The sequence below is a fragment of the Bhargavaea cecembensis genome (assembly GCF_000826125.2).
Taxonomy (GTDB): domain Bacteria; phylum Bacillota; class Bacilli; order Bacillales_A; family Planococcaceae; genus Bhargavaea; species Bhargavaea cecembensis_B.
In genome coordinates, this window is record NZ_LN651372.1 from 369517 (window position 1) to 425492 (window position 55976).

General features: G+C 57.4%; 58 protein-coding genes and 3 pseudogenes (1 of these 61 running past the window's edge). 18 read left to right on the plus strand and 43 right to left on the minus strand.

Translation table 11 applies throughout. The annotated features are described in order from the left end of the window. The 7 genes and pseudogenes from BN1189_RS15800 to BN1189_RS04725 form a co-directional block, all read right to left on the minus strand. A partial coding sequence (locus BN1189_RS15800; protein WP_143242253.1) for an FAD-binding protein occupies window positions 1–124 on the minus strand: 124 nt, incomplete at its 3' end. A 168-nt stretch (window positions 125–292) separates the two neighbouring features. Further along, on the minus strand, window positions 293–1069 hold the full coding sequence (locus tag BN1189_RS04705) for a YibE/F family protein (protein WP_040226028.1): 777 nt from the start codon (window positions 1067–1069) through the stop codon (window positions 293–295). Further along, the gene (locus BN1189_RS04710) at window positions 1066–2196 is read right to left on the minus strand and encodes a YibE/F family protein (protein WP_052455636.1); all 1131 of its coding nucleotides are present in this window, start codon (window positions 2194–2196) and stop codon (window positions 1066–1068) included. The genes BN1189_RS04705 and BN1189_RS04710 overlap by 4 nt, the downstream gene beginning before the upstream one ends. Window positions 2197–2710: 514 nt before the next feature. Continuing rightward, window positions 2711–3151, minus strand: coding sequence for a TlpA disulfide reductase family protein (locus tag BN1189_RS04715; RefSeq protein ID WP_040226032.1), 441 nt, complete (start codon window positions 3149–3151; stop codon window positions 2711–2713). Between the two features lie 102 nt (window positions 3152–3253). Beyond that, window positions 3254–3718: an AbgT family transporter gene (locus tag BN1189_RS16360; protein ID WP_052455637.1), complete on the minus strand. Its 465-nt coding sequence runs from the start codon at window positions 3716–3718 to the stop codon at window positions 3254–3256. After that, on the minus strand, window positions 3715–4503 hold the full coding sequence (locus tag BN1189_RS16365) for an AbgT family transporter (protein ID WP_052455638.1): 789 nt from the start codon (window positions 4501–4503) through the stop codon (window positions 3715–3717). Before BN1189_RS16365 ends, BN1189_RS16360 begins: the two co-directional genes overlap by 4 nt. Before the next feature lie 21 nt (window positions 4504–4524). After that, window positions 4525–6065 (minus strand): annotated as a pseudogene (locus BN1189_RS04725) (AbgT family transporter). Between the two features lie 222 nt (window positions 6066–6287). Here BN1189_RS04725 and BN1189_RS16370 point away from each other — a divergent pair. Continuing rightward, window positions 6288–6575: pseudogene (locus BN1189_RS16370) on the plus strand (small multi-drug export protein); the annotation flags it as partial. 132 nt (window positions 6576–6707) lie between these two features. Here BN1189_RS16370 and BN1189_RS16375 read toward each other — a convergent pair. The 3 genes and pseudogenes from BN1189_RS16375 to BN1189_RS16755 form a co-directional block, all read right to left on the minus strand. Continuing rightward, window positions 6708–6797, minus strand: a pseudogene (locus tag BN1189_RS16375) (AbgT family transporter); the annotation flags it as partial. Further along, window positions 6794–7708 (minus strand): AbgT family transporter, encoded by a 915-nt coding sequence (locus BN1189_RS16380; RefSeq protein WP_257125374.1) that lies wholly within the window; start codon window positions 7706–7708, stop codon window positions 6794–6796. The gene BN1189_RS16380 and the pseudogene BN1189_RS16375, both read right to left, overlap by 4 nt. A gap of 48 nt (window positions 7709–7756) precedes the next feature. Then, the gene (locus BN1189_RS16755; protein ID WP_257125375.1) at window positions 7757–7873 is read right to left on the minus strand and encodes an AbgT family transporter; all 117 of its coding nucleotides are present in this window, start codon (window positions 7871–7873) and stop codon (window positions 7757–7759) included. 147 nt (window positions 7874–8020) lie between these two features. Between BN1189_RS16755 and BN1189_RS04735 the strand changes: the two genes are divergently transcribed. Beyond that, entirely contained in the window at window positions 8021–8533 is a 513-nt protein-coding gene (locus tag BN1189_RS04735) for a small multi-drug export protein (RefSeq protein ID WP_257125376.1), read from the plus strand. 418 nt (window positions 8534–8951) lie between these two features. On the opposite strand, the gene ku is transcribed toward BN1189_RS04735, so the two are convergent. Beyond that, window positions 8952–9785 carry a non-homologous end joining protein Ku gene (ku, locus tag BN1189_RS04745; protein WP_040226152.1) on the minus strand — a complete coding sequence of 278 codons (834 nt, stop codon included), beginning with the start codon at window positions 9783–9785 and terminating at the stop codon, window positions 8952–8954. A gap of 105 nt (window positions 9786–9890) precedes the next feature. Here ku and BN1189_RS04750 point away from each other — a divergent pair, with 105 nt between their 5' ends. From BN1189_RS04750 to BN1189_RS04765, 4 genes are all read left to right on the plus strand, one after another. Next, a complete protein-coding gene (locus tag BN1189_RS04750; RefSeq protein ID WP_052455641.1) occupies window positions 9891–11732 on the plus strand; it encodes a DNA ligase D in 1842 nt (613 codons plus the stop codon). Window positions 11733–12050: 318 nt separating this feature from the next. Further along, window positions 12051–12881, plus strand: coding sequence for a non-homologous end-joining DNA ligase (gene ligD, locus BN1189_RS04755; RefSeq protein WP_052455642.1), 831 nt, complete (start codon window positions 12051–12053; stop codon window positions 12879–12881). 479 nt (window positions 12882–13360) lie between these two features. Beyond that, complete coding sequence (locus BN1189_RS04760) at window positions 13361–14530, plus strand: ParM/StbA family protein (RefSeq protein ID WP_040226036.1); 1170 nt, start codon at window positions 13361–13363, stop codon at window positions 14528–14530. After that, window positions 14511–14867: a hypothetical protein gene (locus BN1189_RS04765; protein WP_040226039.1), complete on the plus strand. Its 357-nt coding sequence runs from the start codon at window positions 14511–14513 to the stop codon at window positions 14865–14867. Before BN1189_RS04760 ends, BN1189_RS04765 begins: the two co-directional genes overlap by 20 nt. Before the next feature lie 162 nt (window positions 14868–15029). On the opposite strand, the gene BN1189_RS15990 is transcribed toward BN1189_RS04765, so the two are convergent. The 6 genes from BN1189_RS15990 to BN1189_RS16390 all read right to left on the minus strand — a co-directional run bounded on the left by BN1189_RS15990 (window position 15030) and on the right by BN1189_RS16390 (window position 21008). After that, on the minus strand, window positions 15030–15188 hold the full coding sequence (locus BN1189_RS15990; protein WP_179860909.1) for a hypothetical protein: 159 nt from the start codon (window positions 15186–15188) through the stop codon (window positions 15030–15032). A gap of 36 nt (window positions 15189–15224) precedes the next feature. Then, the gene (locus BN1189_RS04770; RefSeq protein ID WP_040226041.1) at window positions 15225–16415 is read right to left on the minus strand and encodes a DHH family phosphoesterase; all 1191 of its coding nucleotides are present in this window, start codon (window positions 16413–16415) and stop codon (window positions 15225–15227) included. 103 nt (window positions 16416–16518) lie between these two features. Continuing rightward, on the minus strand, window positions 16519–17037 hold the full coding sequence (gene aac(6'), locus BN1189_RS04775) for an aminoglycoside 6'-N-acetyltransferase (protein WP_069201950.1): 519 nt from the start codon (window positions 17035–17037) through the stop codon (window positions 16519–16521). Window positions 17038–17079: 42 nt separating this feature from the next. Next, window positions 17080–20208, minus strand: a complete 3129-nt coding sequence (locus BN1189_RS04780; protein WP_040226043.1) for a DUF3427 domain-containing protein — start codon at window positions 20206–20208, stop codon at window positions 17080–17082. 6 nt (window positions 20209–20214) lie between these two features. Then, a complete protein-coding gene (locus tag BN1189_RS04785; RefSeq protein ID WP_040226161.1) occupies window positions 20215–20625 on the minus strand; it encodes a (deoxy)nucleoside triphosphate pyrophosphohydrolase in 411 nt (136 codons plus the stop codon). Between the two features lie 98 nt (window positions 20626–20723). Next, window positions 20724–21008 carry a hypothetical protein gene (locus tag BN1189_RS16390; protein WP_052455643.1) on the minus strand — a complete coding sequence of 95 codons (285 nt, stop codon included), beginning with the start codon at window positions 21006–21008 and terminating at the stop codon, window positions 20724–20726. Window positions 21009–21040: 32 nt separating this feature from the next. Here BN1189_RS16390 and BN1189_RS16395 point away from each other — a divergent pair, with 32 nt between their 5' ends. Then, entirely contained in the window at window positions 21041–21391 is a 351-nt protein-coding gene (locus BN1189_RS16395; protein ID WP_052455644.1) for a hypothetical protein, read from the plus strand. A gap of 33 nt (window positions 21392–21424) precedes the next feature. Here the strand turns inward: BN1189_RS16395 and BN1189_RS04795 are convergent, their stop codons facing one another. The 3 genes from BN1189_RS04795 to BN1189_RS04805 all read right to left on the minus strand — a co-directional run bounded on the left by BN1189_RS04795 (window position 21425) and on the right by BN1189_RS04805 (window position 22970). Continuing rightward, complete coding sequence (locus BN1189_RS04795) at window positions 21425–22162, minus strand: membrane protein (RefSeq protein WP_040226046.1); 738 nt, start codon at window positions 22160–22162, stop codon at window positions 21425–21427. A 126-nt stretch (window positions 22163–22288) separates the two neighbouring features. Next, window positions 22289–22477: a hypothetical protein gene (locus tag BN1189_RS04800; RefSeq protein ID WP_040226047.1), complete on the minus strand. Its 189-nt coding sequence runs from the start codon at window positions 22475–22477 to the stop codon at window positions 22289–22291. Window positions 22478–22685: 208 nt separating this feature from the next. After that, a complete protein-coding gene (locus BN1189_RS04805; RefSeq protein WP_040226049.1) occupies window positions 22686–22970 on the minus strand; it encodes a DUF6509 family protein in 285 nt (94 codons plus the stop codon). A gap of 165 nt (window positions 22971–23135) precedes the next feature. Between BN1189_RS04805 and BN1189_RS04810 the strand changes: the two genes are divergently transcribed. The 3 genes from BN1189_RS04810 to BN1189_RS04820 all read left to right on the plus strand — a co-directional run bounded on the left by BN1189_RS04810 (window position 23136) and on the right by BN1189_RS04820 (window position 26951). Then, window positions 23136–24572 (plus strand): S1C family serine protease, encoded by a 1437-nt coding sequence (locus tag BN1189_RS04810; protein ID WP_040226051.1) that lies wholly within the window; start codon window positions 23136–23138, stop codon window positions 24570–24572. Between the two features lie 235 nt (window positions 24573–24807). Then, window positions 24808–25527 carry a response regulator transcription factor gene (locus BN1189_RS04815; protein WP_082194145.1) on the plus strand — a complete coding sequence of 240 codons (720 nt, stop codon included), beginning with the start codon at window positions 24808–24810 and terminating at the stop codon, window positions 25525–25527. Continuing rightward, on the plus strand, window positions 25524–26951 hold the full coding sequence (locus BN1189_RS04820; protein WP_040226053.1) for a sensor histidine kinase: 1428 nt from the start codon (window positions 25524–25526) through the stop codon (window positions 26949–26951). The genes BN1189_RS04815 and BN1189_RS04820 overlap by 4 nt, the downstream gene beginning before the upstream one ends. Window positions 26952–27142: 191 nt before the next feature. On the opposite strand, the gene BN1189_RS04825 is transcribed toward BN1189_RS04820, so the two are convergent. The 3 genes from BN1189_RS04825 to BN1189_RS04835 form a co-directional block, all read right to left on the minus strand. Next, window positions 27143–28135, minus strand: a complete 993-nt coding sequence (locus tag BN1189_RS04825; RefSeq protein WP_040226055.1) for a M23 family metallopeptidase — start codon at window positions 28133–28135, stop codon at window positions 27143–27145. 187 nt (window positions 28136–28322) lie between these two features. After that, window positions 28323–29408: an AI-2E family transporter gene (locus BN1189_RS04830; protein ID WP_040226058.1), complete on the minus strand. Its 1086-nt coding sequence runs from the start codon at window positions 29406–29408 to the stop codon at window positions 28323–28325. Between the two features lie 168 nt (window positions 29409–29576). Next, window positions 29577–30431: a dimethylarginine dimethylaminohydrolase family protein gene (locus tag BN1189_RS04835; RefSeq protein ID WP_040226060.1), complete on the minus strand. Its 855-nt coding sequence runs from the start codon at window positions 30429–30431 to the stop codon at window positions 29577–29579. Window positions 30432–30561: 130 nt separating this feature from the next. Between BN1189_RS04835 and BN1189_RS15995 the strand changes: the two genes are divergently transcribed. Beyond that, window positions 30562–30723: a hypothetical protein gene (locus BN1189_RS15995; protein WP_179860910.1), complete on the plus strand. Its 162-nt coding sequence runs from the start codon at window positions 30562–30564 to the stop codon at window positions 30721–30723. Between the two features lie 39 nt (window positions 30724–30762). Here the strand turns inward: BN1189_RS15995 and BN1189_RS04840 are convergent, their stop codons facing one another. The 6 genes from BN1189_RS04840 to BN1189_RS04865 all read right to left on the minus strand — a co-directional run bounded on the left by BN1189_RS04840 (window position 30763) and on the right by BN1189_RS04865 (window position 36062). Next, complete coding sequence (locus BN1189_RS04840) at window positions 30763–31890, minus strand: ABC transporter ATP-binding protein (protein WP_040226063.1); 1128 nt, start codon at window positions 31888–31890, stop codon at window positions 30763–30765. Window position 31891: 1 nt separating this feature from the next. Beyond that, window positions 31892–32098, minus strand: coding sequence for a hypothetical protein (locus tag BN1189_RS04845; RefSeq protein ID WP_040226066.1), 207 nt, complete (start codon window positions 32096–32098; stop codon window positions 31892–31894). Window positions 32099–32123: 25 nt separating this feature from the next. Further along, a complete protein-coding gene (locus tag BN1189_RS04850) occupies window positions 32124–32999 on the minus strand; it encodes a carbohydrate ABC transporter permease (protein WP_306610695.1) in 876 nt (291 codons plus the stop codon). Continuing rightward, entirely contained in the window at window positions 32996–33907 is a 912-nt protein-coding gene (locus BN1189_RS04855) for a carbohydrate ABC transporter permease (RefSeq protein ID WP_040226068.1), read from the minus strand. The genes BN1189_RS04850 and BN1189_RS04855 overlap by 4 nt, the downstream gene beginning before the upstream one ends. An 87-nt stretch (window positions 33908–33994) precedes the next feature. Next, window positions 33995–35317, minus strand: coding sequence for an ABC transporter substrate-binding protein (locus BN1189_RS04860; protein WP_098049684.1), 1323 nt, complete (start codon window positions 35315–35317; stop codon window positions 33995–33997). A gap of 187 nt (window positions 35318–35504) precedes the next feature. Beyond that, complete coding sequence (locus tag BN1189_RS04865; protein ID WP_040226072.1) at window positions 35505–36062, minus strand: GNAT family N-acetyltransferase; 558 nt, start codon at window positions 36060–36062, stop codon at window positions 35505–35507. A 113-nt stretch (window positions 36063–36175) separates the two neighbouring features. Between BN1189_RS04865 and BN1189_RS04870 the strand changes: the two genes are divergently transcribed. Then, complete coding sequence (locus BN1189_RS04870; protein WP_040226075.1) at window positions 36176–36826, plus strand: spore coat protein; 651 nt, start codon at window positions 36176–36178, stop codon at window positions 36824–36826. A gap of 135 nt (window positions 36827–36961) precedes the next feature. On the opposite strand, the gene BN1189_RS04875 is transcribed toward BN1189_RS04870, so the two are convergent. Further along, complete coding sequence (locus BN1189_RS04875) at window positions 36962–37231, minus strand: hypothetical protein (RefSeq protein WP_040226077.1); 270 nt, start codon at window positions 37229–37231, stop codon at window positions 36962–36964. A 31-nt stretch (window positions 37232–37262) separates the two neighbouring features. Further along, window positions 37263–38903, minus strand: coding sequence for a DUF2207 domain-containing protein (locus tag BN1189_RS04880; RefSeq protein WP_040226078.1), 1641 nt, complete (start codon window positions 38901–38903; stop codon window positions 37263–37265). A 307-nt stretch (window positions 38904–39210) separates the two neighbouring features. Between BN1189_RS04880 and BN1189_RS04885 the strand changes: the two genes are divergently transcribed. The 4 genes from BN1189_RS04885 to BN1189_RS04900 all read left to right on the plus strand — a co-directional run bounded on the left by BN1189_RS04885 (window position 39211) and on the right by BN1189_RS04900 (window position 42566). After that, window positions 39211–39708, plus strand: coding sequence for a PH domain-containing protein (locus BN1189_RS04885; protein WP_040226080.1), 498 nt, complete (start codon window positions 39211–39213; stop codon window positions 39706–39708). Beyond that, complete coding sequence (locus BN1189_RS04890; RefSeq protein WP_052455645.1) at window positions 39708–41231, plus strand: PH domain-containing protein; 1524 nt, start codon at window positions 39708–39710, stop codon at window positions 41229–41231. The genes BN1189_RS04885 and BN1189_RS04890 overlap by 1 nt, the downstream gene beginning before the upstream one ends. Window positions 41232–41234: 3 nt before the next feature. After that, window positions 41235–41582 (plus strand): MGMT family protein, encoded by a 348-nt coding sequence (locus tag BN1189_RS04895; protein ID WP_040226082.1) that lies wholly within the window; start codon window positions 41235–41237, stop codon window positions 41580–41582. 78 nt (window positions 41583–41660) lie between these two features. Beyond that, window positions 41661–42566 (plus strand): acetamidase/formamidase family protein, encoded by a 906-nt coding sequence (locus BN1189_RS04900; RefSeq protein WP_040226085.1) that lies wholly within the window; start codon window positions 41661–41663, stop codon window positions 42564–42566. 54 nt (window positions 42567–42620) lie between these two features. Here the strand turns inward: BN1189_RS04900 and BN1189_RS04905 are convergent, their stop codons facing one another. From BN1189_RS04905 to BN1189_RS04920, 4 genes are all read right to left on the minus strand, one after another. Further along, window positions 42621–43379 (minus strand): hypothetical protein, encoded by a 759-nt coding sequence (locus tag BN1189_RS04905; RefSeq protein WP_040226087.1) that lies wholly within the window; start codon window positions 43377–43379, stop codon window positions 42621–42623. Beyond that, a complete protein-coding gene (locus BN1189_RS04910) occupies window positions 43357–43704 on the minus strand; it encodes a PadR family transcriptional regulator (protein WP_040226088.1) in 348 nt (115 codons plus the stop codon). Before BN1189_RS04910 ends, BN1189_RS04905 begins: the two co-directional genes overlap by 23 nt. Before the next feature lie 155 nt (window positions 43705–43859). After that, a complete protein-coding gene (locus BN1189_RS16635) occupies window positions 43860–45209 on the minus strand; it encodes a M28 family peptidase (RefSeq protein ID WP_040226170.1) in 1350 nt (449 codons plus the stop codon). A gap of 163 nt (window positions 45210–45372) precedes the next feature. Next, window positions 45373–45594, minus strand: a complete 222-nt coding sequence (locus BN1189_RS04920) for a WYL domain-containing protein (RefSeq protein WP_040226092.1) — start codon at window positions 45592–45594, stop codon at window positions 45373–45375. A 205-nt stretch (window positions 45595–45799) separates the two neighbouring features. Between BN1189_RS04920 and mscL the strand changes: the two genes are divergently transcribed. After that, window positions 45800–46180: a large conductance mechanosensitive channel protein MscL gene (gene mscL / locus BN1189_RS04925; RefSeq protein ID WP_040226172.1), complete on the plus strand. Its 381-nt coding sequence runs from the start codon at window positions 45800–45802 to the stop codon at window positions 46178–46180. 303 nt (window positions 46181–46483) lie between these two features. Here mscL and BN1189_RS04930 read toward each other — a convergent pair whose 3' ends face one another. Both BN1189_RS04930 and BN1189_RS04935 read right to left on the minus strand, forming a co-directional pair. Next, window positions 46484–47356, minus strand: a complete 873-nt coding sequence (locus BN1189_RS04930; protein ID WP_040226094.1) for a lantibiotic dehydratase C-terminal domain-containing protein — start codon at window positions 47354–47356, stop codon at window positions 46484–46486. Between the two features lie 16 nt (window positions 47357–47372). After that, window positions 47373–49676: a hypothetical protein gene (locus tag BN1189_RS04935; RefSeq protein ID WP_040226095.1), complete on the minus strand. Its 2304-nt coding sequence runs from the start codon at window positions 49674–49676 to the stop codon at window positions 47373–47375. A 141-nt stretch (window positions 49677–49817) separates the two neighbouring features. Between BN1189_RS04935 and BN1189_RS04940 the strand changes: the two genes are divergently transcribed. Beyond that, the gene (locus tag BN1189_RS04940) at window positions 49818–50693 is read left to right on the plus strand and encodes a helix-turn-helix domain-containing protein (RefSeq protein ID WP_040226097.1); all 876 of its coding nucleotides are present in this window, start codon (window positions 49818–49820) and stop codon (window positions 50691–50693) included. A gap of 169 nt (window positions 50694–50862) precedes the next feature. Here BN1189_RS04940 and glsA read toward each other — a convergent pair whose 3' ends face one another. The 6 genes from glsA to BN1189_RS04970 all read right to left on the minus strand — a co-directional run. Continuing rightward, a complete protein-coding gene (gene glsA / locus BN1189_RS04945) occupies window positions 50863–51792 on the minus strand; it encodes a glutaminase A (RefSeq protein WP_040226100.1) in 930 nt (309 codons plus the stop codon). Between the two features lie 303 nt (window positions 51793–52095). Continuing rightward, window positions 52096–52698, minus strand: coding sequence for a M15 family metallopeptidase (locus BN1189_RS04950; RefSeq protein ID WP_082194146.1), 603 nt, complete (start codon window positions 52696–52698; stop codon window positions 52096–52098). A gap of 83 nt (window positions 52699–52781) precedes the next feature. Next, window positions 52782–53279, minus strand: coding sequence for a DUF421 domain-containing protein (locus tag BN1189_RS04955; RefSeq protein ID WP_052455646.1), 498 nt, complete (start codon window positions 53277–53279; stop codon window positions 52782–52784). A gap of 173 nt (window positions 53280–53452) precedes the next feature. Continuing rightward, window positions 53453–54430 carry an ABC transporter permease gene (locus BN1189_RS04960; protein WP_040226102.1) on the minus strand — a complete coding sequence of 326 codons (978 nt, stop codon included), beginning with the start codon at window positions 54428–54430 and terminating at the stop codon, window positions 53453–53455. Continuing rightward, complete coding sequence (locus BN1189_RS04965; protein ID WP_040226105.1) at window positions 54408–55337, minus strand: ABC transporter ATP-binding protein; 930 nt, start codon at window positions 55335–55337, stop codon at window positions 54408–54410. The genes BN1189_RS04960 and BN1189_RS04965 overlap by 23 nt, the downstream gene beginning before the upstream one ends. Further along, window positions 55321–55976: the 3' portion of an ABC transporter ATP-binding protein gene (locus BN1189_RS04970; protein ID WP_040226107.1), read on the minus strand. 67 nt of this gene lie beyond the right edge of the window; 656 of the gene's 723 nt are visible here — the last part of the coding sequence; the start codon falls outside the window, past its right edge; the stop codon is at window positions 55321–55323. The genes BN1189_RS04965 and BN1189_RS04970 overlap by 17 nt, the downstream gene beginning before the upstream one ends.

Genomic DNA, 55976 nt, shown 5'->3' on the forward strand with positions numbered 1-55976 from the left:
GCCCGCCGAAATTCGACGACGGCTCCTGATCGAGCAGCAACACCCGTTTCCCCGCGCCGGCAAGCTCCGACGCCGCCACGATCCCCGACAGCCCCGCTCCGGCGATGATCACATCATAGTCCATCCGAAATCCCCCCGTTTTCATTGTTGCATCCATTGTAAATGAATTTTCAGAACTTGTCGGGCGGGAGGGGTCGGGGGCTGAGGAGTAGCCGTCAGGAGCGGCCCGGTCAACAGAAACCGCCCGGCCCTCCTTTGGATCCGGAGGGCCGGGCGGTTTATTGGCAGACCTTTAGATTTCCCGGCCCTTGCCCGTCTTCTGCCGTGTCAGCCACCAGGCGTTGAGGCCCGCGGCGATCGGGATGATGAGGGCGATGCCGATGCCGGCGGAGAAGATGATGAGCATCTCGCCGCCGAACACCTTGGAATTGACGATCTGGCCGATCGAGTAATCCAGGTCGCGGAACCAGATGAGCAGCGCCATGTAGCCTCCGATGAACGCGAAGAACAGCGTGTTCGTGTCAGAGCCGAGGATGTCGCGGCCGATCCTCATGCCGGACTGGAACAGCTCCTTTCGGCTGATGTCCGGATGATGGAGGAACACTTCCCGCGCAGGCGATGAAATGGCGATCGCGACGTCCGTGATCGCGCCGATCGTGCTCATGATGATCATCGACACGGCGATCTTCACGAAATCGACGCCGATCAGCAAGGAAAAGATGCTGATCTCGTCCGCCTCCTCCTCGCTGAACCCCTGGATCATCGATCTCTTGGCGATCCAGTAGATGAGGAACAGCAGGATGGCGATCGTCAGGAGCGTCGAAACGAACGCCAGGACGGTCTTGCTGTTGATTTCATTGATGTAGAACAGGTTGACGGCGCTGATGACCGTGCAGGCGATGAGCGTGAGGATGACCGGATCGACGGCCGGGTCCATCAGGAAAAACAGCGTGACGATCACGACGCCGAAGTTCAGAAACAGCGCGATGAACGACCGCGCCCCCTTCCGCCCGCCGACGAGCAGCATGAGCGCAAGTAAAATAAAGGCCAGGCAGACGATCGTGTTCATGCGCCCGCCCCCCTTCTCTTCACGAAGTAGAGAGAGACCCAGATGCCGATCGGGATCGCCAGCACGATGCCGATCCCGCCGGACAGCGCGCGCACGAGCTCAAGCGAGAGGTTGATCGACAAGGTGAATCCGAGCGACGAAGCGTTTTTCAAATACAGGACGAGCATCGGAATGGCACCGCTGATATAAGCGAAAAACAGGATGCTCGTCATCGTCCCCATGATGTCGCGGCCGATGTCGCGGGCGGATGCCTTCAGATCGCTGACCGGGATCGCCGGATTTTTCTCCCACAGCTCGAAAATGGAAGAAGACATCGTGATCGCGACGTCCATGACGGCGCCGAGGGAACCGATGAACAGCCCGGCGATGAAGACCATCCGGTAAGGCCTCGTGAGAAACTGCATTTCTTCATAATGAAGGCCGTTCTCCGTCGTCAGCCGCATGACGAGCAGCGTGATCGCAAGCGATGCGAACGTGCCGAGCAGCGTCGCCACGATCGCCGCGTACGTCTTCCCGTTGAAGCCGTTGATGAAGAGCAGCGACAGCACCGTGAACAGGATCGCCAGGATGCCGGCAAGGACAAGCAGGTTGGCGCCCGTCCGGACGTAAACCTCGATCGCCAGCGCCAGCAGCGCAATATTCACACCGAGACTGAGGACCGCAAACAGCCCCTTCCGCCGCCCGACGATCGTGAGAATGAACACGAAAACCCAGAAAGCGCCCATCATGTACCGGTCCCGCTTCACGTCCTGGATGTCGCCGGTCAATGGCTGCGCACTCTCCGCATCGATCGAAACGAACAGCTCATCGCCGGTTTTATATTCCTGATCGAACGCCTTGGAGTCTGAATATGTATTGGTCAGCCGGATCTCTTCGCTCCGGTGCGATCCGTTCTGCAGCTCTGCGGTGATCTGCTGGGTGAACAGCCGGTCCCCGTTCCCGTTCGGATCCGTCACCTCTTCGGTTTCGGCAAGCACCGTCCCGGTCACCTTGGCGATCGGCCGGTCATAGAGCGAGTCGTTGTGGAACACGAAAATCATCGAACCGATGCACAGAAGCGCGAGGACGCTGTATAGGACCAGGTGTGATTTTTTGATTCGGGTGAATGTGCGAGTGAACCGGTTCATCAGGACCCTCCTTCCGGTGTAGATTCTAACCCATTCTAATGGAAAAATGGTCCCGCTCACACCTTGGAAGACTGGAAGCGGCAGGGGGATTGGGGCATGACGGGCATCGGGGGAGGGCGAGTGAGCCGCAATCGAGAGCGAGTGAGCTGCATTAGGCTGCGAGTAAGCCGCTTTCTGACGCGAGTGAGCCGCAATCGTTGGCGAGTAAGCCGCAATCGGGCGTGAGTGAGCCGCAAACACCTCCGGGTAAGCCGCTTTTATTCGCGAGTGGATGGCGACGAGGCGGAGGTGGCGTCGCTGGTGTCAGGTAGACAACGTTTCGCTCTAGATAGACAACGTTTTGTCTTAGATACACAACGTCTCAGCCCAGATACACAACGTTTCGCCTCAGATACACAACGTTTCAGCCCAGATACACAACGTTTCGCCTTAGATACACAACGTTTATGGCCTTGTCTCCGTCTTTTTCCCAATAAAAACGCCCGGACCCCTATACGGGCATCCGGACGATCCATCATTCCCCGAGCACGTGCTCCACCCGGTCTTCCACCATCGACAGGCCGGTGCGGCCGGCCTGGTAGTGGCGGAGCTTGCCTTCCTTATCGAACAGGTAATAAGCGGGGGCGTACTCGTTCTCGAATGTATCGGTCAGTTTCAGCTCCCCGTCGATGAACACCGGCTGGGTGATGCCGGCGTTTTCCGCGGTCTCCCGGACTTTCTCCTCTTTCTTATCGTCCGGCATGAGCGGCATGTGGACGGCGAGGACGTTCAGGTCTTCTCTGTGCTTGTCGCGGAGCGCGTTCACGTCGGGCATCGTCTCCTTGCAGACGTCGCAGCTTGCAGACCAAAAGTGGATGAGCGCCGGCTTTTCGCCGACGAGGTCCGAGCGGGTCACTTCGCCGTTCAGCCAGCCGGTGGCACCATTCAGTTCAGGCATCGGTTCATGCAGTTTCATCTCACATCTCCTCCTGCTTCCCCATTCCCTCTGTTTGAAACCACAAAACCGCCCGGACGCAGCCGCTGAGAACGGCTGGCCCGGACGGCCGATCTGCAGCTTTTATTTCGCCGTAAAGATTCCGCCGCCCGGCCCGAGCGGGAACCCGAGGAGGAACCAGACGCCGAAGAGGAGGGTCCACATGATGGCGAAGGCGATCGAGAACGGCAGCAGGGAAGTCATGAATGTGCCCATGCCCATTTTCGGGTCGAAGCGCTTCGCGAATGTGAGCGCGATGGCGAAGTAGGCGAGCATCGGGGTGATCGGATTCGTGATCGAGTCACCGACGCGGTAGGCGGCCTGGGTGACGGCCGGATCGTAGCCGAGCAGCATGAACATCGGGATGAACACCGGCGCGAGAATCGCCCATTTGGCGGACTGGCTCGCGACGAGGAAGTTGATGAGCGCCGCGATGATGATGAAGCCGATGAAGAGCGGCAGGCCGGTGAAGCCGATCGAGTCGAGCAGCGCCGCGCCGTTGATCGCGACGATCGGGCCGAGGTTGCTCCAGTTGAAGTAGGCGATCATCTGGGCGGCGACGAAGGCGATGACGATGTACGTGCCTTGCCGGACATCGCCTTGCCGAGCTGGTCGCCGAGGTCTTTCGAATCCTTCATCGAGCCGGTGACTTTCCCGGAGACGAGCGCCGAAAAGAGGAACAGGATCATCATGAGCGGGATGATCGAGTCCATGAACGGCGAGACGATGAGGCCGCCGTCTTCCGGGTTGCGCAGGATCGCGTTCTCCGGAAGTGTCATGAAGGCGATGATGGCCCCGACGACGACGAGCGAGGCGCCCGCCCAGAGAAGGCTCTTCTTCTCGGTCGGCGTGATTTCCTCGCCGGCCTGTTCGGTCGTGCCCTCGTATTTTCCGAGGCGCGGCTCGACGATCCGGTTCGTGACGAATGTCGCCACCGGGACGAGGACGATCGCGGAGACGGCGATGAAGTAGTAGTTGATTATCGGATTGCCTTTATAGGAGGCATCGACGATATGGGCGGCCGGCTCGGTGAAGCCGTAGATGAGCGGGTCGGAAACGGACAGGATGAGATTCGCCCCGAAGCCGCCCGCACAGGCCGCGTAGGCTGCGGCAAGGCCGGCGATCGGATGGCGCCCGAGCGCGACGAAGATCATCGCGACGATCGGCGGCAGGACGACCATCGCCGCATCGGCCGCCGCGTTTCCGCAGATGGCAACGAGGATGATCGTCGGCAGGATGATCTTCTGCGGCGCCTTCAGGATCGACGCCTTCATGAACGCCGTGATGAGGCCCGTCGACTCGGCGAGTCCGACGCCGAGCATGACGACGAGCACGAGGCCGAGCGGCGGGAANTTTTATTTCGCCGTAAAGATTCCGCCGCCCGGCCCGAGCGGGAACCCGAGGAGGAACCAGACGCCGAAGAGGAGGGTCCACATGATGGCGAAGGCGATCGAGAACGGCAGCAGGGAAGTCATGAATGTGCCCATGCCCATTTTCGGGTCGAAGCGCTTCGCGAATGTGAGCGCGATGGCGAAGTAGGCGAGCATCGGGGTGATCGGATTCGTGATCGAGTCACCGACGCGGTAGGCGGCCTGGGTGACGGCCGGATCGTAGCCGAGCAGCATGAACATCGGGATGAACACCGGCGCGAGAATCGCCCATTTGGCGGACTGGCTCGCGACGAGGAAGTTGATGAGCGCCGCGATGATGATGAAGCCGATGAAGAGCGGCAGGCCGGTGAAGCCGATCGAGTCGAGCAGCGCCGCGCCGTTGATCGCGACGATCGGGCCGAGGTTGCTCCAGTTGAAGTAGGCGATCATCTGGGCGGCGACGAAGGCGATGACGATGTACGTGCCTTGCCGGACATCGCCTTGCCGAGCTGGTCGCCGAGGTCTTTCGAATCCTTCATCGAGCCGGTGACTTTCCCGGAGACGAGCGCCGAAAAGAGGAACAGGATCATCATGAGCGGGATGATCGAGTCCATGAACGGCGAGACGATGAGGCCGCCGTCTTCCGGGTTGCGCAGGATCGCGTTCTCCGGAAGTGTCATGAAGGCGATGATGGCCCCGACGACGACGAGCGAGGCGCCCGCCCAGAGAAGGCTCTTCTTCTCGGTCGGCGTGATTTCCTCGCCGGCCTGTTCGGTCGTGCCCTCGTATTTTCCGAGGCGCGGCTCGACGATCCGGTTCGTGACGAATGTCGCCACCGGGACGAGGACGATCGCGGAGACGGCGATGAAGTAGTAGTTGATTATCGGATTGCCTTTATAGGAGGCATCGACGATATGGGCGGCCGGCTCGGTGAAGCCGTAGATGAGCGGGTCGGAAACGGACAGGATGAGATTCGCCCCGAAGCCGCCCGCACAGGCCGCGTAGGCTGCGGCAAGGCCGGCGATCGGATGGCGCCCGAGCGCGACGAAGATCATCGCGACGATCGGCGGCAGGACGACCATCGCCGCATCGGCCGCCGCGTTTCCGCAGATGGCAACGAGGATGATCGTCGGCAGGATGATCTTCTGCGGCGCCTTCAGGATCGACGCCTTCATGAACGCCGTGATGAGGCCCGTCGACTCGGCGAGTCCGACGCCGAGCATGACGACGAGCACGAGGCCGAGCGGCGGGAAGCCCGTGAAGTTTGACACGAGCCCCGTGAGCATCATGACGATCCCTTCCCCGTTGAGCAGGTTGACGACGGTGATCGTCTCGCCCGTGCCCGGATGCGTCGCCGACACGCCCATCAGCCCGAAAACGGCCGACGCGACGAGGATGGCAGCGGTGATTTAAACGAACAGCATGACCGGATCCGGCAGCTTGTTCCCGTATCTCTCGATGAAGTCCAGGAACCGGTTGAAGAAACTTTTCTTCCGCTTCCCCTTCGCTTCTGTGGCAGTCGCCATATGTAGTTCCCCCTTTAGCATGGTGAAGTGCCAGTTGAATGTTTCCCTTATTAACAGAATGAAGGGAAAGTTCAACCTGCTTTAAATGGAAAGTTTTCCGGTGTTTTTTGGATGGCACTTGCATGAAAACACCGGGGAGGCGATGATTTGAAGAAGGAGGTGCAGCCGATGACCCGCATGTTCATGGCTTACTTAATCTTGTTTATCCTGGCGGCCGTCCCGATGACGGAAGCCTATATCGTGATTCCCGTCGGCATCTTCGGCGGGCTGAATCCCCTGGCGGCGCTGACAGTCGGCGTCACCGGCAACGTCCTCACCGTCCTTCTGCTCATCGTGTTCATGGACCGGTTCAGGAACTGGATGGAAAACCGGCGCAAAAAGCGGGACGGCCCGGGCAAACGGAACGAACGCGCCGGCCGCCTGTTCCGGAAATACGGCGTGCCCGGACTCGCCCTGCTCGGCCCGCTCATCGTCGGCAGCCACCTGACCGCCTTCCTCGCCGTCTCGCTCGGCGGCACCCGCAGAGCCGCCTTCCTCTGGGTGACCGCCAGCATCATCATCTGGTCGGTCCTCACGGCGGNACTGGCTCGCGACGAGGAAGTTGATGAGCGCCGCGATGATGATGAAGCCGATGAAGAGCGGCAGGCCGGTGAAGCCGATCGAGTCGAGCAGCGCCGCGCCGTTGATCGCGACGATCGGGCCGAGGTTGCTCCAGTTGAAGTAGGCGATCATCTGGGCGGCGACGAAGGCGATGACGATGTACGTGCCTTGCCGGACATCGCCTTGCCGAGCTGGTCGCCGAGGTCTTTCGAATCCTTCATCGAGCCGGTGACTTTCCCGGAGACGAGCGCCGAAAAGAGGAACAGGATCATCATGAGCGGGATGATCGAGTCCATGAACGGCGAGACGATGAGGCCGCCGTCTTCCGGGTTGCGCAGGATCGCGTTCTCCGGAAGTGTCATGAAGGCGATGATGGCCCCGACGACGACGAGCGAGGCGCCCGCCCAGAGAAGGCTCTTCTTCTCGGTCGGCGTGATTTCCTCGCCGGCCTGTTCGGTCGTGCCCTCGTATTTTCCGAGGCGCGGCTCGACGATCCGGTTCGTGACGAATGTCGCCACCGGGACGAGGACGATCGCGGAGACGGCGATGAAGTAGTAGTTGATTATCGGATTGCCTTTATAGGAGGCATCGACGATATGGGCGGCCGGCTCGGTGAAGCCGTAGATGAGCGGGTCGGAAACGGACAGGATGAGATTCGCCCCGAAGCCGCCCGCACAGGCCGCGTAGGCTGCGGCAAGGCCGGCGATCGGATGGCGCCCGAGCGCGACGAAGATCATCGCGACGATCGGCGGCAGGACGACCATCGCCGCATCGGCCGCCGCGTTTCCGCAGATGGCAACGAGGATGATCGTCGGCAGGATGATCTTCTGCGGCGCCTTCAGGATCGACGCCTTCATGAACGCCGTGATGAGGCCCGTCGACTCGGCGAGTCCGACGCCGAGCATGACGACGAGCACGAGGCCGAGCGGCGGGAAGCCCGTGAAGTTTGACACGAGCCCCGTGAGCATCATGACGATCCCTTCCCCGTTGAGCAGGTTGACGACGGTGATCGTCTCGCCCGTGCCCGGATGCGTCGCCGACACGCCCATCAGCCCGAAAACGGCCGACGCGACGAGGATGGCAGCGGTGATTTAAACGAACAGCATGACCGGATCCGGCAGCTTGTTCCCGTATCTCTCGATGAAGTCCAGGAACCGGTTGAAGAAACTTTTCTTCCGCTTCCCCTTCGCTTCTGTGGCAGTCGCCATATGTAGTTCCCCCTTTAGCATGGTGAAGTGCCAGTTGAATGTTTCCCTTATTAACAGAATGAAGGGAAAGTTCAACCTGCTTTAAATGGAAAGTTTTCCGGTGTTTTTTGGATGGCACTTGCATGAAAACACCGGGGAGGCGATGATTTGAAGAAGGAGGTGCAGCCGATGACCCGCATGTTCATGGCTTACTTAATCTTGTTTATCCTGGCGGCCGTCCCGATGACGGAAGCCTATATCGTGATTCCCGTCGGCATCTTCGGCGGGCTGAATCCCCTGGCGGCGCTGACAGTCGGCGTCACCGGCAACGTCCTCACCGTCCTTCTGCTCATCGTGTTCATGGACCGGTTCAGGAACTGGATGGAAAACCGGCGCAAAAAGCGGGACGGCCCGGGCAAACGGAACGAACGCGCCGGCCGCCTGTTCCGGAAATACGGCGTGCCCGGACTCGCCCTGCTCGGCCCGCTCATCGTCGGCAGCCACCTGACCGCCTTCCTCGCCGTCTCGCTCGGCGGCACCCGCAGAGCCGCCTTCCTCTGGGTGACCGCCAGCATCATCATCTGGTCGGTCCTCACGGCGGTCCTCGTGTATTTCGGCGTGGACTTCATGGGAGCGGGCGACAAGAAAACATTTCTCAGGAAATATTTAGAGGGGGCGTGAGAGGGAGTGTGGGTGTGTGGGCGGTTTTATCTGGGGGGAGGGTTTTCGCGGAAGGGAGAGAGCGTTTCGCGGAAGCAAACCGCACTTCTGCGGAAGCATTCTCACCCGCCTAAATTTTCGCGGATGCAAACTGCATTTTCGCGGAAGCATTCTCACCCGCCGGAGATCGTGTCCAAGACTTTGTGTAGATTCCTCGCTCGCAGTGGAGAATGAGCCGAGTGTAATCGGAGCGGGACCGAGTGTAATCGGAGGACAGCCGAGTGTCATCGCATCCACCTTTCCTGCAGGTGTCTCTCCTTTCGAACACGCGAAAGCTCCGCACACCGGCCGGCATCTCCTCCGCCCGCAAAAAAAGAACCACCCGCTCCATGCGGATGGTCCTTCTTCCCATCTATCAAACCGGGCAAATACCCGCCTGTCACGCCTGTTTTTTCTTCGCCGCCGGCCGCTTTTTCGGGGTGGCTTTTTTCTTTGTCCCGGTCTTTTCGAGAGACGCCTGGAGCGCGGCCATGAGGTCGGTCGCGGTCGTGGCGGCCGGCGTCTCGCGTTCCGTGACGGTGACCGTTTCCTTGCCCGCCTTCTTCGCCTCGATCAGCTCCATGAGCGACTCGCGGTACTCGTCCGTATACTTTGTCGGATCAAACGGCGTCGTCAGCTGATCGATCAGAAGCAGCGCCACGTCCAACTCCTTCCCGGCGACCCCTTCGGCCTCCGGCAAGTTCGGCACTTCCCCGACATTGCGCACCTCATCCGGCCAGTGGATCGTCTCCAGCACGAGCGAATCCTTGAATACCCGCACCGCGGCGAGCTGCTCCTTCTGCCGGATGATGATTTTCGCGACGCCGATCTTGTCCGACTGGCCGAGCGCGGAACGCAGGAGCGCATACGCCTTGCTCCCGCCCTTATCCGGCGCGAGAAAATACGACCGCTCGAAATAAATCGGATCGATCTCCTCGAGCTTCACGAAATCGACGATCTCCACCGCCTTGTCCTCGTTCTCCTTCTTCAGCTTCTCCAGCTCCTCCGCATCGAGCACGACAAACTTGCCCTTCGTATACTCGTACGCCTTCACGATATCGTCCGGCTGCACCTCCTCATTGCACGCGGTGCACACCTTCTTGTATGAAATCGGCGCGTTGCACGCCTTGTGCAGCTGCCGGAGCTTGATATCATGGTCTTCCGTCGCCGCATGCAGCTTCACCGGGATATTCACGAGCCCGAAACTGATGCTGCCCTTCCAAACCGTATGCACATCCATCACCCGCTTTTCCCCTAGCATGCGCGCCTCCGCCGGGTCTATGTATGAAACTTCCCGCGCCGCACACACTCGGGAGTGAAACGGAGGTGGCGGAAAACCATGATCAGACCGATGAAACTGACGCCTGCTGAAGAACTGCCGGCAGGACCCGGCTGGCTGTATGAGATCAAATACGATGGATTCCGCTGCCTGCTCGACTGGCGGGCGGACGGCATCCGGCTCATCAGCCGCAACGGACACGACCTTGCGCACGCCTTTCCGGAAATCATCCAAGCATGCGAATCCGCCAAAGCCGACATCGCCGGACACCTGCCGCTCCTCCTCGACGGCGAGCTCGTCTTTCTGCTCAACGGCGTCCGCAGCGACTTTTCGACCGTCTCCCGGAGATCCCGCATGCGCGCCGCCGCGACGATCACCGATCAGTCCGACCGCTTCCCGTGCCGCCTCGCCGCTTTCGACCTGCTTGAGATCAACGGACAAGACTTACGCGGCGAACCGCTCGAACAACGCAAGAAACGACTCGCGGAACTGATAAAGACCGCCGGATTCCCGGAAGACGTCTCGGTGGCCGACCCGTCCCCCGTACAGGGGATCGCCGCCGAAACGGACGCCGGCCGGATCCGCGCCCGTCTCCTCTCCGGAAACGGCGAAGGCATCGTCGCCAAGCGGACCGGCACCCGCTGGACAGACGGAATCCGGACAACCGACTGGCTCAAAGTGAAAAATTGGCGCCGCGTCCCCGTCATCATCACCGCCTACGAACAGGAAAACGGCCACTTCACCGGATGCGTCTTCGACGATGGCCGGCTGCTTTCCGTCGTCACGTTCACCCACGGCATGACCGACGAAGAAACCCGGACCCTCGCCCTTCTCTTCAAGACGAACGGCGAGCAGGAAACGGCCGGCATCTGGACGCTCGGACCGGCCGTATGCGCCGAGCTGCTGACGATCGGTTCGGCAGGCGGCAAGCTCCGCGAGCCGCGGTTCAGCCGTTTCCTCCACGGCGAAGATCCCGCCGCGGTGACCCTCCGCCGGCTGCACCGGGCGCTCGAGCCGATTCCGCCCGGCGTCACGGTCACCAATCCGGACAAGCCGCTGTTTCCCGGCGCCGGGGTCGACAAGGACGGATTCCTGCTTTATCTGCAGGCCGCCGCGCCCCATCTCCTGCCCTGGCTTCGCAACCGGCCGCTCACCGTCATCCGCTGGCCTCACGGGACGGAAGACGAACGGTTCTACCAGAAACATGCCCCCGATCCGCTTCCGCCATTCGTCAAAACGTCGCCGGACGAGGAAGGGCCGAGAATCCTCTGCAACAACCTGGAGACGCTGCTCTGGCTCGGCAACCAGGCCGCCCTTGAGTTCCACGTCCCGTTCAGCCGGCTCGATTCCCCGCATCCGGACGAAATTATCTTCGACCTCGACCCGCCCGACGCCACGCGGTTCGACCTCGCCGTCGACGCCGCTCTCCGGCTGAAGGCGGTGTTCGACGGGTTCGGCCTCCGTTCATTCGTCAAAACATCCGGCGGCAAGGGACTGCAGCTGTATATCCCGCTTCCCGAAGGCCGGTTCACCTATGCCGACACCCGCCGGTTCACCGGGCTCATCGCCCGTTTTCTCTGCGAACAGGCGCCCGACCGCTTCACGACCGAACGGCTCATCAAAAACAGATACGGCCGGCTTTATGTCGACTACGTCCAGCACGCGGAAGGGAAGACGATCATCTGCCCGTACTCCACGCGGGGAACCGCCCACGCACCCGTCGCCACTCCGCTTGAATGGCATGAGCTCGACAGCGCGCTCCGCCCCGAGCACTTTACGGTTCCCGCCCTGTTCGACAGGCTCCGCACGACCGGCGACCCGTTCCGTCATATGGAGGCAGCAAAATCCGACCAGCCGTTCGGCGACGTGCTCGCGAAGCTGAAAGAAATGGGACTCGGTTAAAAGTTGAAGTGAAAACGGCCGAGGGGTCGCCCGTTTATTTGCGCGCACAAATAACATACATCATGCGCCTATTATGTGTATGTTTCGTTTGTGCGCATATTATACATATGGTGACCTCACACATGAAACATAGAGTGAGGAAGAAGCTGATCGATTGAGTGGAGAAAAACAGACATGATTTTTTTGTCGAAAGCCATCTAAGCCCTCCTGGCAGCCAGATAAATATAGGCGGAAATGGATTTAAAAGGGTGAATCGATTTGTCTGCACAATGTGCGCACAATAGAAATATATTAACCTCACAATTTCCTGCGCATTTTGTGCNCGACAAGGACGGATTCCTGCTTTATCTGCAGGCCGCCGCGCCCCATCTCCTGCCCTGGCTTCGCAACCGGCCGCTCACCGTCATCCGCTGGCCTCACGGGACGGAAGACGAACGGTTCTACCAGAAACATGCCCCCGATCCGCTTCCGCCATTCGTCAAAACGTCGCCGGACGAGGAAGGGCCGAGAATCCTCTGCAACAACCTGGAGACGCTGCTCTGGCTCGGCAACCAGGCCGCCCTTGAGTTCCACGTCCCGTTCAGCCGGCTCGATTCCCCGCATCCGGACGAAATTATCTTCGACCTCGACCCGCCCGACGCCACGCGGTTCGACCTCGCCGTCGACGCCGCTCTCCGGCTGAAGGCGGTGTTCGACGGGTTCGGCCTCCGTTCATTCGTCAAAACATCCGGCGGCAAGGGACTGCAGCTGTATATCCCGCTTCCCGAAGGCCGGTTCACCTATGCCGACACCCGCCGGTTCACCGGGCTCATCGCCCGTTTTCTCTGCGAACAGGCGCCCGACCGCTTCACGACCGAACGGCTCATCAAAAACAGATACGGCCGGCTTTATGTCGACTACGTCCAGCACGCGGAAGGGAAGACGATCATCTGCCCGTACTCCACGCGGGGAACCGCCCACGCACCCGTCGCCACTCCGCTTGAATGGCATGAGCTCGACAGCGCGCTCCGCCCCGAGCACTTTACGGTTCCCGCCCTGTTCGACAGGCTCCGCACGACCGGCGACCCGTTCCGTCATATGGAGGCAGCAAAATCCGACCAGCCGTTCGGCGACGTGCTCGCGAAGCTGAAAGAAATGGGACTCGGTTAAAAGTTGAAGTGAAAACGGCCGAGGGGTCGCCCGTTTATTTGCGCGCACAAATAACATACATCATGCGCCTATTATGTGTATGTTTCGTTTGTGCGCATATTATACATATGGTGACCTCACACATGAAACATAGAGTGAGGAAGAAGCTGATCGATTGAGTGGAGAAAAACAGACATGATTTTTTTGTCGAAAGCCATCTAAGCCCTCCTGGCAGCCAGATAAATATAGGCGGAAATGGATTTAAAAGGGTGAATCGATTTGTCTGCACAATGTGCGCACAATAGAAATATATTAACCTCACAATTTCCTGCGCATTTTGTGCGCACAACCGAAACAAATCTTGTTTCCAAAACCACTTCAAACGGAGAAAAATCGCGATTTCTGTAGGTTTTTTGTGCGCATTTCCTGCATAATCTCTATTTCTATCATCCTCCCAACCGTGTATAATCCATAATAGAAACCAAGAAGGAGTGAACAGCATGGCAGTACTCAAGGCCGGCGCCGATGCCGGCAACAACGCTCTAAAATTATGGGTGAAAGACAATACACCGATTCATATTCCGACCGTCTACTCCCTGTACATGGGGGAAACGACCGAGCTGATGGACATGGACGACATCCCGGCTGACGACCTCATCAACAACATCGATGTGACAATCAACTCCAAGGCGCTCTCGATCAACGGACAGCGCTACGTCATCGGTGAGAAGGTCCTCAACGACAATCTCCCGGGCATCGAGCTCGAAAAGAAGACCGACAAGTCGACCGACGAAATCCCGGTCCTCGTCACGCTTGCCGGACTCGCCATCGATTCGATGAAACGCGAATACAAGAAAAACAAGATTACGGTAACGTATGACCTGTCCGTCGCGCTTCCGGTCGGCATGATCACCCAGGAAGCCGCGAAAAACAACGCCGCCCGCTACATGGGCACGCACGAAGTCGTCTTCCACCACCCGTCCGGCCGTGATGTGACCGTGGCGATTAAAATCGAGTACTGCAAATGCCTGCCGGAAGGCGCTGCCGCCGCTTGGGGCGTCGTCTTCGACGAAACCGGCAAACTCTCCGAACGCAAAGTGGAAGTCGGCGACAAGATCATGAAAGTCGACTTCAGCGACAAGACCCTCCTCCACTTCGACATCGGCTCCGGCACGACCGAGATCGTCGTCACGGAAGGCGTCAAATTCAATCCAAAGCTCTCGGAAGGCCTCAACTTCGGCGTGAAAACGGCCGTCAGCGAGATCATCAAGCGCTGGAACCGCAACCACCCGCGCAAATCGATCGATTCCATGGCCGAATTCAACGAGATCTACTTCGACCCGGAACACCCGCGCCACAATGAACTCCTGGCAGAGTCCCAGACCGGCCTCATGCAGCTCGCCCAGCAGCTCGGCCGTCCGATCATCAACAAGATCGACGACATGAAAGACGACCCGTACGTCTTCATCTACGGCGGCGGCGCGGCCATCCTCAAGAAATACCTGCAGCAGATCCTGAACTCGAAGGGCCGCATGATCAACGTGACCTTCCTGACGGATCCGATGTTCGTGAACGCCCGCGGCCTGCTCGTCTACACGTGCTCCCCGCGCTACGAACAGCAGAAAGAAAAAGAATTAGGTGTCGTCGCAGTTGGCGCGGAATCGAAGTAAAGAATACAAACATGGCGAGCGAATCAACATCTATCTGAGCCGCGACCTCACACCCGAGTTCATCGACTGGATCAACACCCAGTCCGACCTCTCGAACTTCTTCCTGTACGCCGCCCAGCAGCTGTACCGGCAGACCGGCTTCGTCGACGTCGCCGAAGTCATGCCGAGGAAGATCAACTTCGAACTGGACGGCGCCGAATATCGGCCGCCGTTCCCTCAGGCAAGGCCACAGGCGTTCCTGATCGAAGAAGAAGAGCCCGAACCGGAACCCGAGAAGCCGAAACAGCCCGCCCCTGCCTGGGGTGCGCTCGACGACTTCGACGATCCGTTCGCATAAGTTACGAACATGTGGAAAACCCGCCAAAACCGGCGGGTTTTTCTTATGCACATGTGAACAGCTGGTCCCGCCGCCGACTTATCCCCATGTGGACAAGCCGTTCCGCCCGGCTTCCGCCAAAATAAATACAGGCAGGGAATACGGATCCCTGCCTGCCATTAATCACTTTTGTTCTTCACTCTGCGGACGATCTCCGCGATCATCCCCGTCGGCACACTCAAAACAGAGCAGCTTGCCGCCTTCGGATACACCGTTTAAAAAGCCGTTCTGACAAAACACGTCTTTCCCGCATGCTTCGCATGTTCCAACCAGTTCATGCATGGCGGTCCCTCCTGTTCAGTCCGGTACCCCTTCCGATTAAGAGCCCTGCTCCGCCTTCTCCAGCCGCTGCATCAGAAACTTCACGAACTGGTCATCGTTGAGCAGCCAGACGCCCTTCTCGCGCTTCAGGGCCTTCTCCGCTTCCCGGAACGTCTTGTACGTCTCGTCCAGCACGTTGCCGTTGCGTTCGACGCTCCAGCGGCCTTCTTCGTTGCGGTGGATATAGTACAGGTCGCCGTCCGGCGCGCGGTAGATCGTGCCGAACTGGGATTCCTTCAGGTTGTAGCGGTTGTGGCGCGCGTCTTCGCGAAGCGGATCCTTCTGGAAGGACCCGGACACATACAGCTCGAACGCCTCCTTCGACATCGAGGCGCCGCTCGCCTTGGCATGACCCCCGCCGCCAAACGTCCCGGCCACTTCGGACACATCGACGTCGTCGTGGACCGTGCGGAACGACAATTTGCGCCCGCCCATGTTCAGGATGACGATATAGTCGAGGTGCGGGTTGTCCTTGCCGAGTTCGTTGCCGAGCTCGGAGTGGTACGACTCCGCGTGCACGACGCCCGCATAAAGGCCGTCCGCCTCGAGCTGGACCATCTCCCGGCGTTTTTTCCGGATGTAGCGCGTCATCTTGTCGTCTTCCATGCCGAGGAGCTTCTTCTCGAACGGGCTGAACTTGAACGGCCCGCCTTCCTGGAGCCGCTCAAGCATCATCGACTCAAATTCGTCGAACGACACGAGGAAGAACAGCGCATTCAGCTGCCGCGCCTTGTCGTTGCCGTTCTTCTCCCATTCCCACGTGTCGTACTGCCGGACGAGCTCCACGAACTCATCGGCCGTGCGGCTCGGCTCAAGCAGGCCTTCATCGATCAGGTAGCGGTACAGGAGCGACGTCGCGGATGCGAGCCGGCCTTCCTCTTCCTCGACCTGCACGCGGCCCCATTCGTACTCGTTCAGGTGCAGCGCCGTCTTGTGATGGTCGATCAGCACCGCCTTCCCGCCCGCCTTGCGGAACTCCTCCAGCCGCTTCTCGTTCTCTTCGTTCACCGACAGATCGGTGATGATCAGCTCCGTTGCCAGATCACCGCTCTCCAGGAACTTCTCCACTTCGCGGTCAAGAATCTGGACCGAATTGTATCTCACCTTCACGTCGTCCCCGAACGCCATCTTCGCCACGATGCCGCAGCCGATGCCGTCCAGATCGTTGTGGGACAATAATTTATACACCGAATCACCTCTACTCAAGCATTGAACACTCTTTCCAGTATACCCGTTTTCGCGCGTCTTCGCCCGCCGGCAGGCGAAAAAACCGCCCGTACCGCCGGGCGGTTCATTTTCCTCCATTCTGCTTGCCCGGAACCGAATCGGCAATCCGGGGATCCTGTTCGTAATCATCCGATCCGATTCCGCGCTCCTCCAGCTTCTTCGCAAAACAGATGATCCGGTTTGCCTCAGAAAAGCCGAGGCTCAGATGCACGTTTCGGCTGACCTCATTGCCCAGCTCACAGTCGCTCGCAAACTCCGTGCAGCCCTTGAGCCGCGCCCACTCCTCACAGCGGCCCACAAGCTCCCTCGCAAGCCCTTCCTGCCGGTGCGCGTCCATCACGAACAATCCCTCCAAATAGCCGACAGGGCTCGACGAGGTGCCCTCAACATAATCATGCCGGAGCTGTACTTGGGCAAAACCGGCGGGGTCAGTGCCGGCGAATGCGAGGAAGACCGCAGCATCGGGATCAATCAGCAGATCTTGCATCTCTTTCTCAAATTCGACAACCCCCTGGCCGGGCCAGAGCCGGTCTGCGAGAACGGCGACCGTCCGAGCATCTTCAAACTGTGCTTTTCTGATCAACAGAAGTCCTCCTTGTTGGCGTTTTGGTCTGTATAATTCCGCTTATAAAATGCTTTTATTAGCTTTCGGTACCAGCTGGGCTGGCATCGGAGTGTTGAGTTTCCAGACAAAACTTACAGGCTGGCTCCCCTCATGACTAACATAATTTGCGGTCCCTAAGAAAGTAAACGGTGAAGTAAAACCATTCTCGGTCTTGTATTCTCTAACGAATAGCGCAATTTGTTGTCCTAGTTCTTGCTGATGAATATAGCGCTGTGCTGTAGGGCTTGTATTAGAAGTTCGGCTTTGTGATTGCCAGTGAAACAGTTTGTCATTAATCGCATAGTCTTCATACATCGTAGATTCCGAGAACTCCTTATCGGATTTGTTCAATGTAATGAAAAACACATCGGTCTTTAGCAGCTCAAAATGTTTAACGCCCTCCCGAAACGCTGGTGCTTGTTCATCGTTGTAATAACCGAAGGCAGCCATAATTTGATCGGTTGTATACCTGCCATGTACACGTAATGGGGACGAATAAGGAAATGGAGAAGGAAGATCAATGTGGTGAATGTTTTCAAAACAGACTTGTAACACAGACAGAATCTCGGCTTTATTTTCTCCAAAAGAAAACAACCGCTTTAATGCTTCATCCATTGATGAAAAACCTAATTCATGTGGCGGTTTCCGATAAAACGAGTAATACAGGATACCGATCATTAAATGATCCTGTTCATCTATCGACTCTTCTCCTTGTACATAACGAATCATAAACTGGATCAAGTCTTTCGAGTCAAAATGAAAGAGCTTATGGATCTGCTTTTTCAGCACGTCTTCGAAAGGATTAGAAAATGGTTCAATCAGGCCAGCTTCAGCTTTCAACCCTTCAAATGTTCGATTTTTATTGCCGTAGAAGTCATGCAAAGTAAGTCCTTCATATCTTAAAAAGTTCAGCAATGTTAGCGGAAGTCCTGTGTCCTGCTCAAAATATTGAAGCTTCGTGACGAGTTGCTTTTTTGATATTTTTGTCGTCTTCACATTCCGTAGAATATACTCTTTAGCTTGCCGTTCCATCAGAATGACGGAGCCTTTTGGTAAATAAGAGAATCCATTTTCTACATAGTGCCGGATCGAGTGCTTGGAAGGTCCTACAAGTGCACGGAATTTATCTTCAAACGGATAGTCTTGATGAGCTTGACCTACGAAATCAAGGACTGTGAGGCACTCCTTTCCCTCGGCAAGCCGTAGTCCACGGCCTAATTGCTGAAGAAAGACGGTCAAGCTTTCAGTTGGTCGCAGGAATAGGATCGTATTGACCGCAGGAATATCAACACCCTCGTTATAAAGATCCACAACAAAAATGAACTTCACTTCTCCGCTCTCAAGTCGTTTCTTCGCAGTTTCTCTTTCTTCATTTGGGGAATCTCCGTAGAGCGCGAGAGCTGGCACCCCTTTTTTATTGAAATAAGCGGCCATGTATTTTGCATGTTCGACTGACACACAGAAGCCAAGTCCTTTTACATCTTCCAACGAAGTTACATATCGATCGATTGCATCGAGAATCAAATCGCTACGACGATCGTTCGCTGTATACAGATTCGATAATTGATCGAGGTCGTAACCTTTCCGAGTCCATTTTATTGATGAAAGATCAACAATATCAGTCACACAAAAATAGTGAAATGGAGATAACAGTTTTCGATTAATGGCTTCGGTTAGGCGCATTTCAGATGCAATATAATCATCAAAATAAGAAAGGACGCTTTTCTGGTCCATCCGCTCTGGCGTCGCTGTCAAACCGAGTAAGACGGTCGGATGGTAATAAGAAAGTAACCGCTGATAAGTCGGCGCTGCAGCATGGTGGAACTCATCTACAATGATGAAATCATAAAAGTCCGCGGAGGTCAGGTTCTCCATCTGCTTACTATTCCAACTTTGAATGCTCATAAACAACTGATCCAGAGAGTGCGGCACATGTTTTCCAACAAATAGTTCTCCAAAGTTTGCGTTCTTTAAGATTGCCCGGAAAGTAGCTAAGCTTTGCGTTAGGATTTCCTCGCGGTGAGCAATGAAAAGTAGTTTAGCATTTGGTTTTTCTTTCAAGAACCTTTTGAAATCAAAAGCGGAAATAACTGTTTTTCCGACGCCTGTTGCGGCAACCACTAAGTTTCGGTAACGACCGTGAACGACTCGCTCCGCATCCAGTTCATCGAGGATTTCTTGTTGATAAAAGTAGGGGCGAATATCGAGGTTGTATGCTACTTGTTCTTCGGCTACTCGATCTTTTGTTAAGGAGGACCGCAGAGCGTACCATGTGCTCGGATCTCCTAGAGAACGAAATTCTCCGTCATTCCAGTAGCTCTCAAACGTCGCTTTAAACTTCCGAATGATGTCAAATGAATCTTGCTCGGTTACTTTAAGGTTCCATTCAAGGCCAGACGTTAATGCGGGATTCGATAAGTTCGATGAGCCGATATACGCCGTGCTAAAACCTGTTGCACGCTTGAACAAATAAGCCTTGGCATGGAGGCGGGTTCGTTCTTTATCAAGAGATACGCGGATTTCCGTGTTCGGGAGTTTGCTGAGTTCCTCAAGTGCCTTGTAATCGGTCGCTTCCATGTAGGATGTTGTGATGATCCGGAGCTTCCCACCCCGTTCGGTAAACGTTCGGAGCTCATTAAGCACTATTCGGGTTCCTGACCATTTCACGAATGAAACGAGCCAATCAATCTCGTCAGCGGATAAGATTTCCTTCCGCAATTCTTCCAGCATGTTCGGTTCAGCTTGGGAACCGGTGAAAAGAGAACTTTGAGAAATAGATGTCACAGGACGAACTGGTTTTTCATCTTTAATGGCATAAATTGAATTGAGCTTCTCGTAAATCGAAGTCAGAATTTCACCTTTCTCTTCCAACTTTAGCTGAAGGAATTCTTGCTTTTGAAGATGATGACTCAGCGTTTCGATTACTTCATTGCACACTTTAATCTGAGCAAGAAGTTTCTTGTCCGCCTGTTGTTCTCTGATCATACTGAGCGCTTTTTTCGTTACTGCTCCTATGTATGCAGATAGATATGTCTTCGCCTCTTCTTCGTCAAGCACCTCTGTATCGACGGCATACATTTCCAGAGAAAGCGCATCCAAATCTGTTCGTATCTTTTCATTTATTAACTGTTCATAAATGCCTTGCTGCACTTCGGGTCACCTCTCGCCTAGTGGAATTGAGGAAGTCATGAGCACTTCAATCGCCGGCAAATCAGCCGGAGCCCAGTCAAGGTTATGTAATTCACTTGGGTGAAGCCACTTTGCATCGATATGTTCGGTTAGTTTCGGCTCGCCGATCACAACTTTGCAGTGGTAGGTCGTTAAGTGTACGATGCCAAAATCATATTCATATACGGTATGTTCGACGCGCTCTCCGACTTCAATGGTGCAGTCCATTTCTTCATGAATTTCCCGCTTTAGAGCCGCTTCCGGTGTTTCACCTTCTTCAATTTTACCGCCGGGAAACTCCCATTTGTAAGCAAGTGTTTTTGTGGCCCCGCGCTGTGCACATAAAATCTTTCCATCCCGCCAAATCACGGCCCCCACTACGTGAATATTCTTTTTCATGACTTCCCTCCTCATTTCCAAGTCCTCTCCAGTCTACCATAATTAACAGATCCATCGAGATGATGAAAAGCCTTGTCCCAACTGATGGAACAAGGTTTTCAAACCGCCAACAATATCACCGCATACCCCACAACCCCCGCCAGAAACGCCAGGAAGCTGCTTTGCCTTTCTTTCGGCAGTTCTTCTTTCATGACGTTCATGATGACGCCGCCGGCGAGGAAGGCGCTGAGGTAGGAGATGAAGACGTCTTCGATCTCTGTGACGGTGCCGATGAGCCAGCCGGCGAAGATGGCGGCGGCGAGGAGCCAGCGGCCATACCGGTCGTAGTAGCCTCTGTGGATGCCGCGCAGGCCCCAGTCGTTGACGACGAAGTTGAGGCCCATGGCGACGAAGAAAGCAGGGCGAATGAAGCGATGTGGATCCAGAAGATCCGGGGCTGTCCGGTCTGGTTCAGGGCTTCGTTTTTCCTCCGGGCGGCTTCGGCCATCTGTTCGAGGCCGTAGTAGATGACGAGGCCGGCGAGTGCGATGATGTACAGATGGTGTTCGAGAAAACGGTTTGCGGCGAAATGAAGCGTCCCTTCAAGCTCCTCCTCGTAGTCGGCGAGGTTCGGCAGGAGCCGGAGGAACACATAGGAGACGGCGACGCCGCTCGCGGCCGACAGGATCCGACTTCTCGGCACGCCGTCGAGGAACAGCATGTTTTTGGAATACAGATGAAGCACGATGAACCCGGTGACGAGCATCAGGGTGAGCGCGGTCGGTGACATGGGATCTCCTCCAGAATTGCGGTGTGCGGGTCAGAGCATGATCAGGATGAGCGAGTAGCCCGCCAGTCCGGCGAAGAACGCGAGGAAGCTGCTTTCGCGCTCTTCCGGCAGCTCCTCCTTCATGACGTTCATGATGACGCCTCCCACAAGCAGTGCGGTCAGGTAGGAAATGATGACGTCGCTCACTTCCGTGACGGTCCCGATGAGCCAGCCGGCGAGTATGGCGACGGCGAGAAGCCAGCGGCCGTACCGGTCGTAGTCTTCCTTATGTGTCGCGCGGAGCCCCCGGTCGTTCGTGACGAAGTGGACGCCCATCGCGATGAAGAAGAACAGCCGGCCGTAGTGGCTCGTGAATTCTTCCCGCACGAGCAGGTAGCCGATGAGTGCGTTGTAGAGCGTGAATGAGCCGATGTGGATCCAGAAGACGAGCGGTCTGGCCTTGCGCCCGCCCGTAGCGGCGTTCTTTCGCTTTGAGGCTTTGGCCATCTGTTCGAGGCCGTAGAAGATGGCGAGGCCGAGCATGGCGATCATGTACAGATGGTGCTCGAGGAACCGGTTTGTGGCGTATTCCAGCGTCCCTTTCAGCTTTTCTTCGTCTTCGGCGAGGTCCGGGAGCAAGTGCAGGAACACGTAGGCGACGGCAATCCCGCCGGCGATCGACAGGATGCGGCTGCGCGGGGAGTCCCTGAGAAACTTCATGTTTTTGGAGAATAAATGCAGCAGGACGAATCCTGCTGCGAGGATGAATGTAAAGAGTGTCGGCGACACGGCGGTCCCTCCCGGAAAACAGACTGTCTTATCCGCTTTCCCTTGCCCGGAAATTTCCAAACACGGCCGGTTTCAATCGAAAAAGCCCCTGCAGATGCGGCCTGCGGGGGCTTTTCGTTTTCCGTTTTACTGGTACGTAATATTGCGGAGCTCATCCTCGCCAAACCCGCTTTCCTCCCGGGCGGCGTGGAACGGCTCTGCGGCTTGCGTCTGTCCTTGGACGGGGCCGCCTTCGTCGATCATGTTCAGAATGGCATGTTCATCGGGATCGCGGCGGCGCTTCATCTCTTCCGGGTCGCCGAATCGCAGAATCAATGGGTTCACCCCTTTCCTGTCCGGGACTGATGACAACTGGTGCTCCGAGGCTGAACGTTTGACTTTCCAATTCTATTATATCAAATATTCTTACAAATTGAAAGCCTCTTGCCATATTCTATGCAGGCCCATCCTGTTTGCATGCCGGCTCCCGGGGAAAAGACGGAGGAACGGCAAGAGCGGACCGGTCGTCCGGCCCGCTCCTGTTTCATTCGCCCAGATGCGCGCGGCAATAGGCGTTCACTTCTTCTTCTTCATCGTCTTCGAGGGCGAAGCCGAGCACTTCACCGGTGGCGGCCCCGATGAAGTCATAAGCGGCGATCCATTCCCGGCCGTCCCGGACTGCGTATAGGACGCGGAGCCGGACGCCGCCTTCCGTGTACAGCTCGTCTTCTTCGTCGATGTCGAGATCCAGGAAGAACTCGTATCGCTCGCCTTCGATGATGCCGGTCGGGTCATGGAGCTGCTCGACCTGGTGTCCTGTGATGTCCATCTCTTCAAAACCTTTCGTTCGGGGATTCGTCTTTTCTTAGTATACCCTAGCAGAGCGTCAGGGACTCGCGGGAATCTATTTTTTCCATCGGGGCGAGCGTTGTTAATAGTTTGTTCATAAACGTTTTGTATTCTGTTTACACAAGCACATGAGGAGGAACCACACATGACGAATTTCAACGGATCGGATGATCGTGAACGCAATTTGAATGAAAATGAAGCGGACCGTATGACGGGAGACGATGTCCGGCGCGAGGAATGGCTTCCGGGCGAGACGGAGGCTGAGCAGCCCGTCCCCGCGGAGAAGACGCCGTTGGAAGGCGTCAACCGGGAAGAGGCCTTCCGGTCGGATATGCCGGGCGCGGCTGAACCGGCACGGGAACCGGCTGATCCCGGCGAGCCGGTGAACGTAAAGCGGTCGGCCTCGAAACCGGACAAGCCGGCACGCTCCCGGTTCGGGTGGCTGCAGACGATCGGCGGCGGGGTGATCGGTTCGGTCCTCACCCTCGCGATCGCCGTCCCGATGCTCGACCAGGAGCCCGCCGCGACGAACGAACCGGCGCAGTCCTCCGTCGAGTCCGGTTCACAGACAACGCAGCCGGTGAAAGTCGCCACGGACGGCTCCCTCGCCGACATGGTCGAGCAGGCGTCCGGTTCCATCTTCGGCATCGTGAATTACCAGACCCAGCAAAACCCGTTCTCCCAAGGCCCCGGCAAGGAAGCGGAATACGCGACCGGCTCCGGCGTATTGATCAAGGTGGACGGCGGCAAGGCCTACATCGTCACGAACAACCACGTTGTCGAAGGCGCTTCGAAACTTGAAGTCTCCCTCACCGACGGCGAACGCGCGGAAGCCGAACTCGTCGGCTCCGATGCGCTGAGCGATCTCGCGGTCGTAAGTGTGGACGCGGACAAGATTGACGCCGCTCCGCTTTCATTCGGCGACTCGGACAGCCTTCGCGCCGGGGATTCGGTCGTCGCGATCGGCAATCCGCTCGGCCTGCAGTTCTCCCGCTCCGTCACAGAAGGCATCGTGAGTGCCGTCGACCGGTCAATCAGCGTCGACACGTCCGCCGGCGAATGGGAAATGACCGTCATCCAGACCGACGCCGCGATCAACCAGGGCAACTCCGGCGGCGCACTCGTCAACATGAACGGCGAAGTCGTCGGCATCAACAGCCTGAAGATCGGCGGCCAGGGCGTCGAAGGGCTCGGCTTCGCCATCCCGTCCAACGACGTCGTCCCGCTCGTCGAAGAAATGATGAAGAACGGCCACATCGAACGTCCGTACATCGGCATCTCGATGTACAATGTGAACGAAATCCCGCGCGGCTACGTCAACGATCTGCCGAACGACATCTCTGACGGCGTCTACGTCGCGGGCGTCGATCCGGAAGCCGCAGCCGCCAAAGCCGGACTGAAGGAAGGCGACGTCATCACCGAAATCAACGGCGAACAGATCAAAGGCGGCCAGGAACTCCGCCGCTTCCTCTACTCCAAGCTGAGCGTCGGCGACCAGGCCAAATTCACCGTCTACCGCGGAGGAGAGAAAACGGAGATCAGCGTGGTCCTGGGCACCAACAAACCGTCCACCCAGTCTTGATCGATCATTGATGCGCCCGCGGGCGGCCGAGTGCCGCGGCGGGTGTTTTTTTGGTGGGGTGTGATTGGAAGCGAGTGTCAACGGAGACGCCGCGAGTGTGATCGCACGGGGCTCGAGTGTCACCGGAAACGCCGCGAGTGTCATCGCACGGGGGCCGAGTGTCATCGGAGACGGCACCGGGAGGATTCATGGCTTGAGAAGGCGGGTTTGATTATACTGAAAGGAAGTGAAGAAGATGGGAACGGAGGCGGCTGCGGTGAAGATTCTGGTGATTGAGGACAGCGAGAGCGTACTGTCGATGATCGGGATGTTCTTTCAGAAAGAAGGGATCGAGGGGACATTCGTCGCGGACGGGAATGACGGGTACCGGGAGGCGATGTCGGGCCGGTATGACTGCCTGATCATCGACTGGATGCTGCCGGGGATGGACGGCGTCACAATCTGCCGGAAGGTGCGGGAGGCGGGGATTGAAGTGCCGATCATCATGCTGACGGCGAAGACGTCGGAGGCCGATCAGGTGACCGGACTCGAGACCGGCGCGGACGATTACGTAACGAAGCCGTTCAGCCCGGCTGCGCTCATGGCCCGAATCCGCGCCGTCACGCGCCGGTACGGGATCCGGACGGCCGATTCGGGCGAGGAGGGCATCATCCGGACGAAGCATTTCCGGATCAACGAAAAGACCCGGGAAGCGTTTCTTGACGGCGAACCGGTGCCGAATCTGACGCCGAAGGAATTCGACCTTCTGGCCCAGTTCGCCCGCCATCCGAGGCAGGTGTTCACGCGCGAGCAGCTGATCGAGAGCGTGTGGGGCTATGACTTCTACGGGGATGACCGGACCGTCGATGTCCATGTGAAGCGCTTGCGCGGCAAGACCGAGAAGGACGGCCGGCAGTTTTTCCATACGGTCTGGGGAGTCGGCTACCGGTTTGAGGAGCCGGAGGACGGCGCATGAAGTTCCGCTACCTGTACCAGCTCATCGCGAGCCATGTCGGCGTGCTGCTCATCGCGTTCCTCATCCTGAACCTCATGTTCGCCCATTTTGCGGAAGGGCTCATTTACAAAAATAAAACCGACGAGCTGATCAGCTACGGACAGAATATTCTGCAGGACTTGTCGGAAGATCCGGCCGCCTCCGGCAGGACGCTCGGCGAATACGGGCGGGTGCTCGGCGGCCGGGACATCCAGTACAGCCTGTTCGATGCCGATTCGGCGGTCCTTTATTCTTCCGGCAGGCCTGCATCCCTCATCAAGCTGAGGGAAGAGGAGTGGGACAAGATCCGGGCCGGGCAGACGCTCGTCGTGAACCAGGAGTACGAGCGGTCGGGGCAGGGCGTGACGTTCACCCTCCTGCCGTATGTGCGGGGCGGCGAATTCACCGGCGGGATTTTGCTGACGTCGCCGATCTCCGGCTCAAGGGAGATCATCTCGCAGCTGAACCGCTATCTCCTGCTGGCGATGCTCGCGGCGCTCGCCGCCTCTCTCCTGCTCGGATGGGCGCTTTCGGCTTTCCATGTGAAGCGGCTCCGGCGCCTGCGGGACGCGGCCTCCGATGTGGCGGCCGGCGACTACTCCGTCCGGGTGCCTGCATCGGGCATCGATGAGATCGGCGAGCTGTCGGGTGATTTCAATGCGATGGTCGGCCGGCTCGGCGGCTCGATGGAAGAAATCGACCGGCTTGAAAACCGGCGAAGGCAGTTCATCGCCGATGTCTCCCACGAGATGCGCACACCGCTCACGACGATCCGCGGCATCCTGGACGGTATTCGGGGAGACATGATTCCCGAAGCGGAACGCAGCCGGGCGCTCGGACTTGCCGGCAAGGAAACACGGCGGCTCATCCGGCTCGTGAATGAAAACCTGGATTATGAGAAAATCAGGTCCGGCCAGATCACGCTTCAGCGCGAGGAAATCCGGCTGGAAGACGTGCTTTCGGTGATCGCCGAACAGCTGGAGCCGCTGGCGGAAGAGCGCGGCGACGTGATCCGTGTTGAGATTGAAGGAGAAGCTGCGGTCGACGCCGATTACGACCGGCTCATTCAGATCCTGATCAACATCACCAAGAACAGCATCCAGTTCACGGAAAACGGCGAGATCGTGCTGAGGGGCCGGCGGGAAGGCGATGCGGCGGTGATCGAAGTGGCGGACACCGGAGCCGGCATCGACCCGGAAGACGTCGAGAAGATCTGGGACCGCTTCTACAGGGCCGGCGTCTCAAGGACATCCAACCCATTCGGCGAATTCGGCCTCGGCCTGTCGATCGTCCGCCAGCTCGTCCGGCTGCACGGAGGCGACATCAGTGTCCGCAGCGAAAAAGGGTCCGGGACGGTGTTCACCATCCGGATACCGGACGGGACCGAGCCGGCTATGGGGGCGTGATCCTAAAACGTTGTGTATCTCCGTTGAAACGTTGTGTATCTCAGCCAAAGCGTTGCTTATCTTCGATGAAACGTTGTGTATCTCAGCTAAAGCGTTGCTTATCTCCGATGAAACGTTGTGTATCCGGACTGCGGGTGTAAAACATTTTGCGCCAAAAGGGCTGCCCTCCACCAGGAGCGGCAGCCCTTCATTTATTTCCCCTGTTGTTCCCATCGGCGGAGCGACGGATAGGGATCAAACGCCCATTCGCTGCGGCCGTCGAATTTGTACATGCCGTAATGGAGGTGCGGCGGGAACTTTCCGGCGGTGCCTTCCTTGCCGTATCCGGAGCTGCCGACGTAGCCGACGACGGTGCCGGGTTCGACGAACTGTCCTTGTTCGATACCTTTTTCGAAAGATGCGAGATGAGCGAAATAATGATATACATTGTCAGCATCACGGATCCCGATGCGCCAGCCGCCGAACTCGTTCCAGCCTTTCACTTCGATGACGCCGTATGTGACCGAGCGCACGGGCACGCCGTATGAGGCGAACAGGTCGGTGCCTTCGTGCATGCGCCGTCCGCCCCATCCCCGCTTCGCCCCCCATGTTCCCTTGTACGTATAGTTGTGGCTTTTCGGCAGCGGAAAGGCGTAGTCATCGAGCTCGATCGTGCCGAAGTGGCGGAACAGGCCGGAGATGGTCATGACCTGGCCGACCGCCTCTTCGCTGCCGTAGAATTCCCAGAGCGCCAGCCGGTGGGCCTCTTCATCCGCTCCGTGCTTTCCGAGGGAGGCGGCCAGCGTGAACAAAATGTCCTCGGGGTCGCCCGGATCGGCTTTGCCGTCTCCGTTCCCGTCCAGCCCGCGCCCGTCGAAGAACTCGATGGCGGCCGGATCGCTGTCCCCGTGTTCCGGGTTCGGGGCGCCCGCCCAGAAGGCCTCCGGGAAGCGGAAGGCGATTGCGCCTTCCACTTCCTCCAGGTCTCTCCGGACGCGCTGGATGTTCCGTTCGTACCGGTCGATGGCCGCTAGAAGATGCCACGGGGCGGCCGGCGTCTCATAGGTCATGTACAGGTTCATGCGCTCTTCCGCAAGTGTCATCTCCGCGGAGACTCCGCTTTCCTCACCCTCTGTTGAAACGAGCACATACAGGAAAAAGGACAGCATGAGCAAATAGGCCGGCAGCCATAGGTAATGGCGCACGGTGAAAACCTCCTTTCACCGTTTAGGGTTGCCGGCCCGCACACGCTCATGCGTGGGAAATAGCGGTCATTGATCTGCAGCTTGCGCCTGTTTCCCGAAGTATTTCCCCCATTCGGGAAATATTTCGCTGAAATTGTCGATTTCCCGGGAAATAAAGCGATTTCCCGGGAAATAAATTGTTTCCTGTCTAGGTGCCTACGTTCTTTGTGGCGGCCTGCTTGATCTCTTTCCTGCGTTCGTAAATATTGATCACCACGACTTTGATCACCGCGTAAGTCGGAACGGCCAGCAGGATGCCGAAGAACCCTGCGATATTTCCCGCAGCCAGGATGAGGGTGATGACCGTGAGCGGATGGATGTCGAGCGTCTTCCCCATGATGTTCGGAGTGATGAGATGGCTGTCGGTCTGCTGGGCGGCGAGTGTAACGAGCGACACCCAGATGACCATTTTCGGGTCCTGCAGAAAGCCGATGACGGCGGCAGGCGCGAACGCGATCCACGGGCCGAGGAACGGGATGACGTTCATGACGAGTGCGAACAGCGCCAGCAGCAGGGCATATTTCAAGCCGATGATCAGATAGCCGATGAGGATCAGTGTCGCCAGAATCGTACTGATCAGAAGCTGTCCCTGGATATAGGAGCTCAGCACATGGTTGATGTCATGCAGGGTTTTCTTGACCCACTCCCGGCGCTTGCCGTGGAACAGATTATAAATGCGCGGCGCGAATTTTTCGTGGTCCTTTAGCATGAAGATGAAGAAGAACGGCACGAGGATCAGCAGCACGAGCGCCTGGGCAACCGTCTGCAGGAACTGGATGACCCAGCTGCCGAATTTCACGGCACTCGCTTCCACCCGGTCGAGTGCGTTATTCAGCGTTGTCTGGACTTGGTCCGGCAAATCGTCCTTCTGATGCAGGAGGTCGACGCGGACATCGTTGAGCTGCCGGGTCAGTTCCGGCGCATTGTCGACGAGGTTATTCACCTGCTTTGTAACAATCGGTCCGATCAGCGCAACGAACACCCAGATAATCACGGCCACGATGGCAAGGATGATAAGGATGCTGCCCCAGCGCGGTACGTTGCTCGCCTCGAGCCGGCGCTGCACGGGCACGGCCAGGTAAAAGAGCACTCCGCCGAAAATGACCGGCACGATGGCCGTTTTCGCGATGATCACGAGCGGTTCGAAGATGAACTGGATTTCGATGAAGTACTTGATGATCAAAATGCCGAGCAAGATTGCAACGCCGACTTGGAACCAAGGTTTCTTCAGCATGTCTATCCCCCCATCCCGTATGTCTTTCGCCAACCGGGCGAGCGCTGTCAGCTATATTTGCTTATACCCCAAAAGACGCGGCATGGAACCCGGGCCTGTTCATCCCGGACTTCCGGCGAATCTTTGCACCCAAAAAGATCCCCGCAGCATGGCCGCTGCGGGGATCGGTCAGGTCCGTTCAACGGGCATCGAGCAGCACCGGAACGAGCCGCCGGATTTGATGATTTCCGAGAAGTCGATTTCGATCACGTCGTAGCCGCGTTCTCGCATGGCTTCATTCACTCTCCGGTTGGCCGGCAGGCTGAACAGCTTTCCTCCGCCGATCGACAGGACGTTCGTGCCCATCGTGAACTGCTCGTCTTTGCCGACTTCGATGAGATCATACTTCGCGCCGAGCGCCCGTACGGTGTCAGGGTCGAGCGCTTCCTTGAAGATGAGCGCCGTCTTCGGCGAGAGGATGTTGAACACACAGTCGAGATGCAGATACTTTCCATCAAAAGGAATCGGAACGACTCGCCGGCCGGGCAGGTGCTCCGGGAGTTCGGCGATCGCCTCCACCGACGTCCGGCCGCTCACGCCGACGTAAACCGTGTCGCGGTCGACGATGACGTCGCCGCCTTCGATCTTGCCGCCCTCGATTTTCCTGTGCCGGAGCCCGTGCTGTTCGAGGAACTTCTCGAGCAGCTCTTCCTCGCCCTGGCGGATGTCGCTCGCCATCCGGGAGATGAACACTTCATCCCCGACGGTGAAGCCGATGTCCCGGGTGAATACTTGCTCGGGGTATTCTTCCGACGGTTCCAGCTCGATCACGTCCACCCCGTGTTTGCGGAGCGCATCACGGAATTCGCGGTACTGGGCCATGGCACGGTCCCGGTCGATATTATCGTCTTCGTATGCTTTCTGCACTTCATTGATCGCTTCTTCGATGGCCATATAGCGCGGCGGGCAGAGGATCACCGTCTGCAGCTCGCCGTATTCGGTGTCACATTTGATCTTCGATGATTCGTCCAGTGGCAACGTCATCCTGCATTCTCCTCCATTATGCATCAGTATCGATGCACTCTTCCCTTTTTCCCGCCGAAGAAAACATTCTGTTTGTTTGGCGGGAGAGCGGGAATACTGTAGAAGAGAATGAAAAAGGAGCGCGATTCGCATGACGAAAAGCTATGCAGACAACACCGGCGACGACAAGACGAAGTGGTCCGAAAAGGTGAATGACGCGGCCAAGAAAGCCGAAGACAAGTTTGATGATATACAGAAAGAGGCGCGCGAAGAAGCAGGCGCAGGCGATTCTGAAAACAAGGACGGCAAATAAGAAACCGGCCCCAGTGATGGGTGCCGGTTTCTTCTTGCATCAGATTGAAATGCCCGCGTCCTCTCCGAGCCGCAGCCTGGCGCCGTCCGCCGCATCGAAGAAGTGGGCCAGTTCCATGTCGTAGGCGAGGTTCACTTTGTCGCCCATCCGGAGATCGAGCCCCGAATCGATCCGGGCGATCAAGTCTTGCTCCCCGAGCTTCGAGTAGAGGAGCGTCTCGGCGCCCGTGAGTTCGGAAACAATCACTTCGGACTCGACCGGGACGAGCGATTCACCAGACATGCCCGGCGGCTCAAGCGTGATGTTCTCCGGCCGGATGCCCATCGTGACCGCCCCGTCCCCGTAGCCCGCCGCCTTCATCGCCTGCGCCTTCGTCTCCGGCAATTCGAGCCGGATGCCGTCGTTTGTGACGAATCCCCCGCCCTCGATTCGGCCTTCAAAGAAGTTCATCGCAGGCGAGCCGATGAACCCGCCGACGAACCGGTTTTCCGGGAAGTCGTACACTTCCTTCGGCGAGCCGACCTGCTGGATGACGCCGTCCTTCATGATGACGATCCGGGTCGCCATCGTCATCGCCTCGGTCTGGTCATGCGTGACGTAGACGGTCGTCGTCTTCAGCCGGTTGTGCAGCTTCGAGATTTCCGCCCGCATCTGGAACCGCAGCTTCGCATCGAGGTTCGAAAGCGGCTCGTCCATGAGGAACAGCTTCGCGTCCCGGACGATCGCCCGTCCGAGCGCGACCCGCTGGCGCTGTCCGCCGGAAAGGGCGCGCGGCTTCCGCTTGAGCAGTTCCTCGAGCCCGAGAATCTTGGCCGCCTCGGTGACACGCCGGCGGATTTCGTCTTTCTTGAACTTCCGCATCTTGAGCGCAAACGCCATATTGTCATAGACGGTCATGTGCGGGTAGAGTGCGTAGTTCTGGAACACCATCGCGATGTCGCGGCTTTTCGGAGGAACATCGTTCATGAGGCGGCCGTCCATCATGAATTCGCCTGCCGTGATTTCCTCAAGCCCTGCGATCATCCGCAGCATCGTCGATTTCCCGCAGCCCGACGGCCCGACGAGGACGATGAATTCGCCGTCCTCGATCTCCAGGTTAAAGTCCTTCACCGCGGTGACGTCTTTTTCATACGTCTTCGAGATATGATTCAGTTCGATTTTCACCATTTCAGTTCACTTCCCTGCGCGGCTGGATGTTGTATGTGTGGTTGGTATTGGTCATGAACGGACTCCGGCTCCGGGACCGCGCGAGCAGAATCACCGGAACGAGGAGGATGCACAGGAATGCCGTGCTGATCTCCAGGCTGAACTCTTTGTCCGGCGGGCTGTCTTTCCCCCGGCCGCCGGACCGTTTTTTCACTTCGATTTTCAACATACGGTTGCCCCTTTCCGTCCGGCCGTCACTTTCCGCCCGACTGAAGATTGATGCCCTGGATGAAATACTTCTGGAAGAAGAAGAACAGGATGATCACCGGCAGCAGGACGAGCAGCGATCCCGCCATGAGATAGTTCCACTGGGTGCTCATCTGGCCTTTGAACACCTGCAGGCCGAGCTGGAGCGTATACAGGTTCTCGTCATTCAGGTAGAGGAGCGGCCCGAGGAAGTCGTTCCACGCCCCGTTGAAGGAGAAGATCGCGACCGTGGCGAGCGCCGGCTTCGTGAGCGGCAGGCCGATCTTCCACCAGATCCAGAAGTGGCTCGCCCCCTCCATCTTGGCCGCCTCGATCAGTTCGTCCGGAATCGTCATGTAAAACTGCCGCAGCAGGAAGATGTTGAACGCGCTCCCGAAGAACGCCGGGACGACGAGCGGGTAGTACGTGTTCAGCCACTGGAGCTTCGCGAACAGGACATACTGCGGGATGAGCGTGACGAACCCGGGGATCATCATCGTCGACAGGACGATGGCGAACAGCGCGTTGCGCCCCTTGAACGGCACTTTGGCGAATCCGTACGCGATGAACGAGTTGACGAACACATTGCCGAGGACGACGAGGATCGTGATCGTCAGCGTGTTGATCGTGTACAGGTCAAACGGCGCGGCTTCCCATGTCCGGATGTAGTTGCTCCAGTTCCAGCTTTCCGGCCAGAACGTCGGCGGGTACGTCATCACTTCCTGCATCGTCTTCACCGACGTGATGATCATCCACCAGAGCGGCGACAAAACGAGCAGGCTTCCCGCAGCAAGCAGGATCCAGTTGATAATGTTCAGCGCACGGCGCCTGCCCTGGATCGTGTCGAAATGGGCGTGCTTCTCGGCAGCGGGCTTGTTCATCATTTCCCGCCCCCTTCGTAATGCACCCATCTCGGCGCGAGTTTCAGGTTGATGATCGTCAGTATGAAGACGATGATAAAGAGAATCCATGACATCGCCATCGCATAGCCCATGTCAAAGGCTTCAAACGCCTTTTTCCACATGTACAGGTTGTAGAAGAGCATCGAATTGACCGGCCCGCCTTCGCCGTTCGACATGACGTAGGCTTCCTGGAAGATCTGGAATCCGCCGATGAGGCTCGTCACGACGTCGAAGAAGATGACGGGCGTGATCATCGGCACGGTGATCCGGATGAATTGCTGCCAGGCGCTGGCACCGTCGATCTCCGCCGCCTCGTATAAGCTGCGGGAGATCCCCTGCATGCTCGCCAGATAAAGCAGCATGCCGCCGCCGACGCTCCAGAGCTTCATGAAGATGAGCGCGGGCTTCGTCCAGGCCGGATCGAACAGCCAGTTCGGACCGGCGATGCCGAACCAGGCGAGGACCGTGTTCACGAGCCCTGTCCCCGGCTCGAGCAGCTGCATCCAGAGAAGGTAGACCCCGACGCCAGACAGGACGGCCGGCAGATAGTAGATCGTCCGGAACAGGCGCATGCCCGGCATGTCCCGGTTCAGGAGCGCCGACAGGAGAATCGCGCCGACCGTCGTGATCGGCACTGAAAACGCGACGTAATAGAGCGTGTTGTAAAGCGACGTCCAGAACAGCTGGTCATCGGCGAACAGCTTTTCGTAGTTCCGCACGCCGATAAAGTCCATCTGCGAAGTGACATTGTAGTTCGTGAAGCTGGCGGCGAAAGAGAACAGGAGGGGCCCTGCCGTGAACACGATGAACCCGATGATCCACGGGAGGATGAAAATATAGCCTTGAAGGCCCTCCTTCGTCTTGTAATTGAATCGCTTGCGTCCGGCCATCCCCTTCCGCCTCCTTTCTGTTTTAGTGAGCGGCGGCAAATAAAAAAGGAAGGGGGACGGCGCCGCCCTCCTTCCCGATATTGCGGATTATTTGTTCTGGTCGATCAGTTTCTGGACTTTTTCCTGTGCATCTTCAAGCGCCTGTTCCGGCGTCTTCTTGCCGAGGTAGACATTGTCGAACTCCGGATTGATGAGCGTCGGGAAGTCAGGCGCCACGATCGGCGTCGGCGTCAGCATCGTCTGCGGCATCGCTTCGACGGCCAGCTGGTAGACCATCTTGCCGTTTTCATCGAACTCGTCGCTCGTCGCCGCGCTTTCCGCCGCTTCCTTGTTCGCGACGTTGTCGAAGTTCTTCACGGCCCAGTATTCCTGGGCCTCTTTGTCGGTCAGGTACTTGATGAACTCCCATGACTCGTCCGGATTTTTGGCCCCGTAAGGGATTTCCGCGACGAAGCCGCCGCCCCAGCTTGTGTTGCCGTTGCCCGGCTCTTTTTCGGGCAGAAGCGCGACGCCGAAGTTCAGGTCAGGCGCATAGTCGCGGATCTGTGTGTAGAACGTCGGCTGCTGGACGAGCATGGCGAGGTCGCCCGAGAAGAACGGGTTGCCCTGCTGGCTCTCCATCTGGGACTGCCAGGAGTTGATGTTGTTGGCGCCGTACCGGTCATGCCAGCCTTTCAGCCACTTGAGCGTGTCGAGCTTTTCAGGCGTGTTGACCTGCACTTCGTCATTTTCGTCGATGAAGTTGACTTTGTCCGCGTTCATCATCCAGATGTCCGTCCCCGCGCCAAAGAGCGGGTAAAAGCCCATCCGGTCGTATTTGTCGCCGTTTTTCACGTCGAGCTTTTCAGCGAATTCCTCAAGCTCGTCCCATGTTTTCGGAGGCTGCTCCGGATCCAGGCCGGCTTCCTCAAAGGCGTCTTTGTTGTAAAAGAGGACGCGTGTGTCCGTGTTGAACGGAATCCCGTAAGAGTCGCCTTCATAAAGGGTCGCATTCCAGAGCTCTTCGTAGAAGTTGCCGGAAATGTCGTCTTTCTCCAAGTACTTGGACAGGTTTTCGGCCTGCTTCTTCTGTCCGCGGAGTGCGGTTGCGTTGATGTCGTTGATCACGACGTCCGGAGGAGAGCCCGCCGCAATGGATGCGAGTTCCTTCGTCCAGATATCCCCCCACGGGATGAAGGTGTGCTTGACTTCGATCTCGTCATGGGAATCATTGAAGTCCTTGACGATCTTGTCGATGATCGGCCGGCGGATCTCCGAACCCCAGAACGTCCAGAAATCAAGGACGACCTTTCCATTCTCGCCCTCTTCATTCTTGGCATCTTTTGCAGAATCGCCTTTCGAGAAGCCGCTGCATCCCGAAAGGACGAGAACGGCGATGAACAGAATGCTCAGCCATCTAAGGTTTCGCAAGCCATTTCCCCCTTTATTCATGATTGGATTATGTATGAAAGGCCTATAACCTTCTTCTCCTTTCCCCGCCGGAAAAGAAAGTAAACCTTATACCCCAGTTTACAATCAAAATTCAAATATTCACATAGTCCGAAGGTTACAGAAGAGAAAAAAAGCGGCTTCTGTCGATTGTTGACAGAGCCGTCTTTCATGCCTCTTCTTTCGTGTAAATATCATAGTCCAGCCATTCCCCGCCTTCCCGCGCAAACCGCGGCCGCCTGCATTCAAACCGGAAGCCCGCACTTTCCGCGAGCTTCTTCGACGGAAGGTTGTCCGGCCGGATATGGAGCTCGATCCGGTGAAAGCCGAGTTCCCTGAAAAACGCTTCCGCCGAGGCGATGACCGCTTCCTTCCCGTAGCCCTTCCGGAAAAACTGGTTGTTGACCTGGTAGCCCATCATCGCCCAGTCATAGTCCATCCGAAGAATCGTGATGACTTCGATCTTGCCGATGTTGGCCCCGTCGGATTTCCGGAAAATGCCGAGGATGACCATCCGGTCCCGGTCCGCCGCTTCCCGGAATCCCCGGATCCACTCATTGAACCAGCTGCGCGTCGACGCGTTCAGTTCAGCCGGCCGCCCCTCGTCATACGGATGCTTCGGCAGGACGCGCTCCTCCAGGCCTTTCCGCCAGGCATCATAGTCTTCCTCTATATACGGCCGCAGGATGAGCCGCTCCGTCTCGATCAACAGATCATTCCCGTTCAATGTTCCGGCACCCCCCTGTTCCCATCATACCAAAAGGCGGAACGCATAATGGACGCCGGCCCACACATACTATCGTCGTTCATACAAAACACAAATGGAGGGAAACACAAAAAATGACGCAAAACCCATTCGGCCAGAATCAGAACCAGATGCAGGGCCAGACACACGAAAACATGCATACCGGAACGGTTCCGCCGGATATGAACCACGGCGGCCACGAGCTTTTTGACGTTCATGAAGTGCTGTCCCAGTCGATCGCCGCGATGGACCAGTCCACGATGCTCCGTCAGCACGCGAAAGATCCGGAGCTCATTGATATCATGGACCGCCAGTACCGGTTCATGCGCCAGGAGTACAACACGCTCGTGGACTGCTTCAAGACGGGCCAGGACCCGCAAGTTCCGACACAGCGCTACCAGATGGCGGGCGGCAACGACTTCATCTACGGCATGAAGCAGGCCCAGCCGAAAAAGCCGATGATGTCCCCGCAGGAAATCGACGACGCGGCCATTTCCGGATTCCTCCTCGGCTCCGCCAAGGCAAGTGCGACCGGCAAAACGGCGGCCGCCCTCGAGACGACAAACCCGGTCGTCCGCCGTGTGCTCGCGGATTCGGTCCCGAACTGTCTCGAAATGGCCTATGAACTGTCGATCTACCAGAACAAGCACCATTACTATCAGGTGCCGCAGCTGGCGGATGCCGACATGCAGGCGATCCTCAACGCCTACGCCCCGGCGACCGGCAACCAGCCGGGCATGCAGTAACCGGCGAAGTCCGTTCGCTTTGTCTCAACTCATTCCGGCAGCTCCGGGCGGCGGGCCATCCTCCGCCCGGCGGCTGTTTTAAAATAGATCAGGCAGGAACGCCGGCGGCCAAACGCCCCGGTGTCCCTGCCTTTTTTAAAGGTTTTCTTTTTTCACGAACGCATCCAGCCTGTAAAGAAATGCCTCCATCTTCCCCCAGTCGCCCGAGAATGACTCAACCTTTTCCAGGTAGAGAAAGTCCCGGAAGCGTCGGCTGGACAGCACGAGCGGCCCGTACCGGTCGTTCAGCCCGTCATATACACTGGTTTCTTTTAAGAGCTTAAGTCTTCGGTTGACGAGGCGGTTCTTCTTCGACGGCCAGAGATCCGGAATCGCTTCCAGCAAAGCGGCAATCAGTTCAAACATGCGTCCCACACCCCTTTCTCAAGTAGATCCGTCACTGTCCCGGCAGCCGTTTATTGCGCAGGACCGCGCTCCGGTTTTCCCAAAGCTGCACTTCTTTCGGCGAGAAGCCCGTAAAGTCCCGCCGCTCCGGACGCCACGCGAACCGGTTGATCGCATATTTGAGCCGGTTGGCGAAAAGCGACCGGAGGACGGTGCGAGGGAACAGCAGCCAGACGATGAGGTAGGCGGCGAGCGCGATGATCACAACCGCCCCGGTGTCCGGAAAGCCGTACATCACCACGCCGGCCAGCAGATAAAGCACATACGGAACGGCGATCCAGCGCCGCTCCGGTTTTTTCGAATGGAAGAAGAGCAGCACTGCCGCCCCCGCCGCAAACAGCAGCGTCCACCAGACCGGCTTTCCAGAGACGATGCCCCCGAGGACTCCCGCCATGGCCGGAACGGCAGCGGCCGTGAGCAGGACAAACCGGGGGATTCTCCGGTTGAGTGTGCCCGCTTCCTCAAACAGCGGCACGAGGGACGTCTGCCAGTCACGCAGCCGGCGGTTCCGCCGGGCCGCTTCGGCGTCTTCAGGAGACAGCAGCCAGATCCCGCCCGGCTCCCTTTTGAAGAAACCTTCAACGAGCGCCTGTTCAAACGGGAGCAGCCCGTCCGGCTGAACGAGCAGCCGGTACGTCTTCGCTTTTCCCTGCCCGGCCGCCGCGACTTTCCCTTTTTCAAGCAGCGACATCACCGCCGCGTCGAGCACGGCCGGAGAGAACCGGCCGGCCCGCTGGATCATATGCAGATAAAGCGGATCGGTCCCGAGGATGAGCTCCCGCCGATTGATCATGACCGGCACCCGCTGCGGGATGAACAGCGTAGCCGCAGCAAGCAGGAGGACAATGAACCCGACCATTCCCCCGTACAGGCTGAAGGCGTCTCGGTACGGCTTCATATCCGCCTTCCGCTTAAACAGGTCCGCCTCTTCCCGGTAAGCCTCCTCCAGGCTCATCGGTGCGGGTTTCTTCGCCGCCCCGGTGAGGACGTTGGAGGGGAAGAACACGCGGTAGGATGCTTCTTCGGGATATTCCACGAGCGGATCCCGGAACGTAATCCCGTTCGGCCGGATATCCGCATCCGACCCGTTCATGTTCCGGGTGAACGGCCGGATGGATGACTCCCCCGTGTTCTCCGGGAAGACGACGGACACTTCCAGGTTCTCCAGGCCCTCGAACTCCCGGCTCCAGCCCGAAAAGAACGTCACGTCCAAGTCGCTGTATTCCTTGTAGACGGAAAGCACGCCGTCCAGCTGATACGCGTAGATGAGCCTGTGCCTGCCCCCGCCTTCCGGAATGCCGATGCGGACCTCGCTCCCGTCTTGGGCGGCGGGCAGCGCCCGGACGTGCTCGCCCGCCACTTCCCCGATTTTGCCCGGGCCCCCGATTATTTCACCCGCGGAAAAGCCCCTCGCCCGGAAGCTGTCCGAATCGGGAAACTGCCGGAGAAGCTCTGCGGTCCCTGGGGGAATCGTATATGTATGGATCTCATTCACATCGAGGGTTCCGTCCGCGCGGACCCAGATCCGGATCTGCGAATCGGACGCCTTCAGGTCCGCCGCCCACGCCGGCATGGCCAGCATGAGCAGGAACAGCATCAGCACCAGCATCGTGCCCGCCAGTTTCTTTTTCATCGGTCCGCCCTCCTTTTTGTCCAAGTGTTGGTGCCAATTCGTCGGAGCGGATGCTCGCCCGGTGTCAGCAGGACGGCCGGATTGCGAGTGTCATCGCAGGGGGCGAAACGTGTTCAATACCCATGCAAATCCCCCGATCGCTTGCGCAAGTTGACACTCGCCACCCTGAATTCGTTGACACTCAACCCCGACGCCCCCTATTAACCCGATTGTACCGTATACGGAATGCGGCCGTCTCCGGTTCCCGGTGAAACCTGGCGGCCGCCCGTCCCGTAAAGGAGACGAAAGGATTCGGAGGTGCAGCGGCATGCTGGAAACAATACAGGCGCCGGAAGGGCGGATTTCAAGGAAAGCCGTCAAGGTTTGGCGTCTCACCAATTTTATCGAGGAAGCCATCGCTCTTCTCATCATCGCGGGGCTCCTCGTCGCGGGGACTCATTTTGGCTGGTGGCGGTGGCTGATCACCACTTTCTGGGTGATCGGCGGGATCAGCGTCGTGTCGGCCGTCTATTCCATCTTCATCAAACCCGGCCTCACCCAGAAATTCTGGCGGTACGGGGCGGACGAGGAGTTCGTCAAGCTCCGCAGCGGCATCTGGATCATTTCCGAGCAGACGATCCCGATGACGAAAGTGCAGGTCGTGAATCTTAAACAGGGGCCGCTTCTCCGCAGATACGGCCTTTATTCGCTTGAGATCGGCACGATGGGTTCCAGCCATACGATCCCTGCGCTTCCCGAAGCGGAGGCGCGGGAATTCAGGGACCGGATCGCCCATCTTGCGAAGATCCGGGAGGAAGAAGACTGATGGCCGGCCGGGGGGAAGAAGCGAAGCGCATGCATCCGGCCGGCATGCTTTGGTCGGTCCTCGACTACATCAAAAGCACATTCTTCCTGATCCTCATCCTGTTCGTCCTGAACGCCGGATCGGATGCCGCCTGGGTGAAATACGGGCGGATTGTGTTTCTCGGCGTGTCGGCGGTGAGCTTCCTGTTTCTCCTGCCGGCCTGGTGGCGGAGGACGTACCGGATTGAAAGAGACTCGGTGAAGATCGACAGCGGCATCTTCGTCCGCAAGCACAGAAGCGTGCCGTTCCGCCGCGTACAGAACGTCAATCGCCAGGTTCCGGCCGTGCTCAAGATGCTCGGCCTCACTTCGCTGACACTCGAAACCGGGGCCGAGGGGGACGAAGCGTCCGTGAAGTTCACGGCGGTGACGAAGGAAGAGGCGACCCGGATTGAAACCGCGCTTGACGGATACCGCGAGCGGAAGGCCCGGACAGAAGAGCCGGCAGAAGAAACTCCGGAGGGTCATACCCCGACGGATGAAACGCCCGTCCCCGAGCGGACGGTCCACTTCATCCCCGCCAAGAAGGACATCATCAAGGCGTCCTTCCTCTCGTTCAGCTTTATCGCGCTTATTCCGATCCTCGCGACGGTCTACCGGAACATGGATGAATTCATCGACCTGGACAGCCGGGCGGAAGGGGCGATTTCGCTGCTCAGCGGCTCCTCGCTCTTCCTCGGGGTCGCCATCACCGTTCTCATCCTTCTGGCCGTCTCGTTCGGAGTGGTGAGGACCTGGCTGAAGTACGGGCGGTATGAAATCTCGTCTGACGATGAACGGATCTACATCCGCCGAGGCGTGCTGAGCGAGCAGTCGCTCTCGGTCCGGAAGAAAAACGTCCAGGCCGTGGAAATTTCGGAGACGCCGGTCAAGCGGCTGCTCGGGATGGCCGAAGTGAAGCTCATCACGGTCGGCACATTCGACGAAGACCTGTCCGATATTAACACGCTCTACCCTTTCCTTCCGAGGGACCGGGCGATTGACATGATCGGCGAGCTGCTGCCGGACATGGAAGTGACGGAGGAGGTGGATCGGCTGCCGAAAAACTCGCTCGTACTCCGGATGATCCGCATCCCGTGGACCGCCCTGATCGGCACGGCAGCGCTCTTCTTCTGGAGGCCGGACTTCCCGTTCGTGCCGGACTGGTGGGTGCTCGCGATCATCATGTTTGCCTGGACGTGGCTGCTCCGGCTGTTTGACTACCGGAACACGAGATACTCGGTTCGCGGACCGTTCGTCCAGTTCCGCAAAGGCGGCCTCTGGCGTTCCACGTTTGTCACGAGGCGGGAAAAGGTCATCGAGACGGTCGTCTCGCAGTCCCGGATCCAGCACCGGTTCGGCGTGGCGACGGTCAAGACGGTCAACCGGTCCAAGCCCGTCCACCACGAAGAATTGAAAGACGTGCCGGAAGAGACGGCGGCCCGCTTCGGCCAGTGGTACACCGAGCGGACGCCCGGACTCATGCCGGCCGGGGAGGAGACCTGACCGATGGAGCCATTCACAGAGAAGGTCGTCCGCCTGTTGAAAGCCGTGCCGCCCGGACGCATCGCCACTTACGGCCAGATCGCCCGGCTGGCGGGAAGTCCGCGCGGCGCTCGCCAGGTCGCCCGCATCCTTCATTCGATGAGCCGCAGTCACGGAATCCCTTGGCAGCGGATCGTCAACGCCAAGGGGGAGATTGCGATCGCCGACCCGGACACCGCCCGCGCACAGGCGGACTTGCTGGAAGCGGAAGGCATTCCGGTCCTCGGCGGAAAGCGCGTCGATCTCCGGACGTACCGGTGGGATCCCGGGTTTGAAGGCGAAGAAGAAACGCCCGGGCCGGGGTCCCTGTGAAAGCCGGACGGATTCCGCTGGCTTTCTCCCGCCTCCATTGATAGACTATTGGCAAATCACCGAGGGGGGAATCGGACGATGACCGAAACACTCGCATGCCAGGATGTCATCTACGCATTCAGCAAAGAACACACACCCGTGAAGCGTGTGGCTTCCGGAACGACAATCGAAATCGAGACGTATGACTGCTTCAAGAACCAGGTCACGTCGCCGGAGACGAAAATTGCCGGCATCGACTGGGATGAGATCAACCCTGCCACCGGTCCGGTCTTCATTGAAGGAGCAGAACCGGGCGATGTCCTGAAAGTCCGCATCGACAAGCTCGAGATCGGGGACCAGGGCGTCATGGCGACCGGCCCGGACCTCGGCGTCCTCGGCCACCGGCTGGAAGAGCTGACGTCGAAAATCATCCCCGTCAAAGATGGCCATGCCGTCTTTGACGACAAGCTCAAGATTCCGGTCAACAAGATGATCGGCGTCATCGGCGTCGCCCCGGACGGTGAGCCGGTGTCGTGCGGAACTCCGGGTGCGCACGGCGGCAACATGGATACGAAGCTCATCACTGAAGGCGCGACGCTATACTTCCCGGTGTTCGCGGAAGGCGCCCTGTTCGCGCTCGGCGACTTCCACGCCGCGATGGGCGACGGCGAGATCGGCGTCTCCGGCATCGAAGTGCCCGGCAAGGCGACCGTGACATTGGAAGTCGTGAAGGAAGGCGCGCTCCGTCATCCGCTCGTCGAAAATGGAGACGGGATCGCGTTCATCGTCTCGGCACCGACCTTGGACGAAGCCGCAAAAGCTGCCGTTGAGGAAATGGCCGACTTCCTCCTGCCGAGGACGGAACTCGACCTGCCGGACATCGCCATGATGCTGAGCGCGGCGGGCCAGGTCCAAGTGAGCCAGATCGTCGACCCGCTCATGACTGCGCGCTTCTTCCTGCCGAATTATGTGCTGGAAGCGTACGGAGTGAAAGTATTCGGGTAAAAAGTGAAAGGAAAAGCAGCCGGCACGCATGAGTGCGCCGGCTGCTTTTTTTGATTAAACCCGAGCCGCTTTCTTCTTCTCCAGCAAGAGGTTCAGGCCGATGACAACAAAGACGGCGAGAAACGGCACGATGGCAGAGGCGATCATCTCCGTCTCTTCCGAAACCGGCAGGGACTGGATCAGCCACTGGGACAGGAACAGGGCCGCCGGGATGAAGATGAGAATCCACGAGCGGAGCATGGCCGCGCTGGCCGCAAATGCGATCGCCGACAGCAGGATCACCATCCGGTTTCCGGTCTCGGAAGCTATATAAAACGGATCCATCACCAAAGAGCCGACGAGCAGGACGGCCACGAACAGCAGGATCGTCCCCGCCGACAGGCTGCCCGCCAAAATGAACAGCTTGCGGGAGCTCCACGTTCCACCGGCCATCCGCCGCAGGAGAAGCCAGTAGAGAAAGACGGAAATCGCCGCTGCGACGGGGAATCCGATCAGCTGAACGAGATCCAGCTCAAAGTCCCCCCTGATGGCAGGGCCCATCGCGGAAAACGCCGCAAACGAAAGAATGAAAGCCGGCAAATATTTGAACCAGCCGGCCCGGTCATCCGCCATTTCCTGTTCGAGCGCCGCCATGTACTCTTTCGGAGAACCGCCCGTGATCCGGTCCACGCTCTCCCCGCGCTGCTCGAGCTCAAACAGATGATCCCTCAGCTCCTCTGCGACCTCGTCAATCTCACGTTCGTTTTTCCCTGAAGTCATCAAATACATCCGCACGTTGGCGATGAATTCCTCACTTTTTGAAGTCAGCTTCATTTTTTTCACTCCCCTTCAGAATGTTGCCGACGGCAGCCGACATCGTGTCCCAGCGCCCCTTGAACGCTTCAAGCTCCCGCTCCCCCGCTTCGGAAAGCCGGTAATACTTCCGCTTCGGTCCGTTCGGCGACGGCCTCATAACCGTCATGACGAGCCCTTCCTTCTGCATCCGGAGCAACACCGGATAAATGCTCCCCTCGCTCACCATCGTCAGACCCTGCTCGCCGAGTTTCTCAACCATTTCATAGCCGTACGTTTCCCCTTGTCCGATCACGGCCAATAGGCACCCCTCCAGCACGCCTTTCAGCATCTGGCTCGTTGACATTCTGTTCACCGCCCCGCTACCTTGCTTTGTCTGATACTGCTACCTTGTTATGTATGATACTTCATCGCAGACCCGATGTCTACTATATTGTTAAACAAGCTACAAAAACGGAAGAAGCTGCCCGGCAAGGATGCCGGACAGCAAAGATTAGAGATTCAATTGGAACGGATGACCGAATAGACCGCAGAGCCGACAAGGTCGCCGGCTTCTTTCAGCCGTCCGATGCTGATGTGGTCAATCGTGTCCTCCGGAGAGTGATAGTACGGTTCCAGCGCGGCCGTGCCCGGTTCACGGCGGATGAAGTTCACCGCCGGGATGCCGGCTTCGTGAAAGCTTACGTGATCAGACGAACCCCGCTTGTACAGGACAAGCTCGGAAGGCGTGCCGATCCGCTCGCCTGCCGCCATCGCGGACTCCGTCGACAGATTGGGCAGACCATCCACCGTGTTCAGGTAGATCGCCGTGGCATTTTCCCAGCCGGTGCCGACCATGTCCATATTGAAGTTCGTGAGGCTCCGGGATAGTTCTTGCCCGGATAAAGTCGAGACATAGTGCTCGCTGCCGAGCAGGCCGATCTCCTCCGCACCGACAAAGACGAAACGGACTTCCTTGTCGATCGGATAGCTTTTCAGAACACGGGCGATCTCAAGGGCCGTTGCAGTCCCGGAAGCATTATCGTTGGCCCCGGGTGCGAGCGGAACACTGTCAAAGTGGGCAGATACGTAGACAATCTCATGGTTGGTTCCCTTTTTCGGCGTTCGTTTGGCAATGATGTTTTGGGAAGTGCGGCCGGACAAGGCGTCCACCTTGAGAGTCACCGATCCGCCGGTCGCCGCGATATCCTCAAGCAGGGCTTCGCCGGAGACTTTTTTGATGCCGGCCACCGGAATCGGCGCATCCGTTCCGATGCTCATATTCGGCGGTCCCGATTGCTCTGAGTTGTCATAGATCAGCACGGCAGAAGCCCCTGCTGCAGCCGCATGGTCGATTTTGTCGCGGAAACCGATCTCTCCCCTCTGAATGAGGGCGATCTTCCCTGCCGCCGCTTCTGTAAAGTCTTCCGGATAACCGAGGCCCGCGTCGTAAAGAGGAGCCGTGAGGCCGTCCGGCGGCGTGGAAGCGGACCCGGACGGGATGGACACCGTCACTTCCTCCCCGCCGGAAGTCGACAGATGACCGACCATCGTATCCGGGATGGCGAATTCCTGAACGTCAATTTCATAGCCGTACGACTGGAGCCGCTCGCGGATCATCCCGGCCGCCACCCGCTCTTCCTCCGTGCCGGCCACTCTCGGGCCGATATCGACACTCAAGCGGCGGACGTCCTCGTAAATCCGTCTTTCATCAATCCGTGCAGTGACTTTCTTGTCAAAAGCCGCCGGGTTTCCGGGCTTGGCCGCTTCGGCTGTGGCCGGACCGCTGAAATCGGCAGGCATCATGACGACGCCCGACAGCATTAACGATGCGGTCAGCGTCAGTGCAGCAAACTTGTTTTTCCTTTTCATCAAACAGAATCCCCCTCTTCGATCATCGATCATCAGAGGGATTCTTCCTGTCCCGGCCGCTCTCCTTCTTTCCGCCTGAAAACGGTTACAACCTCCTGCTCCAAGCAGGCGCTGGAAGGCCTTTGTTCCCTCCCGCGACCGAGACTTTGTCCCTATATTGCGATCAGCCCGGCATCCGTTCCCTGCCCTCGACCGGCAGGATGGACAGGATCCGGTCAATGCGGAATGTCCGGCGCTCCTGTCGCATGAAGCAATATGCCGTCACGCTGTCCTGCCGAATCTTCAGCAACCGTACCCGACGCTTCGTGATCGATCCGTCGGAACCCATATAAATCATATCGGCAAGCTGATGCCGCTTCATGCACTTCATCAGAAGACCGTGCATTTTCTCCGCCTCCATTCAGAACGTTTGTTCTCATTATATGCGAACGTGCGTGCGTATTCAACTGATAAGTCCGATTCGGTTACTGGAAACAGGGAATCAAAAAGAACCGGCGACCCCTTTAGCCGGTTCCCGTTTCCCGATATACTTGTACAGACCGCCGGGAAGGACTGCCGGCAAGCCAAACAGATAAGGAATGAAGCCCGTCATGTGGAAAGACTTTAAGGAATTCGCGTTCAAAGGCAATGTGATGGACCTTGCCGTCGCCGTCGTCATCGGGGCCGCATTCGGCAAAATCGTCTCCTCTCTCGTGGAGAACATCATCACCCCGCTCATCGGCATCCTCGTCGGCGGCATCGACTTCACCGGTCTGATGTTCAAAGTCGGCGGGGCGAAAGTGACATACGGCGTCTTCCTCCAAAACGTCTTCGACTTTCTGATCATCGCATTCGCCATCTTCATGGTGCTCCGCGTTCTGACGAAACTGAAACGCGAGAAAGCCGAGGAAGAGAAGGAAGAAGTAGTGGATCCGAAAGAGGAACTGCTTCGGGAAATCCGTGATTTGCTGAAAGAACAGAAAGTGGATTGAGAAATGGAAAAACCGTCCCAAGGCTTTGGCCGGGACGGTTTTTTATAGATCCATGTTCTTTGTACTCTTAGAGAATAAAATCGCCCCATTCCGTTAAGGAGCGGAGCGAAGAAATTCAACTCTTTCTTATGAAAGCATTTCGAAAGGAAGCTCTGTAAACGTTCCTACCGTCCCGCCAAAGAACAGTCCGAATGCCATTGCGCCCATCGCCAGCGTCAAGAAGATCTTCTTTTTCATCGTCCATCCATCCTCTCGTATGAATTAAGTCAAGTATATCACGGCAAAGTTCTAGAAAATATGCAATTATGCATATTTCGAACTTTTTTCAAGGGTCTTATGTAGGAGTTTCGCAATGTAGGCTTCTTCCTTATGGCTCATGCCGAGCCGGTTGTTCGTATCATGCAGGTAATGGAAGAGGAATTCCTCAAATGGCGGGGATGGGATCAACTGATCCTCTACCTGATGTCGGACAGAGGACAGTTCCTCGATGAACGGACGGACCTTTCTTAACAAATGTACGTTATTGAGCGTCCGGCCCCACTGGGAGAGGAACTGTTTTTCATTCAGTTTGACCGCCTGATCCAGATTGGCGCCCAGGTCCGGTTCTTTGCATGAAGCGATGCAGTGATCCGCGTAGCGCTCCAGAAACTGGATTGCTGCGTCCATGCTGCATAAGCCTGACCGGATGGCCTGGTGCATCAGGAGGATCACCGCTTCCGTCCGGTCGGCCCCTCCGAGCAGCTCATTTTCCAGAATGGAAAATGTCAGGTCCGTCGAGCGTTTTAACAAGAGATCCGGCCAGACGATGCCTGCTGCTGTATTTTCGCTGAAAACCGGTTCCCGCGTGAACGGGCGGACTGCCGGCTGCTGTTCGCCGTCTTCTTCTTCAAAAAGAAGGCGGCGCCTGCCCCTTCTGTCTCCGTCAAGCTCGGCCAGCGCCTGGCCACAGTCATGCCGGATTTTCGTCCTAAGCACCTCCGACTCATCCGGATCAAGCCGGAAACCGGCCATGATGTGATGACCGTGATGGTCTTTCCTTCTCAGGAAAAAGTAATAGTGGACTTCGCCGGTCATTTCAGAAGCTAGAGGCTTGATGATCTGCTGGATGACTTCATCCAGCAGATGCTCGTATTTTGGATAAAATCTATAAGTGCTCCATTCCTTCTCTGGTTGCATCTTTCTTTCCTCCGTTTCAGTACCATTTCACCGGCACTTGGAATTCTGTCACACACGGATGTCCGGATCTGCCGATCATATGGGCTCCGCGTTCGGGAAACACTTCGGTCAGCACGAGCATCTTGTCCTGCGCGCTTTCGATCTTCCGACAGAACCGTTGCACAAGGTGGGGACTGCCGAAATGAATATACTGATCCTTGCCTTGGCCGATAGGAAGCGGGAATTGCGGATCCGCCATCTTGAACATGACTTCCTTCGGGATGCCGGACGCCACAAGCCATTCGTGAAGGCGGACGAAGTAATCGAACTCCGGCTCGCCCTTCGCGATGAGCGGGACTTCCCTGACTGGAACCCGCCACTCCGCAGCCGATTTGACGACTTTCTCTTCCGTCACTCGAGGCGAGTGTCCCGGAGTCAGCTTGCCCGACCCCGTTTTTGGAATTCCGATCCACGGGTTGCTGATTGCCAAAAATAGCCGGGTCAGTTCAGGAAGCTGATAGGATGGCGTTTCCCCGTTATAGATGATAGAAACGGGGTGGCCTTCAGGCGCCAAAAGCCGCAGGCTGTCCGTGTTTTCATCATGCTTTAGAGTCAAATCTGAAAGAGTGAGGAACTTGGTCGCACGGCCATTCCGTTGCCGTCCGGTCGGCCAGATGAGCCGACGGCCGTTCCCCCGTTTTACAGAACCCCAGTCCTCTCCGAATGTGAATAAAAGCGGCTCTGCTTCTGGGCACAGGGCTTCCAGCCATTCTTTCCCTGTGACCGCCGTTCCGCCTCCGATTCCGCCGTACGTGGCGAGTACTTGATAGTCCCCTCGCTGCATCGCTTGTGCCGAGTTTGCGGCGATCCTGAATTGGACAGAACCGTTCGGCTGGAGTTCGGACGGACTGAGCGGGCGGTTGATGGTGCCTTCCCTTGCCTGTTCGGCGTCCTTTTGGGCCACCCGGATGCATTCTGCTGTTTTATCCGCACGCCCGGCGTAGCCGGCAACGAACTCAAGCACATTTCTGCATTCACCTCCGGGTCCGTAATTCTTCTTGAACCACTCTGCCATGGAGACGGCAATGTGGGACCTGATCACAGATACAGGCAGATCAGACGCGTACTTTGTGACAGCTTCTTTGATTTCCAGAGGAAGGGCGGCTTGAGAAGTTTGAAGTGCCCGGTCCTCCTTGAAAAGCCGGATGTCGTTATCAAACTCTGGCGTTTCCATGCCAAGTGTTCTGTAAATCATGTCGGAAAATCTGACTCCACGCTCCCTCTGCTTTGCGATAGACCGGGACTCTGCCCCGGCCATTTCCCCGATAACGGTGTCAAGCATGTAGAACAGGCGGGCAAGACGGCGGGCTTTATGATTCTCGATTCCCGCGACAATAGAAGACAGCCCGATCAATGGACGCTTTTCTGCATGCTGCTCAGGCAAAGTCGGAACGAGCAGTCCTTCTGAAACGAGTTTTTCGAACTGCTCTTTTCCTTTCTCGGAGTCCAACATGCGGAGCCAGCCCTTCTTTTTCCTCGCAGCGCCCCGCTTCAAATGACCGGCGGGTATATAGTCCAGAGTGAACAAAAACTCCATGCCTTGTATAGCTGTCAGGATTGCCGGTTTTCCATCCTGCTCCAAAAAGCCATCACTGAACCGGAAAGTCAGGTCGCTGTTCAGCCGGTCATCCTTTGCGATCGCCGTCAGCCAGTCTTGGAGAACAGCAGGGGCCAAGCCGATCTTGCTGATTACGGTCGAAGACGCTTGTCCGTTTTCTGCCTCTCCGAAGCTAAATTGCATAACGGCAGGATCGTTGCCGGTGATTGTGGACTCGAGCACGTAAGGAATGGCCTCTTCTACGAGTTCCTCGAGGGATTGCCGGTCCTTTGGCAACCCTTTTCCGAGCCGCTCGAATAGCGACGGGTTTTCAAGGGCAAGACGCTTCCTGAGCACATCAAATTCCAGGGCGCCAACGATTTTCCGTGCCGCGCGTTCTTTCTCCATTCCGAAGATTACGCTTAGGCGTGCCAATGCCTCGGTCAGTTCTTCTTCGCGCCGTTGCCACGTTTCCACCGCTGACCGGCTTTCCTCGTTTAACCCGTCAAGTTTCTGGTCGGAGAATTCAACAAGACGGCCGCCCGGATGCCCCGATTGCTCGAGTGCAATTTCCGCCAGTTTCCGGGCGTGCGCAACGGCAGATTTCCTGCGGCTGATCTGTTGGAAAATATCAAGAGTCGTCCGGACAACAAAACCGTCGAGAAGGGAGGACGGCAGCGAATGGACACGGGCAACCGGATAGGAATAAATTTCTGCAGCGAGTTTGACTGGGTTCACATTCATGCTTCCTCATCCTTTCGAACTGGTTTTGATAGAAATATCGAACATACTTTTGCCCGGAGTTGACAACTAGCGGGAATTTTCCGTTACTATAGAGGGAGGACAGCGAAACCGCTGAACCATATGCCAAAAGGGTGATGGAGAATGAACCAAGTACGCCTCGGCACGGAAATCAGGAAATGGCGGAAAATCCGGAAGTTGACTCAGAGAGAGCTCTCTGAGGGAATCTGTAATCAGTCGGAGATTAGCCGGTTGGAAAAAGGTGATTCTTATCCGAGCATTGATACCCTACATGCTATTTCCACAAAGTTACGTCTTCCACTCTCTTATTTTTTTGAGGTTTTAATCCATGATGATGTTGAAAACACCGAAAAGATAAAAGAGGAAGTGAAGTCTTTATCTTCACAGAAAAATTATGAAGGTCTCTTCCAATACTTAGAAAACCTCTTGCATACTAATAAAGTAGTGCATCCAGAGCTTATGAATTACTTATATCTTCACTACTATGCCTCAATGTATTACTTGAAAAAACGAGACTATAGGTATTGTGTAACAGAGCTTTACAGCCTACTTGAAACTCAGGTTAGCGGCCTAGACGTACTATTGAACATTCGCATAAAAAACTCTATTGCTTCGATACTTGCTGAGAACAGCAAATATGACGAAAGCACAAAAATCTTTAAAGAAATACTCGGGGAAAGTAATACTTCCGAAGAATATGAGTTAATGCGGATCAAGGTTCTGTACAATGTAGGAAAACTTCAATTTATGCAAGAACAATATAAGGAGGCATCAATTACTACCCAGGAAGCAATCGATCTTTCTAAAAAGCATCATGACATGTCCGTCCTCGGCCAGCTTTATTACCAAAAAGGCTCTATCCTCGAAAAACTGGATCACCCTGCCCAGGAAATCTCGGCTGAGTATCAGCGGGCTTTGTTCTTCTTTGATCTGCTGGGGCTGGATTATTATAAAAAAATCCTCCAGGAGTATAAGCAACAGTTCCTCGTTGCCCAGTAAGTTCTCCCTATCTACTACTCTACACAGTTTTTTGCATCATAAATATGCACTTACGCATATCTGCGGAAAATGCTCGGTTTGTTGCGTTTTTCTTCGAAAATCTATGTAAAAAGGCTGTCCGCTCCGGGGAAACCGGGAAAACGGACAGCCTTTTTTATTTTTCCTTGGCTTAGAACATGCTGAGGTCATACTTTTTGGAGAGTCGTTCCATGAGGTCCCAGCCGGCGATGCTGTTGCCGCGTTCGTCGAGTGCCGGGCCGAAGATGCCGATGCCGCACCGGTACGGGACCGCGGCCATGATGCCGCCGGCCACGCCGGATTTGGCCGGGATGCCGACCCGGATGGCGAATTCGCCGGATGCGTTATACATGCCGCATGTGACCATGAAGGTCTTGCAGATGCTGGCCACGCGCGGCGGCAGAAGCGTCTCGCCCGTCAGCGGGTGTTTGCCGTCCATGGCGAGGGTGAGGCCGATTTTGGCGAGGTCCGAGCAGTTCATCTCGATCGCGCACTGTTTCGTGTACAGTTCGATGACCGTTTCGACATTTTCCTCGATCACGTGGTACTGCTTCAGGTAATAGGCGAGGGAGCGGTTGAGGTCGGCGGTCTGCAGTTCGGACATCGCCACTTCCTTGTTGTACCCGATCCCTTCCACGCCGGTGATCAGCTCGGTCAGGTGGATGATGCGGCCGAGGCGTTCTTCGACCGAGTCGCCCTTGATCATCGAGGTGACGGCGAGCGCGCCGGCGTTGATCATCGGGTTGAGCGGCTTGTGCGGCTCGGTCGTCTCCAGCTTGATGATCGAGTTGAACGGGTCGCCGGTCGGTTCCATGCCGACCCGTTGGAAGACGTATTCCTCCCCGTTGTCGAGCAGGGCGAGCGCGAGTGCGATCACTTTGGAGATGCTCTGGAGCGTCGATTTCTTGTTCACGTCGCCGGCGGAATAGCAGCTTCCGTCCGGAAAGGCCATCGCCACCGCCAGTGAATCCGGGTCCGCCTGCGCGAGCGCGGGAATATAGTCGGCGACCTTTCCTTCCGCCGTATGTACTTTCGATTCTTGGACGAGCTGAAACAGCTCCTCATCGGATCTGCAATCCATCACGGTCCCTCCTTGCCATTTATGTCATGTCCCTGACATTCTACCCGATTCCCCCCTCCCTATGCCAATGCCGGATTGCCGGGACGGCCGGCGGGTGCTATAATGGACTTGAACTGCCTGCCAAAGGAGTGGAGACGCATATGTGGTTTTTGTATATTCTGTTTACGGTTTTCGCGATCATCATCGTCGGCACGGTCGCAGGCCTCATCCTCACGTTCAGCAGCAATCATGATTGATCGATGATCCAAAAAGGGACTGTTCCGCGCATCGGCCGAGAGCCGGGATGCGGAACAGTCCCTTTTTTCATTGTTTCCCTTCCATCGCCCGCACCGCATCCGGACGGTCTTCCGGCCTGAGTCCGGCTTGCAGGTCCCGGAGCGACAGGCCGAAGCTCATCTCGAGGTGCGGGTAGTCTTTGAAGCCGTTCCAGTCACCGCCCCATTTGAAACCGAGAGATTTGGCGATGTCCGCGGCTTCCATCCAATCGCTCCGGCCGTTGCCGTTGCCGTCATAGTCCAGATCCCAGATGATCCGGCCGTCCGGCGTGCGGAGCGCATAGTCGACGGCGAGACCGAAGTTGTGGAAGGAACTGCCGGCGGTCGCGTTGGTGACGACCTTTCCCGCAGCGGTCCGGCCCTGTGCATACAGCCGGTCCTGCTCCTCGCCCGAGCGGAAACCGTCTGTAATGACAACGTCAATTCCCTGATCCGCCGCCAGCCGGATGAATTCGCCGGCTTTTTCCTCGACGGCGGGATGGAGGCCTTCCGGAAGCGGCCGTGCCGCCAGTTCTTCCCGCTCGGTCCATTCCCGCTGGACAAATATGAAAATGGAGACGGCGACAAACCCGGCGAACAGCGCTTTGGCCAACTGCTTCGCCGGGAAGGTCTTCTTTTTCCTGCGCGCCATTCCGGAAGCCCCCTTTCCACCTTTTCCCCACTATAACGCAAAGGGGCTCGTCCGGGTTCCCTCATTCATTTTTTATCCGCTGTTCATGTCGGCTCGCCCGCCTCCAGGTCATTTTTCGTCAGGGGTTCTGCGTGCGCCTTCAGCTGGACCGTGATGCTGCCGTCTTTTTCAAGGTATGCGCGCTTCACTTCATCCAACGAGAAAATGCTCTGCTTCCGCAGTCCCTCGCTGAGATCTCTGGAGTCCATCCGGTTTTTTCGCAGCTGTTCCTTGATCGGTTCGCCGTCCAGCACGATCAGCTGGGGTGCGCCGGTCAGGAGTTTTTCAATCTTGTCGGTTCTAAACAGAATATTGTCAAACAGCACCTTCAGTCCGCACCATCCGACGATCATTAAGAGGACGACGTACCATTTCACTTCAGGGTCATAGAGCCCGTTGCCGAAGATCTCCGACAGCATGATGCTCCAGATGAAGTCGATGGGCGTCAGGTTCGACACGCCTTTCGCGCCCGTCCATTTCATGCAGAGGACCAGTGCCAGGAAACCGCTGATCATTTTGATAAAAATCAATCCGATGCTCATGCAATCGCCGCTTTCCCAAAAAATTAAGCAGGTTGCTTCCGCCCGTCCCATGCCGGTCCGGGCCCGACGATCCAATCAATCAAGCAAGCTTGCTCTCTATCCATTACCCGTCCCGGCTCAGAGACAAAACCGGACCGCCTCCCGGTAAATTCAGGGAAGCGGTCCGGTTCGTTTCATGCCTTGATGTCGCGCTGTGTGAAGATGAAGTAACTGACCACAAGGAACAGGATGGTATAGACGGCGAGGACTGTCGCCGAGAACGGCATCGTCATTCCTTCGATCAGGGTCATGCCCTGCGCCTGGGAGACGAGTTCATGAGAGAAGAACAGGTACTTGGCGATAGCGTATTTGCTGAGCAGCATCGACACCGTGCCGCCCATGAAATAGATGAAGAGCGACAGCCCGATCGCGAGCGCCCCCGAGCGGAAAACACTGCCGACCATGAATGCGAAAGTCGTGTAGACGATGACCGTGACGAACGACAGGGCGAGGTAGTAGATCGCCCTTCCCCATATGGAGACCTCGACGACGTTTCCGCCCTTCACCGCAAGCTCGGCCCCGTCCCCCGACGGGAAGAGCAGGTACGAAAGGACGACCGACACGGCGAACCCGACGAGCATGAGCAGTGCCCCGAACAGGATGGAGGCGGCATATTTTGAGGTGAGGACTTTCCACCTTTTGACCGGCCGCGCCAGGAGCATCTTGATCGTGCCTTCCGAAAATTCGGTGGCGACGATCCCGGCGGCCATGATGACCGAGAACAGGATGGCGATCTGGCCGATTCCGGAAGAGTCCATGATCATCTGCTCGCGGTCGAATTCACCGTACGGCGCTGCGTCTTCCTTGAGCCGGTACTCGGCAATGTCCCGCTGCTCTTCCAGTTCCGCCCTCTCTGTCTTTTTGAGGGACGGATCGGACAGCTGCTGCGTCAGGGCCGCCTTTTCGGCTTCCGTCTGCATCCGCCAGTCGGGCGAGGCGGTCTCGGCTTCGATTGAAACATTCCCGCTTTCTGCCTGTCCGTCTTCCAGCGAGGAGATCCAGCGCAGAAGGACGAGCATCCCGCCGACGACAATCACAAGGATGGCGACCATGGCCCATGTCGACTTCTTGCTCCACATTTTCATCCATTCATTTTGCAGCAGTCTGAGCAATCTGGCCGCCTCCCGTCATTTCGATGAATTCATCTTCAAGTGTTCTCCGGTAAGGGCGGACGGCGTACAGATCGAGGTCGCCCTCCACGATGCTTTTCACGAGGGCCGGAATGCGCTCCGCCTTCTCCTCGATGATAAATCCGGCGCCGGTCGGAACCGGCGTGTAGCCCTTCGATTTGAGGAGCGGGACGAGCCGGTCGGCCGGCTGCGCTTCCACGTAGTGATGCGGCCGCGTCTCTTCCTTCATTTCCCGGATGTCGATCAGCCGGCCGTTCTGGATGACGGCGACCCGGTCGACCATCAGCTCGATTTCCGACAGCATATGGCTCGAGACGAGGACCGAGACGCCGGCCTTTTCCGCGAGGCTGCGGAGGTACACCCGGAACTCGCGAATGCCGGCCGGGTCAAGGCCGTTCGTCGGCTCGTCGAGGATCAGGAATTTCGGGTTGTGCAAGAGCGCCTGCGCAAGACCGAGGCGCTGCCGCATGCCGAGCGAATAAGTGCCGACTTTTTCGTTGATCCGGTTTTCCAGCCCGACCTGCCGGACCACTTCCATGATCCGCTCCTTCGTCACGCCTTTGTGCATCCGGGCGAAGTGCAGGAGGTTCTTGTAGCCGCTCATGTACTTGTACATCTCCGGGTTTTCGACGATGACGCCGATATTCGTCATGGCGTCTTCGAAATCCGAGGTGATCGACTTGCCCGCGATGGTCACATCGCCCGCAGTCGGTTTCATGAGCCCGGCCATCATCCGGATCGTCGTCGTCTTGCCCGCCCCGTTCGGCCCGAGGAACCCGGTGACCTGGCCGGGATACAGATCGAGGTTCACATCATCGATGATTTTCTTTCCGCCGATCGTCTTCGACAGGTTTTTCACCCGGACGATCGGTTCAGCCGTTTGTGCCAATCGGTTCACTTCCCTTTTCGTAGAGTGTCTTCATCCAGGCGGCCGGTCCGCCGCGATGTTCCGCCCGGATGTCTTCCGTCCGCTCGTGCGCCACGATCCTGCCCCGTTTCATCACCGCGATTTCATCGAGGAGGGGCGCGGCGTCCTGCAGTTCGTGCGTTGTCATGATCACCGTCTGCCTCTCCGGATCGGTAAACCGGATCAGCCCTTTCACGATCGCCTCGCGCACCATCGGATCAAGCCCGGAAAACGGTTCGTCGAGCAGGTAGAAATCCGCTTCCCTGCCAAGCGTCGCGGCAATCTTGGCCCGTCCGCGGTTCCCTTTTGAGAGGCTTCTCAGTTTGACGGTGCCGTCAAGGCCGAGAAAGTCCGCAGCCTGCCGGGCTTTCTCCATCGAGAAATCACTGAACTGCGAGCCGTAGAAATGAAACAGCTGATCGGCCGTGAAAAACGGGAAAAACAGGTCGGCGTCGGCCATGTAGGCGATCTTGCGGCCGGCCAGCGTCCGGGTCACCGGCTTCCCGTCCATCTTCGCTTCCCCCGCATCCGGGTGCAGAAGGCCCGCCATCAGCTTGAGCAATGTTGACTTTCCGCTTCCGTTTTCTCCGGTGAGCCCGATGATCCGCCCGCTTCCGAATG

Bases quoted from the DNA above. Each gene is read 5' to 3' on its own strand.
- BN1189_RS04705 (WP_040226028.1), bottom strand. From the start codon at position 1,069: ATGAACACGATCGTCTGCCTGGCCTTTATTTTACTTGCGCTCATGCTG.
- BN1189_RS04710 (WP_052455636.1), bottom strand. From the start codon at position 2,196: ATGAACCGGTTCACTCGCACATTCACCCGAATCAAAAAATCACACCTG.
- BN1189_RS04715 (WP_040226032.1), bottom strand. From the start codon at position 3,151: ATGAAACTGCATGAACCGATGCCTGAACTGAATGGTGCCACCGGCTGG.
- BN1189_RS16360 (WP_052455637.1), bottom strand. From the start codon at position 3,718: ATGATCGCCTACTTCAACTGGAGCAACCTCGGCCCGATCGTCGCGATC.
- BN1189_RS16755 (WP_257125375.1), bottom strand. From the start codon at position 7,873: ATGGCGACTGCCACAGAAGCGAAGGGGAAGCGGAAGAAAAGTTTCTTC.
- BN1189_RS04750 (WP_052455641.1), top strand. From the start codon at position 9,891: ATGATCAGACCGATGAAACTGACGCCTGCTGAAGAACTGCCGGCAGGA.
- BN1189_RS04760 (WP_040226036.1), top strand. From the start codon at position 13,361: ATGGCAGTACTCAAGGCCGGCGCCGATGCCGGCAACAACGCTCTAAAA.
- BN1189_RS15990 (WP_179860909.1), bottom strand. From the start codon at position 15,188: ATGCATGAACTGGTTGGAACATGCGAAGCATGCGGGAAAGACGTGTTT.
- BN1189_RS04785 (WP_040226161.1), bottom strand. From the start codon at position 20,625: ATGAAAAAGAATATTCACGTAGTGGGGGCCGTGATTTGGCGGGATGGA.
- BN1189_RS16390 (WP_052455643.1), bottom strand. From the start codon at position 21,008: ATGGGCCTCAACTTCGTCGTCAACGACTGGGGCCTGCGCGGCATCCAC.
- BN1189_RS04805 (WP_040226049.1), bottom strand. From the start codon at position 22,970: ATGGACATCACAGGACACCAGGTCGAGCAGCTCCATGACCCGACCGGC.
- BN1189_RS04810 (WP_040226051.1), top strand. From the start codon at position 23,136: ATGACGAATTTCAACGGATCGGATGATCGTGAACGCAATTTGAATGAA.
- BN1189_RS04815 (WP_082194145.1), top strand. From the start codon at position 24,808: ATGGGAACGGAGGCGGCTGCGGTGAAGATTCTGGTGATTGAGGACAGC.
- BN1189_RS04820 (WP_040226053.1), top strand. From the start codon at position 25,524: ATGAAGTTCCGCTACCTGTACCAGCTCATCGCGAGCCATGTCGGCGTG.
- BN1189_RS04830 (WP_040226058.1), bottom strand. From the start codon at position 29,408: ATGCTGAAGAAACCTTGGTTCCAAGTCGGCGTTGCAATCTTGCTCGGC.
- BN1189_RS04835 (WP_040226060.1), bottom strand. From the start codon at position 30,431: ATGACGTTGCCACTGGACGAATCATCGAAGATCAAATGTGACACCGAA.
- BN1189_RS15995 (WP_179860910.1), top strand. From the start codon at position 30,562: ATGACGAAAAGCTATGCAGACAACACCGGCGACGACAAGACGAAGTGG.
- BN1189_RS04840 (WP_040226063.1), bottom strand. From the start codon at position 31,890: ATGGTGAAAATCGAACTGAATCATATCTCGAAGACGTATGAAAAAGAC.
- BN1189_RS04845 (WP_040226066.1), bottom strand. From the start codon at position 32,098: ATGTTGAAAATCGAAGTGAAAAAACGGTCCGGCGGCCGGGGGAAAGAC.
- BN1189_RS04850 (WP_306610695.1), bottom strand. From the start codon at position 32,999: ATGATGAACAAGCCCGCTGCCGAGAAGCACGCCCATTTCGACACGATC.
- BN1189_RS04855 (WP_040226068.1), bottom strand. From the start codon at position 33,907: ATGGCCGGACGCAAGCGATTCAATTACAAGACGAAGGAGGGCCTTCAA.
- BN1189_RS04870 (WP_040226075.1), top strand. From the start codon at position 36,176: ATGACGCAAAACCCATTCGGCCAGAATCAGAACCAGATGCAGGGCCAG.
- BN1189_RS04875 (WP_040226077.1), bottom strand. From the start codon at position 37,231: ATGTTTGAACTGATTGCCGCTTTGCTGGAAGCGATTCCGGATCTCTGG.
- BN1189_RS04880 (WP_040226078.1), bottom strand. From the start codon at position 38,903: ATGAAAAAGAAACTGGCGGGCACGATGCTGGTGCTGATGCTGTTCCTG.
- BN1189_RS04885 (WP_040226080.1), top strand. From the start codon at position 39,211: ATGCTGGAAACAATACAGGCGCCGGAAGGGCGGATTTCAAGGAAAGCC.
- BN1189_RS04890 (WP_052455645.1), top strand. From the start codon at position 39,708: ATGGCCGGCCGGGGGGAAGAAGCGAAGCGCATGCATCCGGCCGGCATG.
- BN1189_RS04895 (WP_040226082.1), top strand. From the start codon at position 41,235: ATGGAGCCATTCACAGAGAAGGTCGTCCGCCTGTTGAAAGCCGTGCCG.
- BN1189_RS04900 (WP_040226085.1), top strand. From the start codon at position 41,661: ATGACCGAAACACTCGCATGCCAGGATGTCATCTACGCATTCAGCAAA.
- BN1189_RS04905 (WP_040226087.1), bottom strand. From the start codon at position 43,379: ATGAAGCTGACTTCAAAAAGTGAGGAATTCATCGCCAACGTGCGGATG.
- BN1189_RS04910 (WP_040226088.1), bottom strand. From the start codon at position 43,704: ATGTCAACGAGCCAGATGCTGAAAGGCGTGCTGGAGGGGTGCCTATTG.
- BN1189_RS16635 (WP_040226170.1), bottom strand. From the start codon at position 45,209: ATGAAAAGGAAAAACAAGTTTGCTGCACTGACGCTGACCGCATCGTTA.
- BN1189_RS04920 (WP_040226092.1), bottom strand. From the start codon at position 45,594: ATGCACGGTCTTCTGATGAAGTGCATGAAGCGGCATCAGCTTGCCGAT.
- mscL (WP_040226172.1), top strand. From the start codon at position 45,800: ATGTGGAAAGACTTTAAGGAATTCGCGTTCAAAGGCAATGTGATGGAC.
- BN1189_RS04930 (WP_040226094.1), bottom strand. From the start codon at position 47,356: ATGCAACCAGAGAAGGAATGGAGCACTTATAGATTTTATCCAAAATAC.
- BN1189_RS04935 (WP_040226095.1), bottom strand. From the start codon at position 49,676: ATGAATGTGAACCCAGTCAAACTCGCTGCAGAAATTTATTCCTATCCG.
- BN1189_RS04940 (WP_040226097.1), top strand. From the start codon at position 49,818: ATGAACCAAGTACGCCTCGGCACGGAAATCAGGAAATGGCGGAAAATC.
- glsA (WP_040226100.1), bottom strand. From the start codon at position 51,792: ATGGATTGCAGATCCGATGAGGAGCTGTTTCAGCTCGTCCAAGAATCG.
- BN1189_RS04950 (WP_082194146.1), bottom strand. From the start codon at position 52,698: ATGGCGCGCAGGAAAAAGAAGACCTTCCCGGCGAAGCAGTTGGCCAAA.
- BN1189_RS04955 (WP_052455646.1), bottom strand. From the start codon at position 53,279: ATGAGCATCGGATTGATTTTTATCAAAATGATCAGCGGTTTCCTGGCA.